The following is a 57,671-nucleotide window of genomic DNA, read 5'->3' as shown; positions in this document are numbered from 1 at the left end:
TCGAACGCCTTATTAAAGAGTGTGACGTGTTGGTAGAAAACTTTGCCCCTGGCGCCTTAGATCGCATGGGATTTACTTGGGAACGTATTCAAGAATTAAACCCAATGATGATCATGGCCTCTGTAAAAGGTTTTGGTCCTGGCCCATACGAGGATTGCAAGGTTTATGAAAACGTTGCTCAGTGCGCAGGCGGCTCAGCTTCAACCACTGGTTTTGATGATGGCCCTCCGATGGTAACGGGTGCGCAAATTGGTGATAGCGGTACCGGCTTGCATTTAGCTTTGGGTATTGTTACTGCATTGTATCAACGTACGCATTCTGGTCGCGGTCAAAAAGTCTTGGCTGCAATGCAAGATTCTGTCTTGAATTTATGCCGCGTGAAGTTGCGTGATCAACAGCGTTTGGAGCGTAATGGCACGATGCAAGAGTATCCCCAGTATCCCAATGGAACCTTCGGCGACGCTGTACCCCGCGCTGGTAATGCCTCTGGTGGTGGTCAGCCTGGTTGGATTTTGAAGTGCAAAGGCTGGGAAACTGACCCCAATTCCTATATTTATGTTGTTGTTCAGGCTCCAGTATGGGAAGCAATCTGTAAAGTCATTGGTCGCGAAGATTGGATCACTGATCACAATTTCTCATCAGCCATGGCACGCTTGCCACGCTTGATGGAAATCTTTGCTGAGATTGAGAAGTGGACCATGACTCTAAGCAAGTTTGAAGTGATGGATATTTTGAATAAATACGATGTTCCTTGTGGCCCAATTCTGTCTATGAAAGAAATTTCTGAAGAGCAATCATTGCGCGATACAGGAACCGTAGTTGAGGTGGATCATCCGATTCGCGGTAAGTATTTGACTGTAGGTAATCCAATTAAGATGTCTGATAGCGAAACAGTTGTGACGCGTTCACCATTACTTGGTGAGCATACCGATGAGATTCTTAGCGAACTTGGTTTTACTACTGATGAGTTGATCTCATTGCGTCACGATAAGGTGATCTAAGATGCGGGTTGCTTTGATTGGAAGTGCAGATTTTGGGAAGGCTACTTTAGAGGCTTTTTTGGATCGTGGCGATGAAGTAGTTGCAGTCTTTTGCCCTCCTGATAATCCTAAGTCAAGCAAACCAGAAGTATTAAAAGAGGCAACGATTGCAAGGGGTTTAAGCCCTTTGCAGTTTTCCTCCTTAAAGAGTCCTGAAGCTGCTCAAGCCTTGATTGATAGCAAGGCTGATATCTGCGTGATGGCCTACGTATTGCAGTTCGTGCCGCAAGAGCTGGTCAAGATTCCGCGTCACGGCACTATTCAGTACCACCCATCCTTATTACCTCAATATCGTGGCCCTAGCGCCATCAACTGGGCAATTGCCCTGGGTGAGGAAAAGACTGGTTTAACCATCTTCCGCCCAAGCGATGGCTTGGATGAGGGCGCAGTCATTTTGCAAAAAGAAGTCGCTATAGGACCTGATGACACTCTCGGAAAGATTTACTTCGACCATCTCTTCCCAGCTGGTATTAAGGCTTTGTTAGAAGCTGCAGATCTCGTGGTGGCAGAAAAGCATACCGAAGTTATCCAAGATGAATCGCAAGCAAACTATGAAGGTTGGTTTGATGCAAACGCTGCGCAGATTCATTGGGCAAGTCACATCACCCAAATCTATAACGTCATCAGAGCGGCTAATCCTGCGCCAGGTGCATGGACGAAGTTTGGTGAGCAAAAAGTACAGATCTACGATTGCCATAAGCATGTAGCGCAAACCTTTGGTGCCGTTAAAGGCAAGCCAGGTGAGCTTACACAAATTACGCTAGATTCATTCTTCGTGAGTTGTCATGGTGGACAGATTGAAGTGCTAAAAGCTAAGGGCGCAGCTGGCAAAGTCACTGGTGCAGAGCTGGCTAAAGAATTAAGCCTTGAAGTGGGGCAATTCTTCGCGTTGTAATGTAGGGCGGCTCGACATTCAGCCGATGACCGCTACCGACCTTGATTTCAGCCCGTCGATGCAACAGTTAGGGCAAAACGTTCTACAGGCGGTTGAATGCCTGATCTTGGCTATAGGGCTAAGGATGCCTCTTCGACTAGCTCTAATTGCCCCTCCTTTTGGTTGGCATCGAATAACTGAGCCAACTCTACTGGAATATTTTCATTGAGATGATAAAGACATCTTGGGCCCCTTTGCCTTATAGCAACTAAATTAATTGCCAGAAGCTTTTTGAGATGAAAATCTAATGTTCCTGAATCAATACCGAATTGATCAATCATCTCTTTGGGTCTAACACCCTTTGTTCCAGATCTATAAATTAAGTCAAATACTTTCAATCTGGTGTCATGCCCCAACACTTCGAATACCTTGGAATAACGCAAAATTGTCATGTTGTCTCACTCCACTTATACATACCTGCTAATCTGATTATTAGAGACTAAATCTAGTTAGAGGTGCCTGTTGTGTAATCTAATGTTGGCTCAACATATGCAGCTTTACTTTTAAATGCAGCGCTATGTAATGTTTCTTTAAGCTCCACGATGTCCTCCCTCGCTTCATAATGAATCACCTGGAAATACTCTGAGACCCGCTTCAATTTTGGATTTAACTCATCAGGAATGTGGTGAGGATTGCTCTGCACTATTTCAGTTTGATTGTGAATACTTGCTAAAACTTTAGTTCCGGCTAGGGCTATAACGCCACAGATAATAAGAATCACTGTCAGAAGGCTAGTGCGTAGATGGCGCCCCAAAAGATTAGTTATAAACATTTCACCCGTCCGATTAGTAGGCTTGATCTTGAGAATGAGCTGCATTGATATATGCAGAAATTTTTGATACAGAAGTATCGATGTCACTCAAGCTTGCACCACTTACTGTACCAATGAAAAATGCAACAAATGCGACTAGTAGATAGCTAATGAATTTACTCATGAAACCCCCCTTTGGTTAATATTTCATTGGCTTTGTGAGCCCTGCATGTAATGTCGGCGCAATTGACAATAAAAAAGTTGACGCAAGTCAATTATTTGTAGGGAGAATGAGGAACTTTAGTGCTAGAACTAAAGTTCTATAGGCCAAATATTCAGGGCCGAGTAAGCTTGGAAAGCCTCTAAAAAACTAGTGTTTATGCCTATCAAATATAGATAGCATTCAGAGATCAAACTAATTATGCTTAATCGTCCCATAAACTTAAGAGATAAATCTTTCTGATGTCTGCATTATTAATCGTTGATGACCACCCCGTTTATCGAGATGCATTGCATCTTTACCTAACAAGAAGATTCAACGTACATGCTATCGAGGTATTTAGCGCATCTAATATTTCTGATGGCATTAGCCTAGCTAAGTCTAAGAATGTCCCTTGGACAATTTTATTAGACCTTAGCATCCCAGACTCCCTTGATCCCTTATTTGGAATACTTGAATTTAAAAAATTGAGTAATGTAACCAATATTGCAGCGATATCAGGGCTTGAAGAAGATGCCTGGAAGGAAAAATGTTTAGAAGCTGGCTGTCAGATTTTTATTTCTAAAAATAATGATGTTGAACAGATCTATAGCCAGATTTACGCAATGATGTCTACTTTTCTGCCTGAGGCTGTTGCTACCGGTTTGACAGGAAGACAATATGAAATACTTAAATGTATTGCTCAAGGCCAATCAAATAAAGTCATTGCATATAACTTTGAAATAAAAGAACAAACAGTCAAAGTCCACATTAATGCAATTTTCAAAGAGCTAAAGGTGTCCAATCGAGTTCAGGCTATCAATAAAGCTAAGCAATTGAACTTAATATGATTGAACTAAACATATCTAAATTCTTAAACAAGCGAAGTATTGATCTTTCGCCAGATCAAATCAAGCAGCTGCAATATGAGAAATTAGTGCACATGTTGAAGGTGGCTAAAGAAAGTCTTTTTCCAGCCTTTTTAGGACCCATTTTATGCCTCGTACTCTTTGCTGAATCAGCTGGATATGATCGATTTTACTTGTGGTTTATTGTTACCAATATATGCCTTTTAATCAGGGCATATTTGGTTTTATCTACGAACCCTCAAAAGAATATTGATAAAAATATTCTGAAAATGAATTGGGCTATTGGGCTTTCGTCAGCATGTTGGGGATTTGGCTGGCTAATCTTGCTCCCTACGTACTCCCTAGAATATTACTTACTTTATTACACCATTACTTTGATTTTTATTTTCATCAATATGTATGGGAACTGTCTGAATTGGAGTACTTTAGTTTCCTTCATAGCCCCGTTACAAATATGTCTATTCGTTTACTATATTTTCATTCCCAACGCTGTTGTGCACTGGCCGATTGTTACTGGTGCCGCCCTGTTCTTTTACTATTCCCTAAAATTAGGTTCACTTTTTTCACTATCTTGGGAAAAAAACTTAATCCTCAAATTTAAAAATGATGCGCTTTTAGATGAGTTGACCATTGAAAAAGATGCATCCATTGCTGCCAATGCTGCTAAGTCAGACTTCATTGCGACAGCTAGCCATGATCTACGCCAACCAATGCAAGCAATCAATATTTTCTTAGCTTTGCTAAATGATCAGAAGATGGATGAAGATGAAAAATTAATTATTGGTAAGTTGAAGTTTAGTGCCGATCAATTAAATAGAATGTTTAATGCTCTTTTAGATATTAGCAAATTGGATTCCCAGAGTATTTTGGTTAAAAATACCTTATTTGATGTCAGTGTCTTGGCATCCAATCTTCAGGGATTACTTGTACCGATTGCCAAAGCGAAAAATTTGAATTTGAATTTTAAATACCAAAATATGAACGCGTATGGCGATTTGGCATTGCTCACTCAGATTTTGATGAACATTATTTCCAATGCTATCCAGTACACAGAGTCTGGAGGTATTGATGTTTTATTCACCCAAGACACCCAGGGGCTTGTAGTCCAGATCCGTGATACAGGCTTAGGCATGAGCAAGGAAGATCTAAATTCAATATACAAAGAGTTTTACCGTGGCCAACATACCCGCGCTCTACATGATGGCCTAGGGCTTGGTCTTTCCATCGTAAATCGCATCATCAAACTCATTGGCGCTACGCTTTCCGTTGAATCAGATCTGGGAAGGGGGTCCGTCTTCACACTAAAAACCTATTTTGCCACTATAGAACCCGAAGCCCTTTTAGATAAAACTGCTGCAGCCAATCAAGTGCTGGGTGACGATTGTTCTGCCTTTACATTGGAAGATTCTCAGTGTTTACATTTAGGTCATTTAGCAATAATTGAAGATGACGATGTTTTACTAAATGCCTATTATCAGTTTTTTACGGCAGCTGGATTTGTCGTGCATCCCATTCCATTGAATGCTGGTGAATTTTATTCTGAGCTAGAAAAAATATCTCACTTGGATTTTATCTTGAGTGACTACAGATTGGGATTTGAGAATGGAGCTTCTTATATTCAGAAAATTCGCGAACAATTTAATGCCGATATTCCAGCAATCATCGTTACGGCAGACACATCACCTGAACACCTCAAAATATTTGATGATTTGAGTATCAAGGCATTGTATAAACCAATTGAACCCAGTGAAATTCTTAAACATATTAAAAAGTAATTTTCTTGATGCACCGTAATTAAGTATTGATTAATAATAAAAATAGTAGGAGACAAATAATGAATTACAAGATACCTTTAATAGGTTTTTTGTCGTATTTTGCAATGGTCAGCATCAGCGGCGCGCAAACCAAATCCAATGCTTGGGAAGGCGCTTATGGCCAAGTAGCAATAGGCTATGAAAGTTATATCCCCAAAGCCACTGCTGCTACAACCACAACAACACCTGGTGGTGCTCATATTATCCCCACATACTCAACCGCTACCCACGCAAATGGACCAACCGGCAGTTTTGGTGCTGGTTATAACTTTGCATTTAACGATACCTATCTACTTGGCATCGGCGTTGCTATAAGCCCTGGGGCCTCAAGTTCTGCGACTACAACTGCGACCGCTTCTGGTAGTTCGGCCTACGGTGTTTACAACGTTAACAATGCTTACAGCATCTCTCTTATTCCAGGGTATGCGATTGATACTAACCGTTTGGTATATGTCAAACTTGGATATGCTGCGGCTACTACACATGCTAGTGCCTCAGCGAACTCCCCCGATCTCAATTATCCCCAGCAATCCGTCAAAGTGAATGGCACTCTTTATGGGCTTGGCTATAAGCAAATGGTTACAGACGCCATTTACCTCCTTGGGGAGGCTAACTATGCAGTGAATAGAGAGAAGCAGGTCTCTGTTCTAACTAATGGGGGATATTTAATTAACTCTCCATCTAATGCCGTAGGCTTTGATTTAGTTGTTGGTATTGGCTACCGCTTTTAATTCCTAGGCTTATGCACTAGTTTTCAGTCATCAGCATTTTTACTTCATTTGCAGTCCTTCTGGAATCTTGCGAATAGCCCCTTGTTGCCGATTTGAGCCATCTGATTTAATTTGGAAATTGGGTGATTTCCAAGCCAAAGCGGCCATAGAGTAAGCAAAGAAAAACCACCCGAAGGTGGTTTTTTTACATCAGATATGGCAGGTCATCAAATGAAGAGTCGTTAGCTTTTTGGGCACCCATTTGCAAGCGGTTTATTGGCAAAGCGATCTTTAACCCAAGGCAAGAACGTTTGCTGCGCTTCTACGGGGCTAGTGAAGTGGGTTGCCCCGTCAAGTTCAATATGCTTCACATTGGCACCTAATTTGCACATCTGAGCTTCGTAGATATCGACCATTGGTTTGGGAACAGCATCTTTTGTTCCGCGAAACACGAGCACCGGTACTGTGGGCGCCTTATTTGGTACTCCACCAACAATCAAGGCATCGATCCATGCTTTGGTATTGCTTGGTGTTGGTTTGACTAAGGACTTGTAATTTTCACCATAGCTGTATGTCAATGAGTCACTTAAGACATGAAAACATTTATTGTTTGAGAGTACATCAAACGCTTTGGCACCCTCAGGAGTGAACCAATCAGTCAGTTGCAGTTTTTCTGGGTATGCTGCCTGTAAGCCATACATCATTCCTGCTAAATGGCCCCACATAAAAATATTTTGTGACAAAGGGGCAGTGATTTTCTCCATCGCTTGCTCTGGAGTCTGACTGCTACTCAAGGCAAATTGCGCGACCCCTGATACGTTCACTGGAGACAGAGCTACAACGCCAACGAGTTCGATACCATCAAAGGCAGTCCCTTTTTTGGCTAGATAGTCAGGAGAGCCGCCAGCAGACAGAACAGAGTAGCCACCCTCGGACCAGCCATAAAGTAGAGCCTTCTTACCAGCGCCCGTTTCCTTGATGGCGCCCGCTGCACGAATGGCATTGATCGCATCTCGACCTTGTGTTTGCCCAACGGCATATTGGTGCTTGCCACCACCACCAAGCCCTTGATAATCAGTGGCTACGACAACATAACCTTGTTTGATAAATTCAGTTACGGAGAGGACGCCGTAATCCTCCCAAGAATTGCCATTCATGAGGTAGTACTCATTTAAAGGTACGGCTGGATTAATTTGTTGCGAAGGGCCGCAATTTTGCGCACTACCTGTCGTACCGTGAGACCAGGAAACAATTGGGCGACCCTCTTTCGGAGCTGGACCCACTGGCGCAATCAATAGGCCGGTTGAAATTGTTTTGAGATCGTTTACATCTGAAGAAATGTAGGCAATGCGCCAAGCCTGAGCGCCCGATATCTCTGTTGCTACTTTTTCTTTCTTGACCACCTGCCCGAGTTTGCCCTCAGGTTTTATTTTGGAGGCTGCAACATAAAAGGGTGGGACCGCAGGGGCAGCCTCAGCAGCCAAAGGGAAAAGAGAGCTACAGGCAATGACCAGCAGTAGACGGCGCCCAAAACGGTTCATGACTAATCCTTTGAGATTGGTTAGGTCTCAGTATATTCAAGTCATTAATGCGATGCTTAGTTTTGAAAAAACTGTCTTCGGGCTACTTAGATCTCTAAGTTATCAATAAGGCGGGTTTTGCCCAGTTTGGCTGCGGTGAGGATCACCAAAGGTTGACCGGCTTGTAGATTTTCATTATTGGATGGTGCTAAGTCACCCTGTTGACGAATAGCAATGTAATCGGGCTCCCAACCGCGACCAGCTAATTGCGCGACAGCCTTCTTTTCAATGGCAGATAGTGCTTCAATATTACGTTCTTTTAAGTCCAAGACTTGATTGCGTACTTCATTGAGTAATCTTTGTAGCTCAGGAGCCTCAGCCCGCTCCGCCGTAGAGAGATAGCCATTGCGTGAGGAGAGCGCTAGGCCATCTTCTGCGCGAATAGTTTCAGCAGGAATGATGTCAACTGGTAGAGCAAATTGTTTTGCCATCTGACGAATGATCATCAGCTGCTGATAATCTTTTTTGCCAAACACAGCAACCTTAGGTTGTACGCAAGAAAAGAGTTTGAGGACAACGGTACAAACGCCTTTAAAGAAGCCGGGGCGAAATTCACCTTCAAGGATATCGCCCAATTGTTGTGGCGGATCTACGCGGTATTCCTGGGGCTGCGGGTACAGATCGCGCTCAGTAGGCGCAAACAGAATGTAGACACCTTCTTTTTCCAGCTTGTCGATGTCTGCCTGCATGGTGCGGGGGTAGCTATCAAAATCTTCATTTGGCCCAAACTGCAAGCGGTTCACAAAGATACTGGCTACAACCGGGTCGCCATGTTGTCTGGCAAGGCGCATCAAGGAGAGATGCCCCTCGTGCAAGTTGCCCATCGTTGGTACAAAGGAGGCTCGGGTTTGACCACGCAAGTGGTCACGCAATTCATTAATATCGCTAATGATTTTCATGCAACAGGGGTGTAAGCAAGGCGCACATAAATTGGTGCGTAGGGCTCGGCTTGGGTAATTTCAACCAGGGCTTCGCGCGAAAGTTCAAGCATCGCAATGAAGTTCACAATGACTACTGCCACGCCACCGCCCGAATGAATCGCCTCTTCGAATAATTCTCCGAACTCAACAAAGCGTGTGCTTTGCAAGCGACGCAAAATACGTGTCATAAAGTCTCGCACTGATAAAGCTTCGCGAGTAATAGTGTGATGTTGGTTGAGTGTGGCGCGGTGCAAAACATCACGCCAAGCCATTTGTAAGTCATCTACATTTACTTCAGGCCAAGTAACGGCAACCGTAGTATCGACATAGCCATGCGCTATTTGGAAGTCACGACCATGTTGTGGAATCTGATCAATCTCTTGAGCAGCAAGCTTCATACGCTCATATTCAAGTAAGCGACGCACCAGTTCTGCGCGTGGGTCATCTACTTCCTCATCGCTATCTGCTTTTTTCATGGGCAGTAGCATGCGCGATTTAATTTCAATCAGCATCGCTGCCATTAAAAGATATTCAGCAGCGAGTTCTAAATTGGTATGGCGAATTTGGTCGATATAACTCAGGTACTGTTGGGTCACCTGCGCCATCGGAATATCGAGCACGTTGAAGTTTTGCTTGCGGATCAAATACAGCAGGAGATCGAGCGGACCTTCAAATGCTTCTAAGAAAATTTCCAGCGCATCAGGTGGAATATAAAGATCGGTAGGAAGCTTAAATAATGGCTCGCCATAAAGCTTTGCGAAAGCAGCAGACATCCCATCCGTTACGGACGGGGTGCTATCTAGTAAATCCGATATTGGCTGTGTACTCGGTTCAGTCATTCGAATAAACGTAAGCGCGTTGCTTCAACTTCGCTGCTTTTGCGCGACGTAAATCTTCAGTGCTTAGTGGCTCTTTATCCCAGAGGAGTGAGCGACCAGCTTGCTGATCTGCCTCGAGGTGTGGTTTCTCGGATTTGAGTTCATTTAAGAACTGTGTGAATTCGGATTGATAACGTGCCATCATATTTCCTAAAATTCTGAATTAATTCAATAACTTATAAAAGTTACCCCAAGACTACAACGGGGCTAGAACTATCATTATTAACGATTTTTCATCCAACTCAGTCGACTTTTCCTCTGCCCGACTGAAATAGATGGTTTTTAGAGGTTTGCAGCTAGTAAAGCCTCAATTTGAGGGGCCTCTACGCGGGTCATGAGGTGTTTGTAGGCATTGATGGGATTTTTGCTGGAAAGAGGCGTATTCACGGCATTCCAGTCCATCGTTGGCAAGGATAAGAACGCCTCAACGCCAGCTACAACTTGCGGCAAGACCGGCTTCAAATACAGACTCAGCATTCTGAAGGCCTCTAATGTAACGCTGCAGACACTTTGTAGATCCGCTTCGCGTGCCAGATCTTTGGCAATTTCCCAGGGTTTATTGCCATCAACAAAAGCATTGACCTTATCAGCGAGTTCCATGATGGTGCGCAATGCCTTGGCATATTCGCGACCTTCATACAGGGCTGCGATTTTTTCACTTGCGCTTCTAATCTCAGTTAGCAAAGGATGATTCATTGCTTCATCAGAAACCACGCCACCAAAACGCTTCACTAAAAATCCAGCGCTACGACTAGCAATGTTGATGTACTTACCAAGTAAGTCGCTATTCACTCTTGCAACAAAATCTTGAAGATTTAAATCTAAATCTTCCATGCTGTCATTAAGCTTAGTGGCAAAGTAATAACGGAACCATTCAGGATTAAAGCCACACTCAATCACACTATGGGCAGAGATGAGCGTGCCACGTGACTTACTCATTTTTTCACCATCAACAGTTAAGAAGCCGTGAGCAAATACATTGGTAGGTGTGCGATAGCCAGCAAACTGTAAAGTTGCAGGCCAGAAGAGGGTGTGGAAATACAAAATATCTTTGCCGATGAAATGGTATTGCTCGGTAGTGGTATCTGGTTTCACCCACTCATCAAAGTCTAGGCCCTTGGCCTGACAGTAATTGAGGAAGCTGGCGTAGTAGCCAATTGGGGCGTCAAGCCATACATAGAAGTACTTGCCGGGCGCATCCGGAATCTCAAAGCCAAAATAAGGGGCGTCGCGGGAGATGTCCCAGTCGCTTAGCTTGCTTTCACCTGGTTGGCCAACCCACTCTTTCATCTTGTTGCGAGCTTCAGGCTGCAAAGGTGTTTTGACTTGGGTCCATTCGCGTAAGAATGTCTCGCAACGCGGATCAGAAAGTTTGAAAAAATAGTGATCAGATACTTTTTTGATTGGTGTTGCACCACTCACTACCGAGAAAGGATTTTTTAGATCAGTAGGGGAGTAAGTTGCGCCACACTTTTCACAAGAGTCACCATATTGGTCTTTAGCGCCGCACTTAGGGCACTCCCCTTTAATGAAGCGATCTGGTAAGAACATTTCTTTAACGGGATCGTAGGCTTGCTCAATCGAGCGCATCTCAATGAGACCAGCATCGCGTAGCTTCAGATAAATGCTTTGGGCTAACTTTTCGTTCTCTGGACTATCGGTGGTGTAGTAGTTGTCAAAAGAAATTAAAAAGTCATCAAAGTCGCGCTTATGTTCTTTCCAAACGTTGGCGATGAGCTCTTTGGGAGTAATGCCTTCTTTTTCAGCGCGCAGCATGATTGGTGTGCCATGGGTGTCATCGGCGCCAACGTAGTGCACCTCATGACCACGCATTCTTTGGTAGCGCACCCAAATATCGGTTTGTACGTATTCCACCAAATGCCCAATATGGATTTGACCATTGGCATACGGCAAGGCGGAGGTAACAAGAAGGCGGCGGTTTGGGCTACTCATGTAAAGCTAACTTAAAAATTAAATATGACAAGAATGAAATCGATAAACTGAAGACAAGATTATGGTGCTTAGGGTTTACTTGAGCACCAATTTTAGTCTGCGGTTAAAGTGAATACCGATTTGAAACCAATTTAAGAGATGTTTTATGGCTTTGCCCCACAAAATCCAGATGTCCAACGCCTCCGTGCCCCTAGTGCATGAGGTGGAGATATTGGATGAAGCGGGGCGCCTCAAAACCACCCATGTCCCTGGGGAGCGCCCTTTAACCATTTATTTGGATAAGCGTGAGGTTGTTACCTTAATGACGCTGGGGAGCGCTCCTGAGGCCTTGGTACTGGGTTACTTGCGTAATCAACGCTTAGTGGAGTCGATTGACGATATTGAGAGTATTCAGGTGGACTGGGAGACGGATTCCGCCGCCGTGAAGACGCGACGCAGTACGGTCGATATTGACGCGCTTACCAGCAAACGGGTAGTCACCACCGGCTGCGGCCAGGGCACCATGTTTGGCGGTCTGATGGAGGATATGGCCCAGATTCGTTTGCCTGATGGCCCTAAGCTTGCTCAAGAGGCGATCAGCGAGTTGGTCGATGCCATCCGCATACACGACACCATTTACAAGAAGTCTGGCTCGGTCCATGCCTGCGCTGTTTTTGAGCGCTCTGGAGAAAGCCACGTTCGCTTACTCCATTTTATTGAGGATGTGGGGCGCCACAACGCGGTGGACTCTATTTCTGGTCTGATGTGGCTGGACAATAAGCCGGGTCGAGATTTGGTTTTCTTTACAACTGGGCGCTTGACCTCGGAGATGGTGATTAAGGGGGTTCAGATGGAAATCCCTTTCTTGCTCACCCGGTCCGGGGTAACGCTGATGGGGCTCGAACTAGCCCGCAAAACCAATCTGACGCTCCTATCGCGCTGCTCTGGTAAGCACTTCGAGATCTATAACGCCCCTGAGCGGGTCATTTTTAGCAAGGCTAGCTAGTCCTCATCCCTACAAATTGGTGGGCATTGGCAGTCTAAGGTTTTACAATTCCGCCATGACTATTAAATCAGACCACTGGATCCGCCGTATGGGCGAGCAAGGCATGATCAGCCCATTTGAACCTGGACAAGTTCGCCTAGATGACGCCGGCAACAAAATCGTTAGTTATGGCACTTCAAGCTATGGCTATGACATTCGTTGCGCAGATGAATTCAAGATCTTTACCAATATCAACAGTACGATTGTTGACCCTAAGAATTTCGATGACAAATCCTTTGTCGATTTCAAAGGTCCGGTGTGCATCATTCCACCAAACTCATTCGCTTTGGCAAGAACTGTGGAGTATTTCAAGATCCCGCGTAGTGTGCTGACGGTTTGTGTTGGTAAGAGCACTTATGCACGTTGCGGCATTATTGTGAACGTCACCCCCTTTGAACCAGAGTGGGAAGGCTATGTCACTTTAGAGTTTTCTAACACTACGCCATTACCAGCAAAGATTTACGCAGGTGAAGGTTGCGCTCAAGTGTTGTTCTTTGAGAGTGATGAGATTTGCGGTACATCCTATAAGGATCGTGGCGGCAAATATCAAGGCCAGCGGGGCGTGACCCTGCCCAAGACTTAATTTTTTACTGTATTCAAACTCTAGCTCGCAAACCTAAAGGGTCGTCATGAAATTTCGTTTCCCAATCATTATTATTGATGAGGACTTTCGTTCCGAAAATATTTCGGGATCGGGTATTCGTGACTTAGCGGAAGCGATTGAAACCGAGGGCATGGAAGTGATTGGCCTGACAAGTTATGGTGACTTGACTTCCTTTGCGCAACAAGCCTCGCGCGCCTCTTGTTTTATCGTTTCGATTGATGATGAAGAGTTCATCTCTGATTCAGAAGATCATGATTTGCCTGCCTTGAATAATTTACGTGCCTTCATTACTGAAGTGCGCAAACGCAATGAAGATATTCCAATCTTCTTATACGGCGAGACTCGTACTTCACGCCATATGCCCAATGACATCTTGCGTGAGTTGCATGGCTTCATTCACATGAATGAAGACACCCCAGAATTCGTTGCGCGTCACATCATTCGTGAGGCAAAGGTGTACTTGGATTCATTAGCGCCACCATTCTTCCGTGCCTTAACCAATTACGCCTCTGAAGGCTCTTACTCTTGGCATTGTCCTGGCCACTCCGGTGGTGTCGCTTTCTTGAAGAGTCCTGTGGGTCGGATGTTCCACCAGTTCTTTGGTGAGAACATGCTGCGTGCAGACGTCTGTAATGCCGTAGAAGAATTAGGTCAACTGCTTGATCACACTGGTCCCGTTTTACAAAGCGAGCGCAATGCTGCCCGTATTTTTAATGCGGATCATTTGTTCTTTGTAACGAATGGCACATCGACGTCTAACAAGATTGTTTGGCATTCCACGGTTGCCCCAGGGGACGTCGTCCTGGTAGACCGCAACTGCCATAAGTCAGTGATTCATTCGATCACGATGATGGGCGCGATCCCGATTTTCTTGATGCCAACCCGTAACCACCTTGGCATTATTGGTCCCATTCCTAAAGAAGAGTTTGAGTGGAAAAACATCAAGAAGAAAATTGATGCGAATCCCTTCATTAAAGACAAGAACGTTGTGCCACGCGTGATGACGCTGACCCAAAGTACTTATGACGGCATCATCTACAACGTGGAGATGATCAAAGAGATGCTCGACGGTAAGGTCGATTCCTTGCATTTCGATGAGGCTTGGTTGCCGCATGCTGCATTCCATCCTTTCTACAAAGATATGCATGCCATTGGCTCTGATCGCAAGCGTACTAAGAAAAGTTTGATGTTTGCAACTCAGTCAACGCATAAGTTGTTGGCAGGTTTGTCGCAGGCCTCACAGGTATTGGTACAAGATGCTGAGGACACTAAGCTTGATCGTGATTGCTTCAATGAAGCCTATCTGATGCATACCTCTACCAGTCCACAGTACGCCATTATTGCGTCGTGCGACGTGTCAGCAGCGATGATGGAATCACCTGGCGGCACAACGCTGGTTGAAGAATCGATTGCTGAAGCCATGGACTTCCGTCGTGCGATGCGTGAAGTGGATGATAAGTTCGGCGCTGATTGGTGGTTTAAGGTTTGGGGCCCAGATCATCTGGCTGAAGAAGGTATTGGCGAGCGCTCTGACTGGATCTTGGAGCCCAAGGCGAGTTGGCATGATTTTGGCAATCTTGCTCAAGACTTCAATATGCTCGATCCCATTAAGGCAACTGTTGTTACCCCAGGTTTAGACATTGAAGGTAACTTCGGCTCAATGGGCATCCCTGCAAGCATTGTGACGAAGTATTTAGCTGAGCATGGCGTGATCGTGGAGAAGTGCGGTTTGTACTCATTCTTCATTATGTTCACCATCGGCATCACCAAAGGCCGCTGGAATACGCTTGTTACTGAGTTGCAACAGTTCAAGGATCACTTTGACAAGAACGCTCCTTTGTGGAAAGTCTTGCCCGAGTTTGTGGCCAAGCACCCCCGCTATGAGCGCGTTGGCCTAAAAGATATTTGCCAACAGATTCATGAGTTCTATAAGAGCCGCGATGTAGCGCGCATGACTACCGAGATGTATACCTCTGATATGGTTCCTGCGATGATGCCTTCAGAGGCTTGGGCCAAGATGGCTCATAAGGAAGTTGATCGTGTGCCCTTGGATAAATTAGAGGATCGCATTACCGCTATGTTAGTAACGCCATATCCTCCAGGCATTCCCTTGCTGATTCCGGGTGAGCGCTTTAATAAGCGCATCATTGACTATCTCTATTTCGCCAGAGACTTCAATGAGAAATTCCCAGGATTTGAGACTGATATCCATGGCCTTGTAAAAGGTGAAGTAGATGGACATAGTGAGTACTATGTTGATTGCGTTAGAGGCGCACCATCACTAAAGCAGTGATTCAGAAAATAAGATTCTGAAGTGGTAGCGGTAATACTCGCCGGAGAAGCCATTTAATCTAGAGATGGCTTCTCACTAAATGGCTCATTCATTCATCGTATGCGCTCTTGTACTCTGAGCAATTCTGCATTCAGGACATCATATGGAAAGAGCTGATTGGGGAACTCTAGCGAGAAAATCACCAATATGGCAAAACCCATCAAGCCAACATAGAGAAACGTCAAAAACCAATCCTCTTCCTTTTGAACTGCCATGGCATAGCCACTGAGTAAGGATCCAACGCATAACAATATAAATAAAAACCGCTCAATAATTGCCGGGGGATGGTTTTTTGATTGAAGAACTCCATTGCTAAATGCCTCTAAGAGCTGTCCAAGTTGGGGGCTTAGGATCTTATCTGCAAACTCTTTATATTTCTGAGGCGCCTTGGGAATGCCTAATACAAGCTCCTCATTTACCTTGGTTAACTGCGCATTCAATGCATCTAAATGAATATTTAAATCTTCCAATACAGTGATATCTTTGTATACGTTTAGCCTAGTGTTCAGTATTTCTCGAAGAGTTCTTTGGACTGCAGCCTGATCAGCAGCCTGTAAATATTTACTAGATTGATAGACTCGTTCAATAGATACCGCTTCGTTACGAGCGTTATTCATACGTTGATTGAAGTGATCATTCGAACCTGAGAATGTAAAACCCAGTACAAGGGCGGATAGGCTAAAAATAGCCGTCGCAAGAGAGTCGCGCACGATGACATCTTTGGATGTTCTGATGCGGTATCTTCCATACAACCACCCAAATAGCAGAAAGATAATGATCGACAGTAAAAAAATAAGGGGCGCATATTTAATAATGCCAAGATGATTTGTAATGAGGTAGCTAGACATGATCGATTGATTGCTTCATTTACGTGACAGTCAAAAATGGAAAATATAGACCACGCATATATTTTTGGATGGTCTTTGAATGAATATATAGGAATCTAGAGAAGTTTTTTGTGCTCTGCAGCAGTTAAATGGACTATTTCTTGCATTAAGGCAGTGCAGTAATGGTGCATAAGTCTAATTAGTGACAGTTTGCGCCTCAATAGATCGAGCATAATGTCCTCTAATGGGTGGCAGTGCTTGCCCCTTCGTCGTGACACTTTTATAAGGCTTTTATGAAATTCAGCAAACTTGCTCAGTTGGTAGCTGTATCCTCCGTTGGCCTCACTTTATTTGCCTGCAGTAATGCGCCAAAAATGATGACGCAAGCGATGCCTCAGTCTGGTTTCTTACCAAATTACACTTTGCTGCAAGCCGTCCCGAATACATCTAGCGGCACTCGTGTATGGCGTTATCGTAATGAGGCGGTGAATCCTACTGCTTACACTGCAGTCATCATTGATCCCATCTACCTTAATCAGACGCCTACACAAAATATTACTGCCGAGAGTTTGATTCAGGCAAAGATTGCTTTGCAAGATTCGATGGTCCAAGCAGTCATGGGCAAAGGCGATATTAAGATTGTGAGTAAGCCGGGCCCTGGTGTTGCGCGTATTTCAGTCGGGATTACTGGGGCTGAAGCTTCTGCCAATAGCTTGCAGCCATGGAATTTCACACCAATTGGTTTAGCTGCAAATGCCGCTGCTTATGCTGGCGGCGTTAATGCTAAGACTCCAGCTTTAGTGGTTGAGAACAAAATTACCGATAGCCAAAGCAATCAATTGCTTGGTGAAGGATTGATTACTGTTGAAGGTGAATCCTTCCGCACAGCATCTGGTTCAGTGGAATCTTTTGTAGATATGGCCAAGAAGGTAGTTGTAGCGGCTATGAAACTGTCAGCCCAGCAATAAGGAGGGGAGATGAATTTCTTTCGTAACAATATGTCTGCAATAGGCAAGGTACTTTGCTGCGCATGTTTGACTCTGAGTTTTTCTGTGTTTGCAGATGATGCGAAGTTAAACCAAGAATTGGCAGCAAAGTTTAAGGCTGCCGATGTGAATCATGACGGCAAGCTAACGCTGGCTGAGGCGAAGGTTGGCATGCCAAGAGTTGCTGCACACTTTAGTGATATTGATACGCAAAACAGAGGCTATGTCACTTTGGAGCAAATTACCAAGATGGCTGATAGCCGTTAAATAGCTGTGGAACAGTATTTCGCTAGCTATCAACTAACGTTCTTTCTGCCCTTAGTTGCGCTGGCGATTGTTCTCGAGTCTTATTTCTATAAAAAGAAATTTCATCAGCCTTACCCATGGCGAGAGAGTGCAACCTCTTTAGGTGTTGGCTTAGGTCATCAACTGACCGGCATTGTTAATCGCTTGTTAATACAGGGTGTGATGGCCAGCTTTGTTTGGCAATATCGCATCTACACTATGCCGGATGAGTGGTGGGTATACCTAGCATTGTTTTTGGGCTTGGAGTTTTGTTATTACTGGTATCACCGCGCCTCACATGAGGTATTTTTGATGTGGGCCACTCATAGCACGCATCATTCACCCAATGAAATGACCCTGTCGGCGGCCTATCGTCTTGGCTGGATGCCATTCTTATCTTTTACCTGGGTCTTCTTTCTGCCGCTAGTATTCATTGGCTTTTCACCGATTTTAGTTTTTACGATGCTCTCCATCAATTTGATGTATCAGTTTTGGCTGCACACCAAATTAATTGGCCGGCTAGGAATCTTGGAGGGAATTTTAAATACCCCAGCAGCCCATCGTGTTCACCACGCTAGCAACCCCATTTATCTAGATAAGAATTATGGCGGCATCTTGATACTGTTTGATCGCTTGTTTGGAACTTACGCTATCGAGCAGGAGGGGGAAGAGATCGTCTATGGACTGACGCATCCAAATTACTCCAGCAATCCAGTCGAAGTCGTTTTCCGAGTATGGCGTGATCTCATATCCAAGGTTTTTAAAACCTCTGGCCTAAAAAATAAAATCAGAATGATATTTTTGCCACCAGCTTAATCATTGCTTAACTTTTGCTACTGGCATTTGTTTGCCAATCGCCACAACAATCAGAACCGCGCTGGCAAAAAAGACATTGCTGAGGGTTAAAGGTTCAAGTAGAAAAAGACTCGAGAGCGCCAGTGTGCAAAAGGGTTGTAATAGTTGAACTTGACCTACGTGGGCAATGCCGCCGATCGAGAGGCCTGTATACCAAAAGATATTGCCGATATAGGCAGATAAGAGACTCACGAGCAACAGGGCATACCAAGCTTGTGCTGATATCTCACTAAGCGGGTGCGGGCTCGAGCCATTCTTGAAGATATAAAAGAGCGTTACCGGCAGGCTCAGTATGAGTGAGGTAATCGCCACCCAAGAGATCACTTGCTTGCCACCCATTTTCTGAGATAGATTGCCAGCTTCGGCGTAACCATATGAAGCGGTTACTGCCGCAAAAAGCAGAGCGAGATCGCTGGTTTGCAGGTCGCCACTACTTTGCTGGATTGAAAACAATAAAACAAGACCGCTGCCAATAAGAGCGGTGATCCAAAAAGCACGCGAGGGTCTTTCGCCAAAACGTAGTGTGGCAAATAAAGCGGTTAACAGTGGCGATATTCCGAGAACAATGCCGCCATGTGCTGATGGTAGATCTTCCATAGCAATTGCTATGGAGATCGGAAATGCAAAAGAAATCAAGGTAGCAATAATCCCCAGCGGTAGAAGATCTGCTTTTTTAGGAAATGGTATCTTTGTGATCAGTGCATATAGGAGGGCAGCAATTCCGGCAATCGTAGCTCGGTAGAAAGAAGTCGGAAGTACGCCAAATTCAGGGACGGCAATTTTTGTAGCTGGTAGCGTCATGCTAAAAATAATGATACCTACCAGCCCAAGCCAAATACCTTTAGTTTCTTTATTCAATGCAATGTTTCGATCTATATTATGTATAAGGTCAATAACTTGCAGTTTACTCGAGTGCCTTCATCCGTATAAACCAATAAGAGCATAATTCAAAATAAATACCATTCAACTTGAACTATAGATAATCATTATGAAAGTACTCATTACTGGTGGCGCTGGTTTTTTAGGCCAAAAGCTCGCTAAACAATTGCTGGCTCGTGGATCCTTGAAAGATTCTGATGGCGTTGATCAAAAAATCGATCAACTGCTATTGATTGATGTTGTAGAGGCAAATGATTTTGGCGATCAGCGCGTTAAGGTGATTGCTGGTGATATTTCTAATCCCGAGTTGATGCAGCAACTCATTACGACTGAGATTCAGTCAATTTTTCATTTGGCCGCGATTGTGAGCGGGCAGGCGGAAGCGGACTTTGATCTTGGCATGCGGATTAATTTAGATGCAGCAAGGCTTTTATTGGAAGCCTGTCGAAGTGCAGGGCATAAACCTAAAATTGTGTTTACTAGTTCTGTTGCTGTTTATGGCGGTACCTTGCCTGAGATGGTGTTGGATACAACGGCACTCAATCCCCAGTCTTCTTATGGGGCACAAAAAGCCATTTGCGAACTTTTGTTGAATGACTACACTCGTAAGGGCTTTGTAGATGGGCGAGTATTGCGCCTGCCAACTATCAGTGTTCGGCCTGGGGCACCCAATAAGGCTGCCTCATCGTTTGCCAGCGGCATTATCCGTGAGCCATTAAATGGCAAGCCATCAATTTGCCCTGCATCCCCCGACTTACGCATTTGGTTGTTGTCTCCACGCTATGCAATTGAATCTTTGATTGCTGGCCATGACTTACATTCAAGTGTTTTGGGTTTGAATAAGTCTATTAATTTGCCAGGCATTTCAGTAACCGTTGGTCAGATGATTGAATCGCTTCGTAAGATTTCTGGGGACCAAGTGGCTGCCCGCATCTCGGTGGAGCCAGACAGTAAAGTGGAGGCCATTGTTAGAAGTTGGCCTGGTGCATGGGATGCCAGCAGGGCGAAGTCCCTAGGTTTGAAGGCGGACCCTAACTTTGAAAGCATTATCAAAGCCTATATTGAAGATGACTTGAAGAGTTAGTAAGAATGAAAAAAATTGGAATCATTGGCCTTGGAATGATGGGCCGAGGAATCGGCATTAACTTATTAAAAGCGGGTTTTCCTTTATCTTTTTTGCAGCGTTCGGCAAAAAGTTCGCAAGATGATGTGATTGCTCAGGGCGCTAAGCCATTAAGCTCAATTACTGAAGTGACAAAGAGTTCAGAAGTCATTCTGCTGTGCTTAACAGGCAGCGCGCAAGTTGAGGAGGTTATCTTTGGGGTGGATGGGGTGCTTGCTCATTTGCTGCCAGGTTCCATCTTGATTGACTTGAGCACTGCGATTCCTGAATCTACCTTGAAGGTTGCACAGGCTATTCATGATGCCGGGGGTTTTTATCTGGATTCACCAATGACCAGAACCCCCAAGGAGGCGCTTGAAGGACGGCTGAATGTATTGGTTGGTGGCGATCCTGATTTACTAGAGCAGTGCAGGCCCATTCTGAAGTGCTTTACAGAAAATATTGTGTATGCAGGCCCTTTGAGTTCTGGCCATCGCCTAAAACTTATTCATAACTTTGTCGCTTTGGGTTATGCCAGTGTATTGGCAGAAGCTGCGGCTTGTGCGAACTTAGCCAATGTAGATTCTAGGGTCTTGCTACAGGTTCTGGAAACGGGTGCTGGTAATGGCGCTATTCTGAATCGTATGAAAGGATTTATTCAATCTGGTGATGATGCTAGCTTTCAATTTACTTTGGAGAATGCAGTAAAAGATCTAGGTTATTACAGTGCGATGGTTGGGGAGCTTGGAGCATTTTCAGTCGCAGCAGATGCTACGCAAAAAATCTATGAATATGCCATTCAGACTGAGAATGCAGGGGCCACCGTGCCTTGGCTCGTCAGCGCCTTGAATAAGACAAGATAAACTTGATTTTGGTCAAGTTTTGATCTGAACTTGGGAGCTTAGAACTGTGAATAGCCAGAACAAGCTTGCAAGGTAATACATCGGGCTTTAAGACATGGATTACATAGGGTAAGTAATAGTCGGATGTCGTTGACAGGCTTACATTCTGCCAATAGTATCCCTATAGAAAAGCGGTATTTAGAAAGTAAAACAAGCTGGGTGGGATTTACCCAACCTGGCAACTAGAGGAGGCAGTAATGACTATTGCAAATCAGGCGACTCCGAGCGTCTTCGAAGATCAGACTTACAAAAAGGTTGCTTGGCGAATCATGCCCTTATTAATGATTTGCTACATCGTGGCTTATCTTGATCGTGTAAACGTGGGTTTCGCTAAATTGCAGATGTTGGGGGACTTGGGATTCAGTGAAGCGGTTTATGGCTTCGGTGCCGGCGTGTTCTTTCTTGGCTATTTCTTGTTTGAAGTACCCAGTAATATTATTTTGCACAGAGTAGGCGCAAGAGTTTGGATTGCTCGCATTATGGTCACTTGGGCCATCATCTCTGGCGGGTGTATGTTTGTAACAACTCCGACGAGCTTCTATGTCATGCGTTTTCTACTAGGCTTGGCTGAAGCAGGTTTCTTCCCAGGCATTATTTTGTATCTTACCTATTGGTTTCCTTCAACACGCCGCTCAAAAATTATTTCTACCTTTATGGCAGCGATTCCTTTGGCTGGCTTAATTGGCGGCCCATTATCCGGTTGGATTATGGAATCTGTTGCAGGCGTAAATGGCTTGACTGGTTGGCAGTGGATGTTTGTACTTGAAGCAATTCCTGCGGTCATTTTGGCAGTGGTGGTGTTCTGTTATTTGGATGACAACATCAAAAATGCTAAATGGCTTAATGACACAGAGAAGGCATTATTAGCTAATAATATTGCTGAAGATCAACGTGAAAAAGTGGATCATGGGTCTTTCCTTGCTGTTATCAAAGACGGTCGTCTTTGGTTGGGCATTGTGGTGTACTTCTGCATTGTGATGGGTCAATACGGTTTGACGTTCTTCTTGCCAACCTTGATTAAGACTGCCGGCATTAAAGGCGTTCTCAATATTGGTCTATTTACTGCTATTCCTTACGGTGCAGCGGTCATCTCTATGATTTGGTTTGGTCGTCGCTCAGACAAAATGCGTGAGCGTCGTTGGCATTTAGTGATTCCAATGTATATGGGCGTGATTGGCTTAACTGGTAGCGCGCTGGCAGGCACAAGCAATACTGAGATTTGTATTGCCTTTTTAACTTTGGCTGCAGCCGGTGTTTTATCTGCTACGCCATTGTTCTGGGCTTTGCCAACGTCATTCTTGACGGGCACTGCAGCGGCGGCGGGTATTGCTGCGATTAACTCCGTTGGTAATCTTTCTGGATTTGCGGCACCATTTTTGATTGGCGCCATCAAGGATGCGACCGGATCCTCCAATATTGGTCTTTATCTTATTTCAGGGGTATTAGTCATTGGAACTTTTGCAGTCTTAAAGTTCCCAGCGAAAATGGTTAATCGTTAATTAATAGGTAGTGCCGAGTAGATCGGGTGGTATCAGCCCTTGGGTTGATACCACTTTTTATTTGAAGACAGGGAAGTAAAATGAGTCAGCAGGGAAAGCGTATTGGTGTAATCGGTCTAGGAGCAATGGGTCGTGGCATGGCTGGCTCATTGCGACGCGCTGGCTATGAAGTGTATGTGGCCGATGTTCGAAAAGAGGCTGCTGATGAATTCGTAAAAGAAGGCGGGGTTGCCTGCGCATCCCCGGCTGAAGTTGCTCAGCATTGTGAAGTACTGGTGAGCGTCGTTGTGAATGCTGCACAAACTCAAGAAGTATTGTTTGGCGTTAAAGGCGCAGCAAGTGCCATGAAGCAGGGCGCATTATTTGTGATGTGCTCTACAGTCGATCCCAATTGGTCAATCGCTTTAGAGAAGCAATTAAATGATATGGGTCTGTTGTATTTGGATTCACCAATCTCTGGCGGTGCTGCAAAGGCTGCATCGGGTCAAATGACGATTATGAGCGCTGGTTCACCTGCAGCTTATGCCAAAGTAGGCAATGCTTTGGAATCCATGGCGGCAAAGGTATACCGGTTGGGTGATTGCGCTGGTGCTGGCAGTAAAGTAAAGATCATTAATCAATTATTGGCTGGGGTACATATTGCTGCAGCGGCCGAAGCTATGGCGCTGGGCTTGCGTGAAGGCGTTGATGCGGCTTCGCTATATGAAGTGATTACCAATAGTGCTGGCAATAGTTGGATGTTCGAAAATCGGATGGCCCATGTATTGGCAGCTGATTACACACCACTTTCGGCGGTTGATATTTTTGTAAAAGATTTGGGCTTAGTTTTAGATACTGCAAGAGCAAGTAAATTTCCTTTGCCATTAAGTGCAACCGCTCATCAAATGTTTATGCAAGCCTCTACTGCTGGTTTTGGTAGAGAAGATGACTCAGCGGTCATTAAGATCTTCCCTGGAATTGAATTGCCAACTAAAGCTTAATGCAAACAGTTCATTAATAAGATTAAGAAGAAAAGATAGAAAGATATGGCAGTTTTATTAGGTTGTATTGCTGATGACTTCACGGGCGGCACCGATTTAGCTGGAATGCTGGTAAAGGCTGGCATGAAAACCATTCAGCTGATTGGTGTACCCACTGGTCCAGCGCCTGAAGATGTGGATGCTGTTGTGATTGCTTTGAAGTCTAGAACCAATCCAGGTCCAGAGGCCATTGCGGAATCATTAGCAGCGTTAGAGTGGTTAAAAGCTCAAGGTTGTCAGCAGTTTTACTTTAAATACTGCTCTACCTTTGACTCTACATCCAAAGGAAATATTGGCCCCGTAGCGGAGGCTTTAATGCAAGCCTTGAATACAAATTTCACCATTGCTTGCCCCGCATTCCCGGCCAATAAGCGCAGTATTTATAAAGGCCACTTATTTGTAGGTGATGAATTACTCAGCGAGTCTGGGATGCGTAATCATCCACTGACTCCGATGACGGACTCAAACCTCGTGCGTGTTTTGCAGCAGCAAGTTAGCGCTAAGGTTGGTCTAACTGATTATTCTGTAGTGAAGGGTGGTTCAGGAGCCATTCAGAAGCGCTTCGCCGACTTGCAAAAAGAGGGTTGTCAATTCTCTATTGTCGATGCCTTATCGGATATTGATTTGCATAGCATTGGCGCTGCCTGCGCTGATTTGGCTTTAGTAACAGGTGGATCGGGTATTGCATTGGGCTTACCAGAAAATTTCCGTAAAAGAGGTTTGCTAAAGACCTCTGCTGATGCGGACAAGCTTGGTGATGTTCACGGCTTAAAGGCGGTGATTTCAGGAAGCTGCTCTCTTGCTACGCAAGAGCAGGTCAGACTCATGAAAGCGAAGTCTCCTGCTTATCATCTTGATCCTTTAGCCTTGGCTGATGATAAGAATGTGGTGCAGGAGGCCTTAGAGTGGGCCGCTCAACACATCGCTTCTGGACCTATTTTGATATACGCTACATCCACTACCGAGGAAGTGATGAATATTCAGGAGCGTCTAGGTATCGAAAGGGCTGGCGCTATGGTGGAGGATGCACTTGCTGGCATTGCTAGTGGCCTTGTGGAAGCGGGCGTTAGCCAGCTGATCGTAGCCGGCGGAGAAACCTCGGGGGCTGTAGTAAAGGCCTTGGGTATCACTGGCCTAAGAGTTGGACCTGAGATTGCGCCGGGCGTGCCATGGACAAAGGCTATATTTGAGGATTCAAAAGCCCAACCCTTGATACTGGCTCTGAAATCCGGTAATTTTGGCGCCCCGCAATTCTTTAATGAAGCATGGGATTACATCAAATGACATTCTCATTTAATAGCAAGTCTGAAGAATCGAAGCAACGTGAACAAATCGTGGAGTTTGGCAAATCGATTTTTGATCGGGGCTTAACTGCGGGTAGTAGTGGCAACTTAAGTGTTCGCCTAGATGATGGCTGGTTGCTCACGCCAACTCACGCATCCTTAGGAAGATTGGATCCAGCTAGCTTGACCAAGTTAGATTGGGAGGGCAATACCATTAGTGGCTTACCTCCATCTAAAGAAGCTTTTTTACATCGTGCGATGTACAACACGAGAAGTGGTGCCAGAGGCATTGTGCATCTGCATTCCACCTACTCGTCAGCGGTATCGTGTATGTGCGGCTTAAATCATGACAGCTGTATTCCTCCACTCACGCCGTATTTTGTGATGAAAGTAGGTCGTTTGCCGCTTGCGCCATATCATCGCCCAGGCGATCCTGATTTAGCCGCGGTAATTGAGAAGTTGGCAGTGAAGAACTCTTCAGTATTACTGGCTAATCATGGCCCTGTGGTCTCTGCAAGCTCTCTTGAGGCGGCGGTAAATGCGGCGGAAGAGCTTGAAGAGACTGCTAAATTATTTTTACTATTGAAAGGTGTCGAGACTCGCCCCTTGGATGAGGCTCAAATTGAAGATCTCAAAAAAACCTTTAAGCTTGATTTTTAAATAAGGAGCTATACCGTGCCAAAGTTTGCCGCCAATTTAAGCATGATGTTCAATGAACATGATTTCCCAAACAGATTTGCAGCTGCTGCTAAAGCAGGGTTCGATGCCGTTGAATTTTTATTTCCCTATGACTATTCGCCTGCTGAAGTGGCTCAGTGGCATAAAGAAAATACTCTTAAGAATGTACTCTTTAATCTTCCGCCTGGTGATTGGGCTGCAGGTGAGCGAGGCATTGCTGCTTTGCCAGGTCGAGAGGCAGAATTTCGGGCGGGTGTTGCGAAGGCAATTGAGTACGCTCTTGCGCTTGGCACACCACAGTTGCATATGATGGCAGGCCTTGTCCCGGCGGGGTCGGATATGGCTATACATCGCAAAACTTATCTTGAGAATATGAAGTTTGCCGCGCAAGCATTAGCAAAGCACAATCTCAACTTATTGCTCGAACCGATTAATACACGAGACATGCCTGGATATTTCCTAAACACGCAAGTGCAAGCACATGAGCTACGTGTTGAGTCTGGTGAGCCCAATGTCAAAGTGCAAATGGATTTCTATCATGCCCAAATCATGGAAGGTGATTTAGCTGAAACCTTTAAAAAATACTTCAAAGACATTGGCCATACCCAAATTGCGAGTGTGCCAAAGAGAAATGAGCCAGACGATGGCGAAGTCAATTACCCATACCTATATCAACTCTTAGATGAGATGGGTTATGAAGGCTACGTTGGTTGTGAATATCGCCCTAAAGGAAAAACGGAAGATGGTTTAGCTTGGTTTAAGGCCGCGAAATAACCAACCTGTTTATTTTGTTGACTTATCTAACTGGAAGACTACAGGCGCATCTTCATCTTTAGCGCTTGTAGCAGCTTCTGGTTTATTTTCATCACCGTTGGTGAAGTTGAACTCCTTACTTTGCGCCACCACCGCAGGCTTATCTAGTAGCGTTGTAACCAAAGCTGGGAAGGCCATCACTACTACAACCATAATGAGTTGTAGGCCAACCCAAGGTAATGCACCCCAGTAGATGTCACTGCTCTTTACTTCTTTAGGCGCCACACCTCTGAGGTAGAAAAGTGCAAAGCCAAAAGGTGGATGCATGAATGAGGTTTGCATGTTGACGCACAGCATGACGCCGAACCATACCAAGGCAGCGCTAGCAGCAGCTTGAGGATTGCCATTCATGGAGTCAAGCAATACTGGTGAAAGCAGTTTGACTGCAACGGGTGCCAGCATCGGCACCACAATAAAAGCGATCTCGAAGAAGTCTAAAAAGAAGGCTAAAAAGAATACAAATAAATTCACCACAATCAAGAAACCAACCCAACCACCTGGCAAGTTGGAGAAGAGATTCTCAACCCAGAAGCCGCCATCTACACCCTGGAATACTACCGAGAAACAGGTAGACCCAATCAGAATGAAAACGACCATCGCGGTAATGCGCATAGTGTTTTGATAGGCCTCTTGAATAAGTCCTTTGAGATTCGGAATCTTTGCCCTACGAATCCATGCCAAGAGCAAGGCACCCATCGCACCCATCGCACCAGACTCCGTCGGGGTAGCAATGCCCGTCATGATGGTGCCGAGCACCAAGAAGATCAGGACTGCCGAAGGAATGATGCCCATAAGACATTTTTTCCAGAGCGCCCAACCTTTGAGATTGAGCTCGCTTTCAGGAACTGCAGGTAACCAGTCTGGACGGATGCGCGATAAGAAGAAGGTGTAGAGTGCAAAAAGGGCAATCTGTAGCAGTGATGGACCCCATGCGCCAAGGTACATACTGCCGACATCAGCGCTACCAGTTTGGGTTTTGAGTTGATCCGCTAATACGATGAGTACTAGGGACGGGGGAACGAGTTGCGTAATAGTTCCAGAAGCCGCCAAAACGCCCGTAGCGTAGCGCATGTTGTAACCGTAACGCATCATCACCGGCAGAGAGATCATGGCCATAGCGATCACCTGAGCAGCCACAGTGCCGGTAATGGCGCCTAAAACAAAGCCCACAATAATGACTGAGTAGCCTAAGCCACCTCTTACACGACCAAAGAGCTGGCCCATGGAGTCAAGCATCTCCTCTGCAAGGCCACAGCGCTCCAAGATCGAGCCCATAAAGGTAAAGAAGGGAATAGCCAAGAGTAGGTCGTTTGCCAGAACGCTCCCAAAGATTCTTTGAGGAATGGCTTGTAAGAAGACCATGTCAAAGAAGTTCTGGCTCATGGCAATGACGGCAAAAAACAAGCCTGCAGCCATCAAAGAAAAAGACACTGGAAACCCAATCAGCATGAAGGCGATCAGGCCACCAAACATTAGGGGTGGCATCCACTCGACTGGAATCATTGCCATGGTTTCTCGTAATTCAGGTCATTAGCAGGCAAGATGTATTTGCCTTTGAGCATGCCGATGCGTTTAATGATTTCTGACAGGCCTTGTAAGCTCAGCATGAAAAAACCAAAGGGCACGACAAATTTAATCGGGTAACGTGGCAATCCGCCAGAATTAAGTGAATGCTCCAAAACAAGCCAGGATGGATAAAAGAGTGTGGTCCAAGATAGCCAAGCAAACAAAAGACAGGCTGGCATTAAAAACAGAATGAGACCAAATAAATCAATCCAAATGCGCGTGCGGTCTGACACACAAGAATAAATTAAATCTACTCGGACATGTTCATTGCGTTTGAGTGTGTAAGAGGCGCCGAGCATCACAGCAGCTGCAAATAAATACCACTGCAACTCTAGCGGCCAGTTATTACTCATATCCAGACCGTATCTCAGAACGGCATTGGTCGCCGAAACGACACAAGATAGCAAAATCATAATGCTGGCGAGTTTGCCAAACAGTTGATTTACACGATCAATTCCTTCGGAGAGTTTTGCCCAAAATCCCATGCATCTTAGAGATCTGCGCGACCCCGTTTGATTGCAGAGAGTACTTGAGAAGGCGCAGTACCTCCAGCATGTTGACGAGAATTCACTGAGCCATCAACGGTAAGCAATGCAAACACATCGTCACCCATAAGTTCTGGGCGATTATCCAGACCGCAAGCAAAACGCAGCTCAGAAAGACTGAGATCGGTCAACATGCAATTTCTGCCGACACAAGCCTTGACAGCATGCGCTACAGCTTCATGTGCATCGCGGAAGGCTAAGCCTTTTTTCACCAAATAGTCAGCCAAGTCGGTTGCAGTAGCAAAACCTTCTTCAGCGGCCGCCTTCATGACATCAGCCTTCACTTCAATGTGGGGAATCATGTCAGCAAAGATGCGTAAAGTATCTTGCACGGTATCAACTGCATCAAACAAAGGCTCTTTGTCTTCCTGATTATCTTTGTTGTATGCCAGTGGTTGACTCTTCATCAGTGTTAACAATGAGATTAAGTCGCCGTATACACGACCTGTCTTGCCTCGCGCTAATTCAGGCACGTCAGGGTTCTTCTTTTGCGGCATGATGGAGCTGCCTGTGCAGAAACGATCAGGCAAATCGATAAAACCAAAACGTGGGCTAAGCCAAAGCACTAACTCTTCCGAGAGGCGTGAGACATGCATCATCAGAATCGACGCAAAGGCGCAAAACTCAATGGCAAAGTCGCGATCAGAAACTGCATCTAAGGAGTTATTACAAATGCCATCAAATCCCAAAGTGCGAGCTACTTGCTCGCGGTCAATTGGGTAAGTAGTGCCAGCCAAAGCTGCTGCACCTAATGGCAAACGATTAAAGCGGGCGCGTAAATCCACCAAGCGACTAGCATCACGACTAAACATTTCGTAATAAGCCATCAAGTGATGACCAAAGGTAATGGGTTGCGCAACCTGTAGGTGAGTGTGGCCCGGCATTATGGTGCCAGCATGTTTCTCAGCAAGATCTAACAAAGCGATACGCAAAGTTTTAAGCGTTGCGGAAATTTCATCAACGCTGCCACGCAACCAAAGACGTAAATCCGTCGCAACTTGGTCATTACGTGAACGGCCAGTATGCAAACGTTTTCCAGCATCGCCAACTAAAGCAGTTAAGCGCGCTTCGATATTGAGATGCACATCTTCTAAAGCAAGTTGCCATTCAAACTGGCCAGACTCGATCTCGGTTTTAATCTGAGCCATACCCTTTTGGATATCTGCCAAATCTTGGGCGCTAATGATCTTTTGGGTAGCCAGCATCTCTGCATGGGCTAGGGATCCAGCGATATCGACTAGGGCAAAGCGTTGGTCAAATCCAATAGAGGCGGTATAACGCTGTACCAGTTCATCGACGGGTTCATTGAAGCGGGCCGACCAAGCTTGGGCTTTGTTGGCTAAGGAATTTTTTGATGTGCTCATAAACGCAGTATATTGGTGTAGGTCTTTGATTATTTTAAATGTTATGTCCCAAATCCCCAATTCTTTAACAACACCCACCCCTCCTAGTCGATTAGTGATCGCTTCTCGTGAGAGCCGGCTTGCCATGTGGCAGGCCGAACACGTCCGAGATTGCCTTAAAACGCTATATCCAGCCTGCGATGTGCAGATTTTGGGTATGACTACCAGGGGCGACCAAATTCTGGACAGAGCCCTCTCTAAAGTCGGCGGAAAGGGCTTATTTGTTAAAGAGCTCGAGGCCGCCCTAGAGGATGGCCGCGCTGATTTAGCGGTGCATTCCCTAAAAGACGTCCCCATGGTGATGCCTGAGGGTTTTGACCTAGCCTGCGTCATGGCGCGTGAGGATGCGCGAGATGCCTTTGTTTCCAATGATTACGCCAGCTTGGAGGATCTTCCAAAGGGCGCTGTAGTGGGTACCTCGAGTTTGCGTCGCGAAGCAGTCTTGCGCGCGCGCTTTCCGCATTTGGAAGTGCATCCCTTGCGGGGCAATTTAGATACGCGTATGGGTAAATTGGATCGTGGTGAGTATCAAGCCATCATTTTGGCTGCAGCCGGTCTGAAACGTTTGGGTTTAGAGAGTCGCATCAAAGCACTTCTTCCGTTTGATCCATACACTCCAGCGGCCGGTCAAGGCGCTCTCGGCATCGAAACTCTTAGTAAGCATCCAAACATCAAGCAGTGGCTTGCGCCTTTAAGTGACTTGCCAACTTTGCTGGCGATCTCTGCCGAACGCATGGTCTCACGCCAACTGGGAGGCTCTTGCGAGGTTCCTTTGGCGGCTCATGCAACCTGGGATCAAAACCAAATGCAGATTCGCTCTTTTGTTGCGAGTGTTGATGGTAAAGCTATTTGTTTGGCTATGGCCAATGGCTCAGTGCAAAACGTGGCCGAGGCTGAAGCACTAGGTTTAGCAGTTGCCCAGGATTTAATTGCACAGGGTGCAGCAGATTTATTGCCCAATGGTTTACCTAAGTAAACAATTCGTAAAGCAGGCGGTCTAATTGAGCGCGCAGACGATTATTGTCACCAGACCCGCAGGTCAGGCGCGTCAGCTTATTGAATTGCTCAGTGCTAGTTTAAAAAATGATGCTCTAGTAAAACTTGGCAAGCAAGCTTTACCCCAAATACTGTCATTGCCTTTGCTGACCATAGTCCCCAAAGAGGGTGAGCCGAGTGATTCTCAAATTGCTCCTCTGGCTGACCACATTGCTACCGTTTTAAAAGATGCTGATCTGGCCATTTTTGTGAGCCCAAATGCCATTGAATGCACGATGCGTTTACTAGGCAGATCATGGCAGGATTTCTCAAAAAAGATTATCCCCATAGGGGTGATGGGTGGTAGTAGCAAGCTCGCCTTGCAGCATCATGGCATCGGGCTTGAAGAAATACCAACAGCGATATTCCTGCCTAAAAATAATGAACATTGGGATTCGGAGGGTTTGTGGAAAGAATTGCAATCCCTCGATTGGAATTGGTCAGAGCGCAAGGTAGTGATTTTTAAGGGTGATGGCGGGCGTGATTGGCTTGCAGATACTTTGGCAGCTGCAGGCGCAACTGTTAAAGCAATTTCAGTGTATGCCAGAGTACCTTTAGATATTGACAGCTCTGCTTGGGATGCAATTCACAAAATAGATTTTGCTCAATCCCTATGGTTGCTGACTTCATCAGAGGCGGTGCGCTATCTCGGTGAAGTGATTCACGATCAATTTGCGCAAACACTGCTTTACGCAAGCGCGATTTGTCCACATCAAAATATTAGTGAGGCAGCCAAAGCAATTGGCTTTGGGAAAGTATTTATGTGTGAGCCTGGGGATGATGCTTTGATTAAAGCTAGCCAAGTCTGGCTGAGCTTGAACTAATCTACCTTAGTGACTTGATTAGCAACCTACTTAGTAGTTGGATACTTCAGTAGTTCTGGCAAGAATATTTCACACACCAGTAAGGGGCGACCTTTAAGTGTATAGAGGGTGCGACGTGCCCAGAGTGGCGAAGGCAAGTCCTCATACTTCCGACGACATTGCTGCCACAGCGAACTGCGTTTATTCACGCGAGCGATTTCTCGTAAAGATTTTTTCTTTGAGCGATTTCTGGTTTTGGAAAATAAGACAGCGCCTAAAGGTTTTTTCCCCAAACGCAGAACGGCTTGATTGCTACCACCAGAGCTTAAGGTTGGAATGACGCTGCGAGCCATCACTAGAGGGGTTCCGTTAGAACAAAGTAATACCTCACGAATGCGGCAACGTGTGGTTTTCAAATGAAAATAGCGACTCTCGTCGCTATCTAAGTTTTGGCGACAATCACGCAGAACGAGAACTTCTAATTTCTGCCCAATTGCCCGCTCAATTTTTTGAGTTAATGATCCTGTGTCGCTAAGCCAGGGCTGCCACTTGCGTGGCGCCTGATGAATCTCACCGGAATCGACTCGATTCCAAAGAGAACTGAGACGACGACGGTAAGTCATGATTAGCTACCGCTGAAGTTTCTACGTTGACCGCCAGCTTTGGGTTTAGCAAAACGTGGACCAGCGGATGGACGGGAATCTCCAGAGCGTGCTGGACGCGAGTCAGCAGAACGCGCAGGACGTGAGTCACCTGAAGGGCGTGAATCAGCAGAACGCGCAGGACGTGAATCGCCTGAAGGACGTGAGTCCCCAAAACGATTGCCTGGACGTGAGTCACCTGAAGGGCGTGAATCAGCAGAACGCGCAGGACGTGAATCCTGTGAGCGTGCCTCGAAATGATTGCCTGAGCGGTTTTCACCACCAGAACGACCACTGCCACCAGAACGACCACCACCGAAGCCACCGCCGCCAGAGCGATTGCCACCAAAGCCACCGCCAGAACGACCACCACCACCGAAACCACCGCCAGAGCGACCACCACCAGAACGACCGCCACCGCCACCACCAAAGCTAGGCTTTGCTTGTGGCTCAAGTCCAGCGATCACTGAAGCAACGATGTCTTGCTGTGTAAAGCGCTCAATATTGCGAATCTTTGCGCGATCACGATGTTCAACCAAGGTGATAGCAACGCCGTTACGACCAGCGCGTCCAGTTCTACCAATGCGGTGCGTATAGTCTTCTGGTTTCATTGGCAAGCCAAAGTTAATTACGTGACTAATGCGGGGTACATCGATGCCGCGAGCGGCCACATCAGTCGCAACCAAAATCTTGGTGTGACCTTTGCGAAGAGATTCAAGACGACGCATACGAACAGCTTGAGGCATTGCACCATGTAGGGCAGTAGCTTCATAACCGTTTGCACGTAATGCATCAGCAATTTTTTCGCTCTCAACTTGAGTGCTTGCAAACACAACTGCTTGATCTAAAGTGGCATCAGCCAAAATATGCTCAAGTAATTTATGCTTGTGTGACATGCTGTCAGCCCAGTGTAGCTTCTGCTCGATGTTGGCATGCTTTTCACCTGCATGAGCAAGCTCAACGCGTGTGGCATCTGTAGTCAACTCATTTGCCAAAGCCATAATTTTTGGCGCAAAAGTTGCAGAGAACATCAAAGTTTGGTTACGACCAGCACAGCGCTTATCAATTGCCTCGAGATCATCGGCAAATCCCATGTCGAGCATGCGATCGGCTTCATCGATAACGAGTTGTTTAATATCGCCTAGGTGAATTGCTTTGCTATCGCACAAGTCGAGTAAACGACCTGGGGTTGCGACCACTAAGGATGCACCTTTGAGCGCCTGGATTTGCTTGCCGTAAGGCATGCCACCCATGACGGTTGCAATACGAATGCCTTTGAGACCGCGAACTAAGTTCACCGCATCAGCAGCAACCTGTTGGGCTAATTCACGAGTAGGACAGAGTACCAACACTTTAGGTTGAGCACGACCTGGTGCAGGTGAGTTGCTTGGGTTGTCTGCAATTAATTGATTAATCAAAGGCAATAAAAAGGCTGCGGTTTTACCGCTACCGGTTTGGCTGCTGACCAATAAGTCCCCACCAGCGAGAGCAGCAGGAATAACCTGAGCTTGAACTGGAGTGGCTTGGGTATAACCCAATTCAGCAACGTTTTGAAGAAGTTGTGCCGCTAAGGCAAATGACTGGAACTCAGTTCCGGCGTGCTTTGAGTCCGCGGACTCGTGTTTAGTTTCTTTAGAAAAAGTCATGCTATTACACATCCCTACTAAGGGATGTCTCCGTGTGTACACCCATGGTTTTAAAGGGTGTGATGGTCAAAGGCATCGACCATCAGACAGGCGGCAGCGTTAATGTGTTTATGACTTCTAAACTAGTCGCTGAAATATAGCTGGGGGGCGATGAATCAAAATGCTTAATTAAGCCTCCCATTATGTCAGTTTGAGATCGCAATTACAAGGGTTTTCCCGAATTAATTATGATGTGGGTATGGAATGGCTTTTATCCCCCTCAAGTGCAGGAATCATTGATTTCCCAACTTACCTCTTGGGAACACTCTTTACGATTTTGTTTCCTGGTCCAAATTCACTTTACGTTTTAACCATTACTGCGCAAAAAGGTTGGCGTTCTGGTGCGTGGGGAGCCATTGGAATTTTTATTGGCGATTCTGTGTTGATGATAGGGGTGGCCTTAGGCGCAGCCACTTTGCTTGTGTCATCACCAACTATTTTTAATGTAGTGCGCACTCTAGGCGCTATTTACTTAGCTTACCTGGGAATAGGTTTAGTGCGCGGCGGAAAAATTCGCTGGAGTATTACTAATGGATCGGAAGATTCTGAAGTAGCCAAGCAAGGTTTCATTATTGGTTTGCACCCATTCATTGCTGCCTTAGCTTTATCGCTCACCAACCCCAAAGCAATCTTTTTCTTTGTAGCTTTCTTTGCGCAATTCATTCAGCGAGACTTTGCGTATCCGATTCATACCTTTTTATATTTAGCCTGTGTCTTGCAGTTGATGAGCATGACGTATCTCACCGTACTCATTTGCGCAGGACAAATGTTCCTGAGATTTTTTCAAAATCGCCCACGTTGGGCAGCGGTGCTTTGGATTTTTGTTGGGCTGCTGTTGATTGCTTTTGCAGTTCGCTTGCTTTTATAAAGCTGACTGCAAATTACCTCATCCAGCGTAGCAAGCGCTCTATCTTGCCGCCATAAGGAGGTCTTGCGAGTTTTGTGCCACGCAAGATATTCAGACCAAATAGTCCGCGAACTTCCAAGATGGATTTGCGATGGCTGAAAGCATCAAATCCAGCCTTACCGTGATAAGTGCCCATACCGCTTGCGCCAACGCCACCAAACGGCAAACCTTCAACCGTAGCGTGCAATAGGGTGTCATTGATCGTAACGCCACCTGAGCGAGTCTCATTCAGTACGCGATTCATATTGTTCTTATCTTTACCAAACCAGTAAAGCGCTAGCGGCTTAGGCTTGCTATTGACATACGCGATGGCAGAGGCAACATCAGATGTAGAAATGATTGGAAGAATAGGCCCAAAGATTTCTTCTTGAAGAACTAGGGCATCGCTGGGAACGTTAAGTAGTGCAACGGGCTCAAAATTTCTGGAGGCTTGTGTATCAGAATTAAGAAGGCGGATAGCTTGTGCACCACGCGCAGTTGCATCGCCAACTAAATGTTGCCAGCGCGTAAGCTGGGCGTCATCAATTGGCCCGGTGAATTCTTCTGGGTTTGAAAATTGAGTTTGTGCTGCCACTTTTAACTCTTGGACAAAATCATCCAGACTGGCTTGGGCAATCAAAACATAATCCGGAGCAATGCAAGTTTGACCACCGTTCAGTAACTTGCCATACGCAATGCTCGCTGCAGCATCTTTCAAGTTCGCCGAGGCATCAATAATGGCCGGAGATTTTCCGCCAAGCTCAAGAGTCACTGGTGTGAGGTTATCAGCGGCAGCGCGCATCACCTTTTTACCAATATCTTCTGAGCCAGTGAAAAAGAGATGGTCAAACGGAAGTCCTGCAAAAATTTCTGCAACATCTGTTCCACCGGTACTTACACAAAATTCGCTGGGGTGGAAATACTCTTGAATTAAACTGGCCAAGAAGCCCGACGTACGTGAACTGCGTTCAGAAGGCTTGAGCCAAACGCGATTACCGGCAGCAAGGGCAGCAATTGCTGGCACAAGTGCTAATTGCACAGGATAGTTCCAGGGACTCATGATGCCAACTACACCCATGGATTGATGTTCTATCCAAGCTTGTGAGCCACCCATAAAGAAAGGGGTATCGACTGGATTTGGTTTCATCCATTCTTTGAGATGCTTACGGGTGTATTTGCAGGCTTGATACACCATCTGAAATTCTGCAAGCCTAGTTTCAATTGTGTGGCGAACGCCAAAATCTGCTACAAGGACCTTGCAGATTTTTTCTTCGTTGGCAGTAATCATTTTTTCAATGCGGCTAATGCGCTCTAGTCTTACTTCAAGGCTTGGGTTTGGTTCGGCAGCATAAGCTGCCTTGATTTCATCTAACTGGAGCGTAAAGCGATTCATGGTGTCTTCTAGGTGCGTAAGCAAGTAACTTAATAAAGCAGTAGGATAAAGCCATGAGTGAAACTACTACACAAAATCTGTCTAAGCTTGAGCGCGCCACCCTTGGTGGGGGTTGTTTCTGGTGCCTTGAGGCTGTTTATCAGCAAATTCAGGGCGTTCAGTCTGTTGTTTCAGGGTATGCAGGCGGCGCTAGACCAAACCCCAGTTATGAGTCAGTTTGTACTGGGGCAACTGGACACGCTGAGATTGTGGACGTCTACTTTGATCAGCAAATCATTTCTTTTCGGGATCTGCTGGAAGTTTTCTTTGTGATCCATGATCCCACTACATTGAATTACCAGGGTAATGATCATGGTACTCAGTATCGTTCAGTCATTTTTACGCATAGTGATATTCAAAATACCATTGCGCATGAGGTCGTTAAAGAGCTAGAGGAATCTAGGATTTATGCCAACCCCGTTGTGACGGAGATTGATGCGGCGCCTGTGATTTATCCAGCAGAAGACTATCACCAAGATTATTTCCGTCAGCATCCAGGTCAGGGCTATTGCATGGCAGTGGTTGCGCCAAAATTAGCAAAATTTAGAGCTAAATTTAAAGCGCTAATCTCGAATAGCTTTACCTAAACCACCTTAAGGCGCTAGGCGCGTTACTTTCCAAACCCCGCTATCTAACTGGTAATGAATGCGATCGTGCAGGCGCGAGGGGCGGCCTTGCCAAAACTCAATTGCAGTAGGTCTTAGGCGATAACCACCCCAGTGGTCTGGGCGGGGAGGGGCTTCGCCAAACTCAGTCTTAAAGCGCTTTTCAGCTTCTTCTAGAAACTCACGATTTGGAATGGCTGAGCTTTGGGGGGAAGCCCAGGCGCCAATTCTGGAGGCTGCTGGACGAGAATGAAAGTATTCATCGCTTTCGCTGTCAGGAACACGTTCGACGGTGCCGCTAATACGGACCTGACGCTCTAGTTCATGCCAATGAAAGAGTAGCGCTGCTTTTGGGCGCTCAGCCAGTTCTTTGCCTTTTTGACTGCTGTAATTAGTGAAAAAGGTAAAACCGTTTTGATCGGCGCCTTTTAGTAAGACAATACGGGCTGATGGATTTCCTGCTTTATCAGCGGTTGCTAGCGTCATGGAGTTGGGCTCTGGACAAGCTGCTTTCACTGCTTGATCAAACCATAGCTGAAAAAGTGGCATTGGATCAGCCGGAACTTCCGTTTCGGAGAGTTGTCCAATGGTGTAGTTTTTACGAAGTTGAGCAATGGAGTCCATTTATTCAGTATAAAGAGAAGCTATGGCAGAAGACAAGGTTGAGACTAACTTAGAAGATCGTCGTTTTGGTGGGGTATCTCGGCTCTATGGCCCAGAGCTACGCGAACGCTTTCGTCAAGCAACGGTAGTAGTGGCCGGTCTGGGCGGTGTTGGATCTTGGGCCGCTGAAGCGCTAGCCCGAACTGGTATTGGCCATTTAGTCTTGATTGATTTAGATCATGTTGCCGAAAGTAATACGAATCGGCAATTGCATGCGCTAGAGGGTGAGTATGGCAAAGCCAAAGTTCAGGCGATGAGTGAGCGGATGCGTCAAATTAATACCGAGATCACTTTGACCTCCCATGATGCGTTTTTAGAGCCGGGTAATTTAGATGTGTTGATTCCGGCCAATGCTTTTGTATTGGATGCCACAGACTCAGTCCAAACCAAAATCGCTTTGGCGGTATGGGCAAGAAAAAATGATCGCGCACTCGTGATGTGTGGTGCTGCGGGAGGCAAGTCTGATCCCACTTCTGTAAGGTGTGATGACCTTTCAAAAACGGAGCAAGATGCTTTGTTGGCGAAGGTACGCCAAGGGCTAAGGCAAGATCATGGTTTCTCCAGAAATCTTAAGAGAAAAATTGGGATTCGCGCGATTTACTCGCATGAGCCGCGGGCAGGAGCCTCTAGCGGTGGTCTTGCCTGTTCAGGCTATGGCTCAACTGTAATGGTGACAGCTGCTTGTGGACTGGCCGCAGCAGCCGAGATTTTAAATCTGATTGCAGTGCCACTCTCAGAATCCACAATCAATCCTTAAGGGGATTCCCTGTAGGAAATTACTGATTCTCTTGCAGTCCCCAATTTATTTTTCTGCATTCATTCGCTTGGCCTGTAGATAGGCAGCATTTCCACTCTCGTTTTTAAAGTTTTAATCACTTTGGATACTTTTATCCTCTAGCACTTCTGCAAACACATCCCTAGACTTCGCTCGGTTGGTAAGTTGCCAACGACAAATCGAAAGGAGGTCTCTTTTGCAGACTGAACAACATGGCCTGAAACGCCACCTCAAAGTACGACATATTCGTTTAATGGCTTTAGGGTCAACGATTGGTGTTGGATTATTTCTCGGATCGGCTAGTGCTATTCAAATTGCAGGACCTTCGATCCTCTTGGGTTATTTGCTTGCCGGGATTGTCGCTTTTATCGTGCTGCGCGCCTTAGGTGAGATGGCTGTGCATGAACCAGTCGCAGGATCCTTTGCTGCTTACGCAAATACTTATGTTGGCCCGCTAGCGGGTTATATGGTTGGATGGGGCTACTGGACCTATTGGATTGTGGTTGGTATTGCCGAGGTCACCGCAGTAGGTATCTATATGGGAATCTGGTTCCCTGAAACCCCCCAATGGGTTTGGGCGCTCTCATCGATTGTGCTGATGGGCTTAATCAATTTGATTGCGGTCAAAGTTTTTGGTGAGTTTGAGTTTTGGTTTGCCTTAATCAAAGTCGTCGCGATTGTAGCCATGATTGCGCTAGGCGGTTCAGTCATTCTCTTTGGATTTACGAATGATTGGCAGCCGATTGGTTTAAGTAATCTCTGGCAGCACGGTGGATTTTTCCCGAACGGTATCTCTGGAATGTTGCTGTCATTGCAGATGGTTCTCTTTGCTTATGTCGGCATTGAGATGATTGGCTTATCGGCTGGAGAGGCTGAGAATCCACGCAAAACCATACCGATGGCAATTGATTCACTGGCGTGGCGGATTTTGATTTTCTACATGGGCGCCATTCTCGTTATTTTGGCAATCTTCCCTTGGAACCAAGTGGGTCAGCACGGCAGTCCATTTGTGGTGATGTTTGAGCGCATTGGTTTACGTGAAGCTGCTGGTCTGATTAACTTTGTGGTGATTACAGCAGCGCTGTCATCTTGCAATGCTGGCATCTTCAGTGGTGGGCGTTTGTTGTATGCCTTATCAGTCAATGGTTATGCGCCGTCGCCGTTCGCCAAGTTATCGAAGTATGGGGTGCCTCATCGCGCAGTGATAGCTACTGTTGCAGTCTGCATGACGGGGGTGATCCTGAACTACTTCGTTCCTGATAAAGCCTTCCAATACATTATGGCGGCTGTCACCTTCGTGGGTCTGATGGTGTGGATTGCCATTCTGATTACCCAAATGAAATTCCGCAGCTCTTTAACTAAAGCTCAAGTTGCTGAGCTCAGTTACAAGGCGCCTTGGGCTCCGTATTCCTCGTGGTTCGCATTGGCATTCATTTGCTTAGTGGTGGTGTTGATGGGCTTTCATGAGGATGCGCGGATTGCTTTGATATTAGGTCCGTGTTTATTGGGCATGTATTTAGTGATGTTTTATATCGCTGGCTTACATCGCAAAACAAAACTGAGTCGTGAATTCAAATAAAGGAGATGGAAATGATTATTGGCGTACCTCAAGAAGTTAAAAACAATGAGTTTCGTGTGGGTCTTACCCCAGGTAATGTTAGCGGACTGTGTCAGCAAGGTCATTCAGTACTCGTGCAACGGGGTGCCGGAGCGCAGATTGGCTTAAGTGATGAATCCTATCGCATTGCTGGAGCAACCTTAATCAACAGTGCTGCCGAGGTTTATAGCAAAGCAGACATGATTGTGAAAGTTAAAGAGCCACAAGCACAAGAGTGTTCAATGTTGCGAGAGGATCAAATCTTATTTACTTATTTGCACCTGGCGCCAGACCCAGTTCAAACCAAAGCCTTGATTGACTCTGGTGCGACTTGCATTGCCTATGAAACTGTTACCTCGATGAATGGTGCTTTACCTCTCTTAGCCCCTATGAGTGAAGTGGCTGGAAGGATGTCTATTCAGGCAGCAGCAGCGCACCTAGAGAAGACCCATGGAGGGCTTGGAGTCTTGATGGCGGGCGTTCCAGGGGTTGCTCCTGCCAAGGTTGTCATCTTGGGCGGCGGCGTTGTCGGTCGTAATGCCCTGCAAATGGCGGTGGGCATGGGTGCGGATGTTTGTATCTTTGATCGCGACATCGAGCGCTTGCGTCATATTGATGCGCTATACGGCAATCGTGTCCGAACCTTTTACTCCGATCCACTTTCTGTTGAGCGTGAAGTGTGCGCCGCAGATGCCGTGATTGGCGCAGTCCTATTGCCAGGAGCGGCTGCTCCAAAGTTAGTTAGCCATGAAATGGTGCGCAAGATGAAGGCTGGTTCTGTGGTGGTGGATGTGGCGATTGATCAAGGCGGATGTTTTGAAACCTCTAAACCAACCACTCATGCCGATCCTACATTCTTAGTGGATGGGGTGATTCATTACTGTGTCGCCAATATGCCAGGCGCTGTTGCCAGAACTTCAACTTTTGCTTTAACGAATGCAACCTATCCCTTTGTTGAGGTATTAGCAAACCGAGGGGTGATGAAGGCTTTATCCAACAACCATCACTTACGCAATGGCTTGAGTGTGCATCGTGGAATGCTAACTTCGGAACCCGTGGCACAAGCTCAACGACTGGACTACGTCCCGGCCGAAGAGCTCATTGCTGCCTAGCGCAAAATTAACTGAGATCAGAAACCAAAGAGGCTAGCGTTTCGGGTGCAAGGGTTTTGACATGCATGGGATATTCCTTATGGTCACAACCCACCATCATCTGAGCGCCAGCCTTTAAGGCCTTTTTCATATCATCAGTCAGATCAAAGCGCATGAAATGCACTGCTGAGGTTTTTTCTTCAGTAGAGCGCTCCAGATCTTCGTCGGCGATGGCGTATACGCGTGGCTGACCTTCGACCTCAATAAACATTTGATGCTCAATACCTACCAATTTTGCTAACGCTACTTTGCGATCAGCCTCATTGGGGTATTCCAACATCATCGTTGCTTTGAAATCCGACCCATCAGGCACCAATGGGTTGTAGGCATTCAATTCATCCTGAATACCTTCCTCTTCAAATGTCTTCTCCACACGCAACATTTCTTGTATTTGGTAGCGCATTAAAAATTCATTCTCAAAGATCATCGTCAGGTGATCGCCAAGATGAACAGTGCGTAAGCGGCGCTCGGTAATTGCTTTCTCACGAAAGGCAGGACGCTCCTTGTGATACGCCTCTAAGCTTAAAAGGCTATCGATGGTAATTTTTCCCATACTGCTGTATTCCTGTTCTATTAAATTTGTATTTATAAACCGTACGCTTTTGCAAGCAGTGTCAGTGGGTGTGCCATTTCTGCTTTTGGTAAGCCAAGCTCTTCCATACCCTGTTCAATATGGTGACCAGCAAGTTGGCAATCAGAGCTAATGTAGTTTGGCTCTTCTTCAGCCATTCTTTTAAAGACAGGCTTACCAATCTTCATCGCCATTTCATGGAACTCTTTCTTTACACCCCATGTGCCAGAGTGGCCAGAGCAACGCTCAACCACATTGACTTCTGTGCCGGGTACCAAGCGCAATGCTTCTGCTGTTTTCTGACCGACGTTTTGCACGCGTGAGTGGCAAGCCATGTGATAACTGACGTGACCAAGTTCAGTGGAGAAGTCTGTCTTTAGTAAGCCATCGGAATTGCGTGCCACGAAATATTCAAACGGATCCCACATTGCCTCTTTCACCAATTGCGTATCTTCGCAGGCAGGGAACATTAGTGGGAGTTCTTGCTTAAACATCAGCGTGCAAGAAGGAATCGGCGTCAAGATGGCATAACCTTCACGCGCTAATTTCGCGAGCTTTGGAATATTCTTTTCTTTATTTTCCGCAACCGACTCTAGGTCACCCAATTCCAACTTAGGCATACCGCAGCAAGCTTCCTTGTCTACTAGCTCATATGGAATTTGATTGTGTTTAAGAACCTTAATCAAATCCTGGCCAATGCCAGGCTCGTTGTAATTGATATAGCAAGTGGCGTAGATGGCCACTTTGCCAGGAGTCTTCTTGCCATCAATGACGGGTAAGTTTTCTGATTTCTCGGCAACTTGAGGGAAGGTCTTAGTGGCGTATTCCGGAATCCAAGCATTTTTATCAACGCCTAGAGCGCCTTCCATCACTAAACGCGCAAGGCCTTTGCTGTTTACTGCATTAACAGCTTGCGTCACGATCGGAATTCCTGCAAAGTGCCCAAGCTTATCTGTGGAGGAAAGTAATTTATCGCGGAAGGTTGCTTTATCATCTTTGAAGTTAACGGCCTTAGCGCGCAGCATTAAATGCGGGAAATCGATATTCCAAGGGTGTGGTGGGACGTAAGGACATTTGGTCATGTAGCAAACATCACAGAGGTAACATTGATCCACTACCTGTTGGTAATCTGCCTTATCCACTTGAGCCATCTCTAGATCTTCTGTGGCATCGACTAAATCAAAGAGAGTCGGAAAGGAGCCGCAGAGGCTGACACAACGACGGCAACCATGGCAAAGATCAAACACACGCTCCATCTCATTTTCGAGATCGACTTTGTCGTAGAACTTCGGGTTTTGCCAATCTAAGGGATGGCGGGTTGGGGCCTCTAAACTACCTTCGCGAGTTGTCATTTGTATCCTCTATGCTTGTGGGTGACATTCATCACTATTTGTATGGTCGTAAGTGTAGGACTCAGTGGTGTAATAGCCAAATTGTATTAATTAACGATATTGATAGAAAATACCTAACTAACTGAATCTATGGACCTTTCTGCATTAACGCTGTCTGCTGGGGTAGTTGCCTTGGCTGAAATGGGTGATAAGACCCAATTGCTCTCCCTGATGCTGGCTGCCCGTTACCCCAAACAGGCCATGGCCATTATTGGGGGTATTTTTATTGCCACGATCGCAAACCATGCCTGCGCGGCCTTTTTGGGTCAGTGGCTCACAACTTTGATGAGCCCAGAGGTCCTTAAGTGGGTCTTGAGTCTGAGTTTTCTGGGGATTGGTCTGTGGCTTTTAGTTCCCGACCATATTGATGATGCCGCAGGCTCTAAAGTGGCTGATCGCGCTTTCCAGGTATTCATGCTGACCGTTGGCTTGTTCTTCTTGGCCGAGATGGGGGATAAAACCCAAATCGCAACTATTGCATTGGGTGCGAGGTATTCAGATGTTTTCTCAGTCACAGTAGGCACTACTTTGGGGATGATGTTGGCCAATGCGCCTGCGGTTTGGATCGGTCAAAAATTTACCAAGCGTATGCCAATCAAATGGGTGCATGCAGTGGCAGCAGTCACGTTCATTGCAATTGGTCTTGCTACGCTAATCTGGGGCTAAGCTCAAGGGTGACTAAAATTGCCACATGAAAACTGATCTGCCACAGAGCTTTCGTAGGCTCGAATACCGCCCCCCAAATTACACCTTTGGGCAAGTAGAGCTCGATATTGCATTGGATCCTGCGCGCACGATTGTTAAAAGTCGGCTTGAGGTGTTGCCGGGTAAAAGTCATGAAGCTGGCACGCCTTTGGTGTTGCAGGGACAAGAGCTCGAGTTTGTTAGTTTGCGTATCAATGGCGAGGCGCATCGCCATTTTGAATTAACACCAGAAACACTCAGCATTCATTCTTTGCCCAATAATGGCAAAGACCTCTTTGTTGTTGAAATCATTTGTATCTGCGTTCCTGAGAAAAATACTTCCCTTATGGGTTTGTATGTTTCAAATGGAAATTTCTTTACGCAGTGTGAAGCTGAGGGCTTCAGAAAAATCACTTACTTCTTGGATCGTCCAGATGTGATGGCCAAGTTCCGCGTGACCTTGCGTGCACGTGAAACAGAGTGCCCAGTGTTGCTGGCCAACGGAAATTTACTGAGCACTGAGAAGTTGCCTAACGGTTGGCATAGCGCCATATGGGAAGACCCATTTCCAAAGCCATCTTATTTGTTTGCGCTAGTAGCTGGCAAGTTGGAATGTATTGAAGAAACCATTACGACTAGCAGTGGCGCTAAAAAGCTATTGCAAATCTGGGTTGAGCCACACGATCTCCACAAAACCCGTCATGCGATGGATTCCTTGATTGCCTCGATTCATTGGGATGAAGAGCGCTATGGCTTAGAGCTAGATCTTGAGCGCTTCATGATTGTGGCGGTGAGTGATTTCAATATGGGCGCCATGGAAAATAAGGGCTTGAATATTTTTAACACCAAGTACGTCTTGGCGCAGCCTGAGACGGCAACGGATGTGGACTTTGCCAATATAGAAAGCGTTGTAGCACACGAATACTTTCATAACTGGACTGGCAATCGAGTGACTTGCCAAGATTGGTTCCAGCTCTCATTAAAAGAAGGTCTTACGGTATTCCGTGATCAAGAATTTTCTGCTGATCAAATGGGTAGTGAATCCGGTAGAGCGGTGAAGCGTATTGAGGATGTGCGTACCTTGCGTCAACTTCAATTCCCGGAAGATGCAGGCCCTATGGCACATCCCATTCGTCCGGATGAGTATCAGGAGATTAATAACTTTTACACCGTTACCGTGTATGAGAAGGGCGCTGAAGTTGTGCGCATGTATCAAACCTTATTAGGGCTTGATGGTTTCCGCAAGGGTATGGATCTGTACTTCAAGCGCCATGATGGTCAGGCAGTCACTTGTGACGATTTCTTGGCAGCGATGGCTGATGCTAACGAGCGTGATCTCAGTCAATTTAAAAATTGGTATAGCCAGGCTGGTACCCCACGCGTTCAGGTTGAAGAACAATACGATGCAGCTAAAAGGCAATATCACCTCACCTTAAGTCAAAGCTGTGCAGCAAGCCCTGGTCAGACAGAGAAAAAGCCTTTTCATATTCCGTTGAAAGTGCGCTTGTTAACCACGGCTGATGATCAAGTGGAGCAGTTGCTCGAGCTTAAAGAAATAAAGCAATCTTGGACTTTTGATAATATTGACGAGCGCCCCGTTCTATCGATTAATCGCAATTTCTCAGCGCCAATCAATTTCGACTTTGCACAGAGTGAAGCGGATTTATTGACCCTGTTCTCAAATGATGACGATGCCTTTAATCGTTGGGAGTCTGGTCAGAAGTTGGCAATGCAAATGATTTTGGAAAATCGTTTGCCCGACGAGCAGTTAATGAATGCCTACCGCGATCTCTTGATGGATTCCGAGTTGGACCCTGCTTTCAAAGAGCTTGCTTTAACCCTTCCCGCTGAAACCTACTTGTACGAGCAGTGCGCTAGCGTCGATCCACAGCAGATCTTTGGCTCAAGACGGGCATTCCGTCGAGCGCTGGCCAGTGGCTTGCGCTTAGAGTGGGCTGCTTTGTATCAACAAATGCAAACACCTGATGGCTTTAAACCTGACGCCATTAGTGCGGGTAAGCGTGCTCTTAAAAACCTCTCATTAAGTATGTTGCTGGAAGCGGATGCGATGATCTGGTCCGCTATGGCAGTCAATCAATACCAAAATGCTGACAATATGACTGATCGCTATGCGGCTCTAGCTGGCTTGGTAATTCATGGAGCAAAAGCAGCAAAAGAATGCCTAGCTGATTTTTATCAGCGCTTTGCCGATGATCCTTTGGTGGTGGATAAATGGTTTGCTTTGCAATCGAGTCGCCCACCAGTCGATGGCGCCGAGCCGACCCTGACAGATGTGTATCGCTTGCGTGAGCATGAAGCATTCAAGATGAATAACCCCAATCGTGTGCGCAGTGTGATTCATGCCTTTTGCATGAATAATCCTGCAAGCTTTCATCAGGCTGATGGCAGCGGCTATGCCTTTTGGGCTGAGGCGGTGTTAGCGCTCGATCCAATCAACCCTCAGGTTGCAGCTCGTTTAGCAAGGGCTTTAGATCGTTGGCGTCTTTTTGCCCAACCCTATCAAGGCAAGATGCATGCGTATTTAGAAGAAGTGGCCGCCTGCAAGACCCTCTCTGCTGATGTCAGAGAGGTAATTTCTAAGGCATTGGGAAATTAAGACTCATAACAGGGCAAAATAGACCCTAATTACCAATAGAGCACTAACAAGCACTACGAAACACTACGGAGAATCATTTTTTGAACGCCCCAACCAGCTTAAAGACCAATTTCAAGCAATACCTCGAGAAGACCAAGGTAAAAGGTGCTGCTGTGCCCGCTGGCCTGCAAGAACTTTTATTGGCAGTAGCTGATACTTGCAACACACTGAGTCATGAAGTAGCGCAAGGTGCCTTGATTGGTTTGTTGGGTTCCGCTGGAACAGGCAATGTGCAAGGTGAAGTTCAGCAAAAGCTGGATGTGATTGCCAATGATTTATTAATAGATGGCGTGCAGACTTGCAAATCTTTGGCTGGCTTAGCTTCCGAGGAAATGGAGCTGCCGCTACCCGTGCAGGGCATTGGCGACTATCTACTCTTATTTGATCCATTAGATGGCTCTTCGAATATTGATGTCAATGTTTCTATTGGCACTATCTTTTCTGTATTGAAAAAGCAAGAACCTAAAGCACCATTGCAGACTTCTGATTTCTTGTTGTCTGGTCGCCACCAAGTTGCTGCCGGTTATGTGGTCTACGGCCCTCAAACCACCATGGCTTTAACTTTGGGTGACGGCGTAGTAATGTTTACTTTGAATAAGGTGACCGGTGAATTCATTCTCATCAAGCATGCAGTAGAAATCTCTCACTCCACTAAAGAGTTTGCGATCAATATGTCTAATATGCGCCATTGGGCCGAGCCAGTGCGTCGCTATGTTGAAGAATGCCTTGCTGGTACCAGTGGCGAGCGTGACAAAGATTTCAATATGCGTTGGATTGCTTCGATGGTCGCTGATGTGCATCGCGTTTTGTCTCGCGGTGGTATCTTCATGTATCCCTGGGATCAGCGCGAACCACACAAGCCTGGCAAATTACGCTTGATGTACGAAGCCAATCCCATGAGCTTCTTGGTGGAGCAAGCTGGCGGAGCATCTACCAATGGCAAAGAATTGATTATGGATTTAGTGCCAACTGAGCTGCACGAGCGCGTCTCGGTGATGTTGGGTTCTAAAGAGGAAATTGATCGTTTACGTCACTACCACGCTTAAGCTTGTACTTTTCCCTTGAGGTAGGCGAGGGACTCTTCGACTTGATCAATTAAGATCAAGCAAATATCACCAGAAGCAAGATCATTGAGTGCGGTATCAATTGCTAAAAACTCGCCACGAATCTCTTTAATGTGTTTTGTCTTGGTAGCGCCTACTAAACCCTCTTGTAAAAGTTTGAGCACTTCACCATCTTCACGACCGCGCTGACATTGGTCTTGATACAGAATGACGTTATCAAAAGCGTTCCCTAGGATACGAGTCAGGTCACGAATATCTTCATCGCGACGATCACCAGCACCACTAATAACCACGTGGCTCTTATTGGGCTTCATGGCCTCAATCGCTCTAGCCAATGCACGCATAGCATCAGGGTTGTGACCATAGTCAGCAATCACCGTAGCGCCATGATGTTGGAATTGATTAAAGCGACCAGGGACTGCATTGGCTGAGCTTTCAAAGCTATGTAAGCCACGCGCAATCTTTTCAGCATCTAAACCTAAGGCCCAAGCTGCACCAATGGAGGCCATCGCATTTTCTACTTGGAATCCAAGAACACCATTTTGTGTGAATGGAATTTCACTCACCGGAAAGCGATACATCACGCGAGATCCTTTGGAGGCAACAATGTAGTGACCATCAAAGTAGATTACTTTTTTATTCTTGGCGCGGTGTGCTGCAATAACAGGGTGATGTTGATTCTGAGCAAAGAAGATGACGCGACCTGTGCAAACATCACCCATTTTTGCCACGATTGGGTCTGCTGCATTGAGAACTGCCGCACCAGTAGGCGCCACGTTCTGCACAATCACACGTTTGAGAATGGCTAAATCCTCAACACTGGTGATGTAGTTCAGGCCTAGGTGGTCACCTTCGCCAATATTGGTAACGACTGCCACTTCGCAACGGTCAAAACCTAAGCCCTCACGCAACATGCCACCACGGGCAGTTTCAAGAACGGCGGCGTCGGTATCAGGGTGCATCAAGACATTACGCGCGCTACGGGGGCCACTACAGTCGCCCGAATCGATCAACTTATGATTGATATAGACACCATCAGTAGTGGTCATACCAACGCGCAGACCTGTCTCATTGAGTAGATGAGAGATTAAGCGAACAGTCGTGGTTTTGCCGTTAGTACCTGTGACAGCCACCACGGGAATACGGCCATTCTCACCTTGAGGGAACATCATATTAATGATGTCTTCACCTACAGGGCGGCTCTTGCCATAAGAGGGCTTGAGATGCATGCGTAGTCCTGGTGCAGCATTTACTTCCACAATGCCGCCGCCTTGTGATTCCAGTGGCTTGTAAATCGCCTCACACAGAATATCCACGCCAGCAATATCTAGGCCAATCATCTGCGCTGCTGCAATAGCACTAGCTGCGACATCGGCATGAACATCATCGGTGACATCAGTAGCTGTGCCACCAGTGCTCAGGTTGGCGTTATTGCGTAACAAGACGCGCTCACCTTTTTTGGGAACGTATTCTGGGGTGAGATTTGAGCTGGCTAAATGCGCCAAGGCGATGTCATCAAAACGAATTTTTGTCAGTGCAGTTGCATGACCATCGCCCCGTAATGGATTTTGGTTTTCAATCTCAACTAGTTTGGCAATGGAGTTGCTGCCATCACCAACTACTTGAGCAGGTTCACGCCGAGCAGCAGCCGATAGACGGTTGCCAACAACGAGCAGACGGTAGTCCGCGCCTGGAAGGTAACGCTCAACAATCGTGTCGCGACCAAAGGCTTGGGTCACTACAAAGCCTGCTCGCACCTCTTCTTCTGTTTGAATGTTGGCAACGACACCCTTACCTTGATTGCCATCTTTTGGTTTGAGTACGATCGGACCGCCAATTTTTTGAGCGGCTGCCCATGCAGCATCGGCAGTCGTAACCACCTCACCAATGGGTACTGAAACACCGGCAGCGGCGAGTAAGTTTTTAGTGAGCTCTTTATCTTGAGCAATCGCTTCAGCAATGGCGCTGGTGTCGCTGGTTTCTGCAGCTTGAATTCTTTTTTGTTTGCTACCCCAACCAAACTGCACCATGCTGCCTTCAGTCATGCGGCGAAATGGAATATTGCGTTGCACAGCGGCGTCCACAATGGAGCCAGTGCTTGGTCCCAAGCGTACATCTTCATAAAGGGCATCCAACTCAGAGAGGGCAGCAGCCAAATCAAATGGCGCATCGTTTAGGGTTGCCTGAATTAAAGCGAAGGCAAAGTCAAAGGCCATGCGACCGACAACTTCTTCAATATATTCAGCAACCACTTGATAAACGCCGGGCTCAATAGTCTGAACTGTACGACTAAAAGTCACGGGACAACCGGCTTGCGCTTGTAGACCTAAAGCTGCGTGCTCTAGAGCATGCGCTAAAGAAAGCACTTCATTGTGTCCGCCACGACGCATGCTACCGAGCTGGGGAAAGCGTGCGCGGATCTTGGTTTCAAACTGGGGAATGGAATCAATTGAACGCTCGGATTCTTCACAAGACACAATCGCTTCTAAAGCGGTATGACGGCTCCATAAGTTGGGGCCGCGCAGCATCCGAATTCGGGTGATTTCCAATTAAGCTCCTATTGCGGTATTAGTATCAGGAACAAAGGTTTCGGCGCCAGCTTCAATGACATTAAAGGGGATATCTAAAGCCCATGCAGCACCGATTGCCGCTCCAAGATTCATACTCTTCCATGGGGTATTCGCATTTGGTTCTGAATGACGAGGTACTGGAATACTTTTTTGGTCTAACTTCCCACGTCTGAGGGTAAGTTGTTGATTGCCCACTAAGACTGCGCGTCCATCATTCTTAAAATGCTCTTCAATGATTGGTGAATGAGGATTTTGTGTAAAGAAAATCACTTCACCGTCACACAGTTCTGCCATTTGCGCGACCATTGGATCATCTGCATTCAGTACTGCAACACCATTAGGTAGAACAACGTCAACTTGAGTACGAACAATGCTAAAGACTTGGTCTTCATCAAAGATTGCATATTGCGGGAAATTCGCTTTAGGGTCCACGTTCAAAACAACACCCACCTGGCAACGGTCATATGCCAAGCCTTCAATTAACATGGATAGATGGTTGTTCTCAATGACCGCAGCTTCAACTGCGCGATTTAACAAAGTGCGGCGAGCGTTTTCCCAATTGGTGACATTGCTTTTGGGAATAGTACGGTTGCCAAAAGATAAGCCTTTACTACTTGATAGTCCGACATAGCGATTCGTTAATCTTAAGAAATACGCAATCATTTCTGCAACAGGTGTTTTGCCACGCTCACCACAGATACCGACTACCGGGATTCTGAAATCTGTACCAGGTGGGAAGAGATGGTCAGCAATCTCTTTGCCAACCGGCTGTGGTTTACCGCTAGCCGGTTTTAGATGCATTAATAAACCAGGGCCTGCATTGACTTCAACAATCGCACCATTTTGTGATTCAAGTGGTTTGCTGATGTCTTGTACTACTAAGTCGACGCCGGCAATCTCGAGGCCAACCACGCGCGCAGCTAAGGCCACTTGGCTAGCAACATCAGGATGAACTAAATCGGTGACATCAAAAGCAACGTTTCCGTTACTCTGAATCAGTACTTTATGATCGGCGGCCGGAATGCTTGCACCGGTGAGTTTCTGACGTGCTAGCTCCAACTCCACTGCAGAGTCAATCCGTACTGGGTTGAGAGGATGCTCTTCTGCGGTGCCGCGACGGGGATCGGAATTAATCTGAATCTGAATGAGTTCGTGTACGGTGTGTTTGCCATCACCAGTCACCCAAACGGTTTCGCCTTTTGCAGCAGCAACTACTTTGTTGCCAACTACCAATAGGCGATGCTCGTCGCCAACGATATGACGTTCAACGAGAACTTCACTACCTTCTTCAATGGCTACTGCATAAGCAGCTTCAATTTCTTGTTGGGTGTACAGGTTAATAAAAACGCCACGACCATGGTTACCGTCAATGGGCTTAACCACAACTGGTAAGCCAATGTCTTGCGCTGCTTCCCAAGCATCATCTGGGCTAGTAACAGTCCTGCCTTCTGGAGTAGGTACACCAGCGCTAGCAAGTAAGCTCTTCGTGAGATCTTTATCTCTGGAAATAGTTTCAGCAATCGCGCTAGTTTGATCAGTTTCGGCAGTCCAAATGCGCCGTTGCTTTGCCCCGTAACCCAGTTGAACTAAATTACCTTCTGACAAACGGATGGATGGAATGCCACGCTCTTCAGCGGCATTCACAATGCAGGCGGTACTGGGTCCTAGTAAAAGATCATCACCCAGTTCGCGGAGATTTTCAACAATGGTTTGTACTTCAGCAACACAGTCTTTGTTGTCTTGGGCTAATGCAAGGTAAAGATCACGAGCGTATTTCAGAGCAGTCAGTGTAACTTCTTCATTAATAGCACTCACCATCACCTTGTAAACGCTACGGCGATCACCGTCACGTGCCTTACCAAAACCACCTGGAATGCCAGCCAAGTTTTGGAGTTCTAAGGTGAGGTGCTCCATGATGTGCGCCGGCCAAGTGCCTTCCTCAACTCTCTTGAGAAATCCGCCAGCTTCGCCATAGCTGCAACGATGTTCTTGAAGACTAGGTAGGGCTTTGACTAGGCGCTCATAAAAGCCAGGAATGAGATGGGATGGGTAATCTTCCAGATCGCCAATATCAATCCAAACCTCAATAACGGGATGGTAAGTCCACATATTGGGACCACGGAGATGCTTAACACTCAGAATCTCAATGGTTTTATCTAGTAATTGGGGCATGTGTGGAATAGCTAGGGTTGGCGCCTGTTAGGGCGGGAACCGTCAGACCGTCTCTCTGTTTCTAGTAGTTATTGGAAATCCACAAAATTGGCAAAAATATATAAAAAGCCTTACTGTCAACTTTAACGGCTTTCCAGTCATTAAAGTTGACACTAGCTATAAATAGAAAAAACCCAGCTCCACTATACTTTTAGGGTCAATGAAGCCTGAAATTCTCCCGTTTACCTCCACACTGCCAAGCGATTGGCAAGGTGTTTTAGGGTCCTCAACATCCCCCATCCGAAACCTTGAAGCCATACTGGCGTGGGTCGAACTGGATTTGGATGGAGATCTGCGCTTCCAAAAAAGTCTCCTTTTGTTGGTTGATCAGGGCTTGGTTTGGACTGACGGTAAAGGCTTTGAGTCTTGGTCAATGAGTGATGGTGCACATCTTTTGCATGGCGATCATGCTGGCGTAGGTAGCCTCAAACTGGAAAGTTCCGATCGTTTGCACAGGATTTGGCATTTCACGCTAGCAGTGAACCCTCAAGTTTTACGTCTTCAGTCTGCTTTTAAACAACTATCCCAAGGGCACACACCTAGCGGAGAAGTTGTTGAATCGAGCGAATACGACAAGCAGGTATGCCCAGTTTGTTTAACTCCCAAACCGGCAAACTCAGACGCTTGTCCTACATGTGATCCTGAGCTTGATCAGCCACCCTCAACTTGGACTTTATTTAAGCTCTGGCGTTTTGCTCGCCCCTACAAGCGGCAATTACTCTTGGGTTTTGTGTTGACCCTGCTATCGACTGGGGCGACTTTAATTCCGCCGTATCTCACCATGCCTTTAATGGATCACGTATTGATTCCATACGAAAAAGGCCTACCGATTGATTTTCATTTGGCCAGCATGTATTTACTCGCCTTGTTTGGCGCCGCCTTAGTAGCTTGGGGATTGGGTTGGTGGAAAACCTATTTACTAGCGCTTGTAAGCGAGCGGATTGGCGCTGATTTGCGCAACACCACCTTTGAGCATTTACTCAAGCTTTCTTTGGAATACTTTGGTGGCAAGAGAACGGGCGACCTGATTGCCCGTATCGGCGCTGAGACAGATCGTATCTGTGTTTTCCTCTCGCTGTATGCACTCGATTTTGTAACCGATGTCTTGATGATCACAATGACTGCTGCGATCTTGGTATCGATTGATCCATTGCTTGCTGTAGTCACTCTAGCGCCTTTGCCTTTTATTGTTTGGATGATTAATGCAGTGCGCGATAAGTTGCGCTTTGGTTTTGAAAAGATTGATCGCATCTGGTCCGAAGTGACGAATATTTTGGCAGATACGATTCCGGGAATTCGGGTGGTGAAAGCCTTTGCTCAAGAAGATCGTGAGCTCAAGCGTTTTGTGGATTCGAATAAACACAATCTGCAAATTAATGATCGCGTCAATCGTGTGTGGGGCCTTTTCTCACCAACGGTTACCTTGTTGACTGAGACTGGTCTCTTGGTGGTTTGGGGTTTTGGTATATGGCAAGTGGCTCATCAGAAAATTTCTGTTGGCGTATTGATTGCCTTTCTTGCCTACATTGGCCGCTTCTATATTCGTCTAGATTCGATGAGCCGCATTGTTTCGCATACTCAAAAGGCTGCTGCAGGGGCTAAGCGAATTTTTGATATTTTGGATCACGTCTCTAGCGTTCCTGAGCCAATCAATCCCGCCCCTTTGATGGATGTAAAAGGCCGCATCGCTCTGCGTGGCGTGGGTTTCCGCTACGGTAATCGTGCGGTGTCCAAAGGCATTGATCTTGATATCGCTCCTGGCGAAATGATTGGTCTGGTAGGCCATAGTGGATCTGGTAAGAGCACGCTAGTCAATTTGATTTGCCGTTTCTATGATGTCAGCGCAGGCGCCATTACTTTAGATGGGCGCGATATTCGCAGTATTGGTATTGCTGACTATCGCAAGCGCATCGGCCTAGTCTTACAAGAACCATTTTTGTTCTTTGGCACGATTGCAGAGAACATTGCATATGGCAAACCGGACGCTACTCGTGAAGAGATTATTGAGGCTGCGCGTGCTGCCCACGCCCATGAATTTATTCTGCGCCTGCCACTAGGTTATGACTCTCTAGTAGGGGAGCGTGGCCAGTCTTTATCAGGGGGTGAGCGTCAGCGAATTTCTATTGCGCGTGCATTACTCATCAATCCAAGCATCTTAATTTTGGATGAAGCCACCTCTTCAGTCGATACCACCACTGAAAAAGAAATCCAGCGCGCCTTAGATAACCTTGTTAAAGGTCGTACTACGATTGCTATTGCACACCGCCTATCTACCTTAAGAAAAGCAGATCGCTTGGTGGTATTGGATAAGGGTGAGATTGTGGAGATCGGTTCGCACGACCAGCTAATGGAAGCGCAGGGCGCTTATTACACCCTGTATCAAGCGCAACTTCGCCATGCTGCTGAGTTGGTTGAAGGTGGCGCTATCGGTGAGAGTCTTGATGAGCGCGAAGAAGAAGCGCTTCAAGAAGCCGCTAAACATATTGGTGGTGGCGTATGAGTAATTTCAATGCACATACAAAGCCCCATCAGTTAGAGCGCGACTCATTAGGGCGCTTAGTCTTGATTGACGCTGCGGGTCATCGTCACGTGGGCATTCATCCAGTCAGGGCGTTTCCGATTACCGCTCCAGGTGCCGGCATATGTTTAATGGATCAGTCTGGCAAAGAGCTTTGCTGGTTTGAGAATATCGCCGCCATTCCGGAGTTCGAACTCGCACTTATTGAGGAAGAATTGGCTGCGCGTGAGTTCATGCCCGTCATTGAAAAAATTACCAAGGTTTCAACCTTCGCAACCCCCAGTATTTGGGACATTGAGACGGATCGCGGCCCAACTCGCATTCGCCTCAAGGGTGAAGAAGATATTCGTCGCATTGCCGGCAATACGCTACTCATCGCAGATTCCAATGGCTTGCAGTTCTTGATCAAAGATGCCACTCAGTTGGATAAAGTGAGCAAGAAGTTGTTGGATCGCTTCCGCTAGAATTTATTTACCGCCGCTTTAGCTCAGTTGGTAGAGCAGTTCATTCGTAATGAAAAGGTCGCCAGTTCGATTCCGGCAAGCGGCACCAATTTGAGTGCTCAAGGTGGATATTTGAGTTAATTCCTTGACTCTCAGGCGTTGATGGCGATTATTTTCAATTAAATCAAAGACTTATAAGTTAATTATTGCTAACAAAACATTTAAGTCTTTTTAAGGGTTTACCCTAGATAAATCTCCAAATTAGGGTACAATGTAGGTACTAACCCTTAAGGAGATTCAAATGACCCAGTTATTGAATATGTTTCACCAGCTTTTTTCTGAAAGCAAGCCAAGCCAAGCCAAGCCTGCTCGTCATTATGATTTTGACGGCGCCTATCGCGGAATGTAATTTAAAAATTACAGTAATTCAAAAAGCCACCTTCGGGTGGCTTTTTTTATGCCCAAAGGGAATTGGGAGTGCTGGCGACTAAGCAGAAGTGCCTTGTAATTTAATTACTTGGTTTAGGGGTAATCACTAGTGCGCAAATGAAATTATCTTGATGATCATCAAGATAATTAAAGGGTTGATGTCTGAGAATTACTGAGCCCTTAAAGAGGGTGCGTAATCTACAAAAAGAAATAATCAGGAGAGCATAAATCGTGAGTAAGCCATGGCATAACCGTTGGGCGCAGTTGGTATTCGGAATTATTTGCATGGGATTGGTTGCCAATCTTCAATATGCCTGGACTTTGTTTGTTAACCCCATTCAGATTAAAACTGGCTGGGCTTTATCTGCAATCCAACTCTCTTTCTCAATCTTCATCGTAGTAGAAACTTGGCTGGTTCCAGTTGAAGGTTGGATGGTTGATAAATTTGGACCTCGCATCGTTATCTTGATCGGCTCTGTATTTGCTGCAGCTGGTTGGGTGATGGATAGTTATGCAACTTCACTCGAAATGCTTTATGCAGCAGCTGTTGTTGCTGGTATTGGCGCTGGTTGTGTTTACGGCACTTGCGTTGGTAATGCGCTGAAATGGTTTCCGGATAAACGTGGTCTAGCTGCTGGTTTGACTGCAGCAGGCTTTGGAGCTGGCGCAGCAATTACAGTAATTCCAATTGGCAATATGATTCTTGCCGATGGCTATGAGCATGCCTTCCTGTTCTTTGGTCTTGCACAAGGCGCGCTGATTTTCTTATTGGCTTTGTTGATGACAAAACCAACGCCTCCCAAGGGCGTGCAGCCAGCTCCTCGTATCGTTACCACTAAGGTGGACTATACCTCCGGACAAATGATCAGAAAACCTTTGTTCTGGCTAATCTATGTCATCTTCGTGGTTGTAGCTGCTGGTGGTTTGATGGTGACGGCGCAAATTGGTCCGATTGCTAAAGATTGGGGTCTTGCGAAATTGCCGATGGTGTTATTTGGCACCACCTTGCCACTACTCACAATGACTTTATCCATTGATAACCTGTGCAATGGTTTCACTCGCCCACTGTGTGGATTTATTTCAGATCGTTTTGGGCGCGAGAACACTATGTTCTTTGTTTTCCTTGGTGAAGGTTTATCAATGCTCGGTTTGATGCATTTTGGTAAAGACCCATATGCATTTATGACTTTTGCTGCATTGATCTTCTTGTTTTGGGGTGAAATTTTCTCGATCTTTCCAGCGATCTGTGCTGATACATTTGGTGTAAAAAATGCGGCTGGTAATGCTGGCACCTTATATACAGCAAAAGGAACCGCTTCTTTATTGGTACCTTTGGCATCCGTTCTTTCCTCAACCGGGAATTGGAATACGGTTTTCATTGCGGGCGCAATCGTGACGATTGCTGCGGCCTTTGCGGCAAAGTTCATTTTGGCGCCGGCTCGTAAGCGCTTTATTGATGATGCCAACAAGAATGCTGGTCATTAAAACAGCAAATTCAGTTTAGAAGGGGTCTTCGGACCCCTTTTTTATTGCCTGCACCAATTAAGCAAGCAGACTCATGATCGAGGAAGGAAAAGTCATATAAAATTCTCCCATTATGAATTCCCATCA

52 protein-coding genes and 1 tRNA gene (1 of these 53 running past the window's edge) are annotated in these 57,671 nt (G+C 46.2%); 32 read left to right on the top strand and 21 right to left on the bottom strand.

The features are described 5' to 3' along the window. Positions 1 to 1,001: the 3' portion of a formyl-CoA transferase gene (gene frc / locus ICN49_RS07945; protein WP_216167310.1), read on the top strand. It extends 247 nt beyond the left edge of the window; the window shows 1,001 of its 1,248 coding nt (coding positions 248-1,248); the start codon falls outside the window, past its left edge; it ends in the stop codon at positions 999 to 1,001. A gap of 1 nt (position 1,002) precedes the next feature. Then, entirely contained in the window at positions 1,003 to 1,935 is a 933-nt protein-coding gene (locus ICN49_RS07940) for a methionyl-tRNA formyltransferase (RefSeq protein WP_216167308.1), read from the top strand. A 110-nt stretch (positions 1,936 to 2,045) separates the two neighbouring features. Here the strand turns inward: ICN49_RS07940 and ICN49_RS07935 are convergent, their stop codons facing one another. The 3 genes from ICN49_RS07935 to ICN49_RS07925 form a co-directional block, all read right to left on the bottom strand. Continuing rightward, a complete protein-coding gene (locus ICN49_RS07935; protein WP_216167306.1) occupies positions 2,046 to 2,366 on the bottom strand; it encodes an ArsR/SmtB family transcription factor in 321 nt (106 codons plus the stop codon). A 53-nt stretch (positions 2,367 to 2,419) separates the two neighbouring features. Beyond that, a complete protein-coding gene (locus ICN49_RS07930; protein ID WP_216167304.1) occupies positions 2,420 to 2,695 on the bottom strand; it encodes a hypothetical protein in 276 nt (91 codons plus the stop codon). Between the two features lie 64 nt (positions 2,696 to 2,759). After that, positions 2,760 to 2,909 (bottom strand): hypothetical protein, encoded by a 150-nt coding sequence (locus ICN49_RS07925; protein ID WP_216167302.1) that lies wholly within the window; start codon positions 2,907 to 2,909, stop codon positions 2,760 to 2,762. Positions 2,910 to 3,187: 278 nt separating this feature from the next. On the opposite strand from ICN49_RS07925, the gene ICN49_RS07920 reads away from it, so the two are divergent. From ICN49_RS07920 to ICN49_RS07910, 3 genes are read left to right on the top strand one after another with little or no spacing between them, the layout of a single operon-like run. Next, positions 3,188 to 3,775 carry a LuxR C-terminal-related transcriptional regulator gene (locus tag ICN49_RS07920; protein ID WP_216167301.1) on the top strand — a complete coding sequence of 196 codons (588 nt, stop codon included), beginning with the start codon at positions 3,188 to 3,190 and terminating at the stop codon, positions 3,773 to 3,775. Next, the gene (locus tag ICN49_RS07915) at positions 3,772 to 5,568 is read left to right on the top strand and encodes an ATP-binding response regulator (protein WP_216167299.1); all 1,797 of its coding nucleotides are present in this window, start codon (positions 3,772 to 3,774) and stop codon (positions 5,566 to 5,568) included. Before ICN49_RS07920 ends, ICN49_RS07915 begins: the two co-directional genes overlap by 4 nt. Positions 5,569 to 5,627: 59 nt before the next feature. Continuing rightward, a complete protein-coding gene (locus ICN49_RS07910) occupies positions 5,628 to 6,338 on the top strand; it encodes a hypothetical protein (protein WP_216167297.1) in 711 nt (236 codons plus the stop codon). Between the two features lie 221 nt (positions 6,339 to 6,559). Here ICN49_RS07910 and ICN49_RS07905 read toward each other — a convergent pair whose 3' ends face one another. From ICN49_RS07905 to metG, 5 genes are all read right to left on the bottom strand, one after another. Next, positions 6,560 to 7,858 carry a lipase family protein gene (locus ICN49_RS07905; RefSeq protein ID WP_216167295.1) on the bottom strand — a complete coding sequence of 433 codons (1,299 nt, stop codon included), beginning with the start codon at positions 7,856 to 7,858 and terminating at the stop codon, positions 6,560 to 6,562. An 86-nt stretch (positions 7,859 to 7,944) separates the two neighbouring features. Beyond that, a complete protein-coding gene (gene panC / locus ICN49_RS07900) occupies positions 7,945 to 8,796 on the bottom strand; it encodes a pantoate--beta-alanine ligase (protein ID WP_216167293.1) in 852 nt (283 codons plus the stop codon). After that, entirely contained in the window at positions 8,793 to 9,656 is an 864-nt protein-coding gene (locus tag ICN49_RS07895) for a segregation and condensation protein A (protein WP_216167291.1), read from the bottom strand. Before ICN49_RS07895 ends, panC begins: the two co-directional genes overlap by 4 nt. Beyond that, positions 9,649 to 9,837, bottom strand: a complete 189-nt coding sequence (locus ICN49_RS07890) for a DUF3460 family protein (RefSeq protein ID WP_216167289.1) — start codon at positions 9,835 to 9,837, stop codon at positions 9,649 to 9,651. Before ICN49_RS07890 ends, ICN49_RS07895 begins: the two co-directional genes overlap by 8 nt. A 140-nt stretch (positions 9,838 to 9,977) precedes the next feature. After that, positions 9,978 to 11,648 carry a methionine--tRNA ligase gene (metG, locus tag ICN49_RS07885; protein WP_216167287.1) on the bottom strand — a complete coding sequence of 557 codons (1,671 nt, stop codon included), beginning with the start codon at positions 11,646 to 11,648 and terminating at the stop codon, positions 9,978 to 9,980. Between the two features lie 151 nt (positions 11,649 to 11,799). On the opposite strand from metG, the gene ICN49_RS07880 reads away from it, so the two are divergent. Genes ICN49_RS07880 through ICN49_RS07870 form a run of 3 tightly spaced genes read left to right on the top strand, consistent with a single transcriptional unit; the run spans position 11,800 to position 15,569 of the window. Beyond that, a complete protein-coding gene (locus ICN49_RS07880) occupies positions 11,800 to 12,633 on the top strand; it encodes a formate dehydrogenase accessory sulfurtransferase FdhD (RefSeq protein ID WP_216167385.1) in 834 nt (277 codons plus the stop codon). 55 nt (positions 12,634 to 12,688) lie between these two features. Beyond that, positions 12,689 to 13,255, top strand: coding sequence for a dCTP deaminase (gene dcd / locus ICN49_RS07875; RefSeq protein ID WP_216167286.1), 567 nt, complete (start codon positions 12,689 to 12,691; stop codon positions 13,253 to 13,255). Between the two features lie 46 nt (positions 13,256 to 13,301). Continuing rightward, positions 13,302 to 15,569: an arginine/lysine/ornithine decarboxylase gene (locus ICN49_RS07870; RefSeq protein WP_216167284.1), complete on the top strand. Its 2,268-nt coding sequence runs from the start codon at positions 13,302 to 13,304 to the stop codon at positions 15,567 to 15,569. 92 nt (positions 15,570 to 15,661) lie between these two features. On the opposite strand, the gene ICN49_RS07865 is transcribed toward ICN49_RS07870, so the two are convergent. After that, positions 15,662 to 16,456 carry a hypothetical protein gene (locus ICN49_RS07865; protein WP_216167282.1) on the bottom strand — a complete coding sequence of 265 codons (795 nt, stop codon included), beginning with the start codon at positions 16,454 to 16,456 and terminating at the stop codon, positions 15,662 to 15,664. 272 nt (positions 16,457 to 16,728) lie between these two features. Between ICN49_RS07865 and ICN49_RS07860 the strand changes: the two genes are divergently transcribed. Genes ICN49_RS07860 through ICN49_RS07850 form a run of 3 tightly spaced genes read left to right on the top strand, consistent with a single transcriptional unit; the run spans position 16,729 to position 18,522 of the window. After that, positions 16,729 to 17,403: a DUF3313 domain-containing protein gene (locus ICN49_RS07860; RefSeq protein WP_216167280.1), complete on the top strand. Its 675-nt coding sequence runs from the start codon at positions 16,729 to 16,731 to the stop codon at positions 17,401 to 17,403. 9 nt (positions 17,404 to 17,412) lie between these two features. Further along, positions 17,413 to 17,688, top strand: coding sequence for an EF-hand domain-containing protein (locus ICN49_RS07855; RefSeq protein WP_255535462.1), 276 nt, complete (start codon positions 17,413 to 17,415; stop codon positions 17,686 to 17,688). A 6-nt stretch (positions 17,689 to 17,694) separates the two neighbouring features. Beyond that, positions 17,695 to 18,522, top strand: coding sequence for a sterol desaturase family protein (locus ICN49_RS07850; RefSeq protein ID WP_216167278.1), 828 nt, complete (start codon positions 17,695 to 17,697; stop codon positions 18,520 to 18,522). Here ICN49_RS07850 and ICN49_RS07845 read toward each other — a convergent pair whose 3' ends face one another. Continuing rightward, entirely contained in the window at positions 18,523 to 19,419 is an 897-nt protein-coding gene (locus ICN49_RS07845; RefSeq protein ID WP_216167277.1) for a DMT family transporter, read from the bottom strand. It lies immediately after the preceding gene. A 130-nt stretch (positions 19,420 to 19,549) separates the two neighbouring features. On the opposite strand from ICN49_RS07845, the gene denD reads away from it, so the two are divergent. The 7 genes from denD to otnI all read left to right on the top strand — a co-directional run bounded on the left by denD (position 19,550) and on the right by otnI (position 26,697). Beyond that, positions 19,550 to 20,524: a D-erythronate dehydrogenase gene (gene denD, locus ICN49_RS07840; protein WP_216167275.1), complete on the top strand. Its 975-nt coding sequence runs from the start codon at positions 19,550 to 19,552 to the stop codon at positions 20,522 to 20,524. Positions 20,525 to 20,529: 5 nt separating this feature from the next. After that, complete coding sequence (locus ICN49_RS07835) at positions 20,530 to 21,405, top strand: NAD(P)-dependent oxidoreductase (RefSeq protein WP_216167273.1); 876 nt, start codon at positions 20,530 to 20,532, stop codon at positions 21,403 to 21,405. Positions 21,406 to 21,641: 236 nt separating this feature from the next. Continuing rightward, positions 21,642 to 22,943, top strand: coding sequence for an MFS transporter (locus tag ICN49_RS07830; protein ID WP_216167271.1), 1,302 nt, complete (start codon positions 21,642 to 21,644; stop codon positions 22,941 to 22,943). Positions 22,944 to 23,023: 80 nt separating this feature from the next. Next, positions 23,024 to 23,923: an L-threonate dehydrogenase gene (gene ltnD, locus ICN49_RS07825; protein WP_216167269.1), complete on the top strand. Its 900-nt coding sequence runs from the start codon at positions 23,024 to 23,026 to the stop codon at positions 23,921 to 23,923. 45 nt (positions 23,924 to 23,968) lie between these two features. Beyond that, the gene (gene otnK / locus ICN49_RS07820; RefSeq protein WP_216167268.1) at positions 23,969 to 25,246 is read left to right on the top strand and encodes a 3-oxo-tetronate kinase; all 1,278 of its coding nucleotides are present in this window, start codon (positions 23,969 to 23,971) and stop codon (positions 25,244 to 25,246) included. Next, positions 25,243 to 25,905, top strand: coding sequence for a 3-oxo-tetronate 4-phosphate decarboxylase (otnC, locus tag ICN49_RS07815; protein ID WP_216167266.1), 663 nt, complete (start codon positions 25,243 to 25,245; stop codon positions 25,903 to 25,905). The genes otnK and otnC overlap by 4 nt, the downstream gene beginning before the upstream one ends. Before the next feature lie 15 nt (positions 25,906 to 25,920). Then, positions 25,921 to 26,697, top strand: a complete 777-nt coding sequence (gene otnI / locus ICN49_RS07810) for a 2-oxo-tetronate isomerase (protein ID WP_216167264.1) — start codon at positions 25,921 to 25,923, stop codon at positions 26,695 to 26,697. 9 nt (positions 26,698 to 26,706) lie between these two features. Here otnI and ICN49_RS07805 read toward each other — a convergent pair whose 3' ends face one another. The 3 genes from ICN49_RS07805 to argH are packed head-to-tail and all read right to left on the bottom strand — an operon-like array spanning position 26,707 to position 30,211. Next, positions 26,707 to 28,239, bottom strand: a complete 1,533-nt coding sequence (locus tag ICN49_RS07805) for a TRAP transporter large permease (RefSeq protein WP_216167381.1) — start codon at positions 28,237 to 28,239, stop codon at positions 26,707 to 26,709. After that, entirely contained in the window at positions 28,236 to 28,787 is a 552-nt protein-coding gene (locus tag ICN49_RS07800) for a TRAP transporter small permease subunit (protein ID WP_216167263.1), read from the bottom strand. Before ICN49_RS07800 ends, ICN49_RS07805 begins: the two co-directional genes overlap by 4 nt. A gap of 5 nt (positions 28,788 to 28,792) precedes the next feature. Continuing rightward, positions 28,793 to 30,211, bottom strand: a complete 1,419-nt coding sequence (argH, locus tag ICN49_RS07795) for an argininosuccinate lyase (RefSeq protein ID WP_216167261.1) — start codon at positions 30,209 to 30,211, stop codon at positions 28,793 to 28,795. Between the two features lie 43 nt (positions 30,212 to 30,254). Here argH and hemC point away from each other — a divergent pair, with 43 nt between their 5' ends. Together hemC and ICN49_RS07785 are read left to right on the top strand one after the other, a co-directional pair. After that, positions 30,255 to 31,226, top strand: a complete 972-nt coding sequence (hemC, locus tag ICN49_RS07790) for a hydroxymethylbilane synthase (RefSeq protein WP_216167259.1) — start codon at positions 30,255 to 30,257, stop codon at positions 31,224 to 31,226. Positions 31,227 to 31,251: 25 nt separating this feature from the next. Further along, positions 31,252 to 32,109, top strand: coding sequence for a uroporphyrinogen-III synthase (locus tag ICN49_RS07785; RefSeq protein ID WP_216167257.1), 858 nt, complete (start codon positions 31,252 to 31,254; stop codon positions 32,107 to 32,109). A 26-nt stretch (positions 32,110 to 32,135) separates the two neighbouring features. Here ICN49_RS07785 and ICN49_RS07780 read toward each other — a convergent pair whose 3' ends face one another. Together ICN49_RS07780 and ICN49_RS07775 are read right to left on the bottom strand one after the other, a co-directional pair. Then, positions 32,136 to 32,711, bottom strand: a complete 576-nt coding sequence (locus ICN49_RS07780; protein ID WP_216167255.1) for a chorismate--pyruvate lyase family protein — start codon at positions 32,709 to 32,711, stop codon at positions 32,136 to 32,138. Between the two features lie 2 nt (positions 32,712 to 32,713). Beyond that, entirely contained in the window at positions 32,714 to 34,375 is a 1,662-nt protein-coding gene (locus tag ICN49_RS07775; protein WP_255535461.1) for a DEAD/DEAH box helicase, read from the bottom strand. Positions 34,376 to 34,613: 238 nt separating this feature from the next. Between ICN49_RS07775 and leuE the strand changes: the two genes are divergently transcribed. After that, positions 34,614 to 35,282, top strand: a complete 669-nt coding sequence (leuE, locus tag ICN49_RS07770; protein WP_216167253.1) for a leucine efflux protein LeuE — start codon at positions 34,614 to 34,616, stop codon at positions 35,280 to 35,282. A 13-nt stretch (positions 35,283 to 35,295) separates the two neighbouring features. Here the strand turns inward: leuE and ICN49_RS07765 are convergent, their stop codons facing one another. After that, positions 35,296 to 36,693: a coniferyl aldehyde dehydrogenase gene (locus tag ICN49_RS07765; RefSeq protein ID WP_216167251.1), complete on the bottom strand. Its 1,398-nt coding sequence runs from the start codon at positions 36,691 to 36,693 to the stop codon at positions 35,296 to 35,298. 53 nt (positions 36,694 to 36,746) lie between these two features. On the opposite strand from ICN49_RS07765, the gene msrA reads away from it, so the two are divergent. Beyond that, a complete protein-coding gene (msrA, locus tag ICN49_RS07760) occupies positions 36,747 to 37,319 on the top strand; it encodes a peptide-methionine (S)-S-oxide reductase MsrA (RefSeq protein WP_216167249.1) in 573 nt (190 codons plus the stop codon). 6 nt (positions 37,320 to 37,325) lie between these two features. Here the strand turns inward: msrA and pdxH are convergent, their stop codons facing one another. After that, positions 37,326 to 37,961 (bottom strand): pyridoxamine 5'-phosphate oxidase, encoded by a 636-nt coding sequence (gene pdxH / locus ICN49_RS07755; RefSeq protein WP_216167247.1) that lies wholly within the window; start codon positions 37,959 to 37,961, stop codon positions 37,326 to 37,328. Positions 37,962 to 37,983: 22 nt separating this feature from the next. Here pdxH and ICN49_RS07750 point away from each other — a divergent pair, with 22 nt between their 5' ends. The 3 genes from ICN49_RS07750 (at position 37,984) to ald (ending at position 41,484) form a co-directional block, all read left to right on the top strand. Beyond that, positions 37,984 to 38,757, top strand: a complete 774-nt coding sequence (locus ICN49_RS07750) for a tRNA threonylcarbamoyladenosine dehydratase (protein WP_216167245.1) — start codon at positions 37,984 to 37,986, stop codon at positions 38,755 to 38,757. A 271-nt stretch (positions 38,758 to 39,028) separates the two neighbouring features. Then, positions 39,029 to 40,354, top strand: a complete 1,326-nt coding sequence (locus ICN49_RS07745; protein ID WP_439650859.1) for an amino acid permease — start codon at positions 39,029 to 39,031, stop codon at positions 40,352 to 40,354. An 11-nt stretch (positions 40,355 to 40,365) separates the two neighbouring features. Further along, a complete protein-coding gene (ald, locus tag ICN49_RS07740) occupies positions 40,366 to 41,484 on the top strand; it encodes an alanine dehydrogenase (RefSeq protein ID WP_216167241.1) in 1,119 nt (372 codons plus the stop codon). 7 nt (positions 41,485 to 41,491) lie between these two features. Here ald and ICN49_RS07735 read toward each other — a convergent pair whose 3' ends face one another. Then, entirely contained in the window at positions 41,492 to 42,076 is a 585-nt protein-coding gene (locus ICN49_RS07735) for a DUF3501 family protein (RefSeq protein ID WP_216167239.1), read from the bottom strand. A 32-nt stretch (positions 42,077 to 42,108) separates the two neighbouring features. Further along, positions 42,109 to 43,446, bottom strand: coding sequence for a heterodisulfide reductase-related iron-sulfur binding cluster (locus tag ICN49_RS07730; RefSeq protein WP_216167238.1), 1,338 nt, complete (start codon positions 43,444 to 43,446; stop codon positions 42,109 to 42,111). A gap of 129 nt (positions 43,447 to 43,575) precedes the next feature. Between ICN49_RS07730 and ICN49_RS07725 the strand changes: the two genes are divergently transcribed. The 3 genes from ICN49_RS07725 to ICN49_RS07715 all read left to right on the top strand — a co-directional run bounded on the left by ICN49_RS07725 (position 43,576) and on the right by ICN49_RS07715 (position 47,871). Beyond that, entirely contained in the window at positions 43,576 to 44,151 is a 576-nt protein-coding gene (locus ICN49_RS07725; RefSeq protein ID WP_216167236.1) for a TMEM165/GDT1 family protein, read from the top strand. A gap of 25 nt (positions 44,152 to 44,176) precedes the next feature. Then, entirely contained in the window at positions 44,177 to 46,786 is a 2,610-nt protein-coding gene (pepN, locus tag ICN49_RS07720; protein WP_216167234.1) for an aminopeptidase N, read from the top strand. 80 nt (positions 46,787 to 46,866) lie between these two features. Next, on the top strand, positions 46,867 to 47,871 hold the full coding sequence (locus ICN49_RS07715) for a class 1 fructose-bisphosphatase (RefSeq protein WP_216167232.1): 1,005 nt from the start codon (positions 46,867 to 46,869) through the stop codon (positions 47,869 to 47,871). Here the strand turns inward: ICN49_RS07715 and cphA are convergent. Continuing rightward, positions 47,868 to 50,438 (bottom strand): cyanophycin synthetase, encoded by a 2,571-nt coding sequence (gene cphA / locus ICN49_RS07710; protein WP_216167230.1) that lies wholly within the window; start codon positions 50,436 to 50,438, stop codon positions 47,868 to 47,870. The genes ICN49_RS07715 and cphA overlap by 4 nt on opposite strands. Continuing rightward, complete coding sequence (locus ICN49_RS07705) at positions 50,439 to 52,631, bottom strand: cyanophycin synthetase (protein WP_216167228.1); 2,193 nt, start codon at positions 52,629 to 52,631, stop codon at positions 50,439 to 50,441. A 199-nt stretch (positions 52,632 to 52,830) separates the two neighbouring features. On the opposite strand from ICN49_RS07705, the gene ICN49_RS07700 reads away from it, so the two are divergent. The 4 genes from ICN49_RS07700 (at position 52,831) to oxlT (ending at position 57,545) form a co-directional block, all read left to right on the top strand. Continuing rightward, positions 52,831 to 55,170, top strand: a complete 2,340-nt coding sequence (locus ICN49_RS07700) for a cyanophycin metabolism-associated ABC transporter (RefSeq protein ID WP_216167226.1) — start codon at positions 52,831 to 52,833, stop codon at positions 55,168 to 55,170. Then, complete coding sequence (locus ICN49_RS07695; protein ID WP_216167224.1) at positions 55,167 to 55,652, top strand: cyanophycin metabolism-associated DUF1854 family protein; 486 nt, start codon at positions 55,167 to 55,169, stop codon at positions 55,650 to 55,652. The genes ICN49_RS07700 and ICN49_RS07695 overlap by 4 nt, the downstream gene beginning before the upstream one ends. 12 nt (positions 55,653 to 55,664) lie before the next feature. Beyond that, positions 55,665 to 55,740, top strand: a tRNA-Thr gene (locus tag ICN49_RS07690). A 551-nt stretch (positions 55,741 to 56,291) separates the two neighbouring features. Continuing rightward, complete coding sequence (oxlT, locus tag ICN49_RS07685; RefSeq protein WP_216167222.1) at positions 56,292 to 57,545, top strand: oxalate/formate MFS antiporter; 1,254 nt, start codon at positions 56,292 to 56,294, stop codon at positions 57,543 to 57,545. The last annotated feature ends 126 nt before the right edge of the window (positions 57,546 to 57,671 follow it).

It is taken from the genome of Polynucleobacter finlandensis (genome assembly GCF_018881755.1).
GTDB lineage: Bacteria > Pseudomonadota > Gammaproteobacteria > Burkholderiales > Burkholderiaceae > Polynucleobacter > Polynucleobacter finlandensis.
This window is presented reverse-complemented; position numbering and strand designations above follow the sequence as displayed.

What these genes read in the sequence shown, in the direction of transcription:
- ICN49_RS07940 (WP_216167308.1), top strand. Translation starts at nt 1,003, where the DNA reads ATGCGGGTTGCTTTGATTGGAAGTGCAGATTTTGGGAAGGCTACTTTA.
- ICN49_RS07935 (WP_216167306.1), bottom strand. Translation starts at nt 2,366, where the DNA reads ATGACAATTTTGCGTTATTCCAAGGTATTCGAAGTGTTGGGGCATGAC.
- ICN49_RS07925 (WP_216167302.1), bottom strand. Translation starts at nt 2,909, where the DNA reads ATGAGTAAATTCATTAGCTATCTACTAGTCGCATTTGTTGCATTTTTC.
- ICN49_RS07920 (WP_216167301.1), top strand. Translation starts at nt 3,188, where the DNA reads ATGTCTGCATTATTAATCGTTGATGACCACCCCGTTTATCGAGATGCA.
- ICN49_RS07915 (WP_216167299.1), top strand. Translation starts at nt 3,772, where the DNA reads ATGATTGAACTAAACATATCTAAATTCTTAAACAAGCGAAGTATTGAT.
- ICN49_RS07910 (WP_216167297.1), top strand. Translation starts at nt 5,628, where the DNA reads ATGAATTACAAGATACCTTTAATAGGTTTTTTGTCGTATTTTGCAATG.
- ICN49_RS07905 (WP_216167295.1), bottom strand. Translation starts at nt 7,858, where the DNA reads ATGAACCGTTTTGGGCGCCGTCTACTGCTGGTCATTGCCTGTAGCTCT.
- panC (WP_216167293.1), bottom strand. Translation starts at nt 8,796, where the DNA reads ATGAAAATCATTAGCGATATTAATGAATTGCGTGACCACTTGCGTGGT.
- ICN49_RS07895 (WP_216167291.1), bottom strand. Translation starts at nt 9,656, where the DNA reads ATGACTGAACCGAGTACACAGCCAATATCGGATTTACTAGATAGCACC.
- ICN49_RS07890 (WP_216167289.1), bottom strand. Translation starts at nt 9,837, where the DNA reads ATGGCACGTTATCAATCCGAATTCACACAGTTCTTAAATGAACTCAAA.
- metG (WP_216167287.1), bottom strand. Translation starts at nt 11,648, where the DNA reads ATGAGTAGCCCAAACCGCCGCCTTCTTGTTACCTCCGCCTTGCCGTAT.
- dcd (WP_216167286.1), top strand. Translation starts at nt 12,689, where the DNA reads ATGACTATTAAATCAGACCACTGGATCCGCCGTATGGGCGAGCAAGGC.
- ICN49_RS07870 (WP_216167284.1), top strand. Translation starts at nt 13,302, where the DNA reads ATGAAATTTCGTTTCCCAATCATTATTATTGATGAGGACTTTCGTTCC.
- ICN49_RS07865 (WP_216167282.1), bottom strand. Translation starts at nt 16,456, where the DNA reads ATGTCTAGCTACCTCATTACAAATCATCTTGGCATTATTAAATATGCG.
- ICN49_RS07860 (WP_216167280.1), top strand. Translation starts at nt 16,729, where the DNA reads ATGAAATTCAGCAAACTTGCTCAGTTGGTAGCTGTATCCTCCGTTGGC.
- ICN49_RS07855 (WP_255535462.1), top strand. Translation starts at nt 17,413, where the DNA reads ATGAATTTCTTTCGTAACAATATGTCTGCAATAGGCAAGGTACTTTGC.
- denD (WP_216167275.1), top strand. Translation starts at nt 19,550, where the DNA reads ATGAAAGTACTCATTACTGGTGGCGCTGGTTTTTTAGGCCAAAAGCTC.
- ICN49_RS07835 (WP_216167273.1), top strand. Translation starts at nt 20,530, where the DNA reads ATGAAAAAAATTGGAATCATTGGCCTTGGAATGATGGGCCGAGGAATC.
- ICN49_RS07830 (WP_216167271.1), top strand. Translation starts at nt 21,642, where the DNA reads ATGACTATTGCAAATCAGGCGACTCCGAGCGTCTTCGAAGATCAGACT.
- ltnD (WP_216167269.1), top strand. Translation starts at nt 23,024, where the DNA reads ATGAGTCAGCAGGGAAAGCGTATTGGTGTAATCGGTCTAGGAGCAATG.
- otnK (WP_216167268.1), top strand. Translation starts at nt 23,969, where the DNA reads ATGGCAGTTTTATTAGGTTGTATTGCTGATGACTTCACGGGCGGCACC.
- otnC (WP_216167266.1), top strand. Translation starts at nt 25,243, where the DNA reads ATGACATTCTCATTTAATAGCAAGTCTGAAGAATCGAAGCAACGTGAA.
- ICN49_RS07805 (WP_216167381.1), bottom strand. Translation starts at nt 28,239, where the DNA reads ATGATTCCAGTCGAGTGGATGCCACCCCTAATGTTTGGTGGCCTGATC.
- ICN49_RS07800 (WP_216167263.1), bottom strand. Translation starts at nt 28,787, where the DNA reads ATGGGATTTTGGGCAAAACTCTCCGAAGGAATTGATCGTGTAAATCAA.
- argH (WP_216167261.1), bottom strand. Translation starts at nt 30,211, where the DNA reads ATGAGCACATCAAAAAATTCCTTAGCCAACAAAGCCCAAGCTTGGTCG.
- hemC (WP_216167259.1), top strand. Translation starts at nt 30,255, where the DNA reads ATGTCCCAAATCCCCAATTCTTTAACAACACCCACCCCTCCTAGTCGA.
- ICN49_RS07780 (WP_216167255.1), bottom strand. Translation starts at nt 32,711, where the DNA reads ATGACTTACCGTCGTCGTCTCAGTTCTCTTTGGAATCGAGTCGATTCC.
- ICN49_RS07775 (WP_255535461.1), bottom strand. Translation starts at nt 34,375, where the DNA reads ATGACTTTTTCTAAAGAAACTAAACACGAGTCCGCGGACTCAAAGCAC.
- leuE (WP_216167253.1), top strand. Translation starts at nt 34,614, where the DNA reads ATGGAATGGCTTTTATCCCCCTCAAGTGCAGGAATCATTGATTTCCCA.
- ICN49_RS07765 (WP_216167251.1), bottom strand. Translation starts at nt 36,693, where the DNA reads ATGAATCGCTTTACGCTCCAGTTAGATGAAATCAAGGCAGCTTATGCT.
- msrA (WP_216167249.1), top strand. Translation starts at nt 36,747, where the DNA reads ATGAGTGAAACTACTACACAAAATCTGTCTAAGCTTGAGCGCGCCACC.
- pdxH (WP_216167247.1), bottom strand. Translation starts at nt 37,961, where the DNA reads ATGGACTCCATTGCTCAACTTCGTAAAAACTACACCATTGGACAACTC.
- ICN49_RS07750 (WP_216167245.1), top strand. Translation starts at nt 37,984, where the DNA reads ATGGCAGAAGACAAGGTTGAGACTAACTTAGAAGATCGTCGTTTTGGT.
- ICN49_RS07745 (WP_439650859.1), top strand. Translation starts at nt 39,029, where the DNA reads ATGGCTTTAGGGTCAACGATTGGTGTTGGATTATTTCTCGGATCGGCT.
- ald (WP_216167241.1), top strand. Translation starts at nt 40,366, where the DNA reads ATGATTATTGGCGTACCTCAAGAAGTTAAAAACAATGAGTTTCGTGTG.
- ICN49_RS07735 (WP_216167239.1), bottom strand. Translation starts at nt 42,076, where the DNA reads ATGGGAAAAATTACCATCGATAGCCTTTTAAGCTTAGAGGCGTATCAC.
- ICN49_RS07730 (WP_216167238.1), bottom strand. Translation starts at nt 43,446, where the DNA reads ATGACAACTCGCGAAGGTAGTTTAGAGGCCCCAACCCGCCATCCCTTA.
- ICN49_RS07725 (WP_216167236.1), top strand. Translation starts at nt 43,576, where the DNA reads ATGGACCTTTCTGCATTAACGCTGTCTGCTGGGGTAGTTGCCTTGGCT.
- pepN (WP_216167234.1), top strand. Translation starts at nt 44,177, where the DNA reads ATGAAAACTGATCTGCCACAGAGCTTTCGTAGGCTCGAATACCGCCCC.
- ICN49_RS07705 (WP_216167228.1), bottom strand. Translation starts at nt 52,631, where the DNA reads ATGCCCCAATTACTAGATAAAACCATTGAGATTCTGAGTGTTAAGCAT.
- ICN49_RS07700 (WP_216167226.1), top strand. Translation starts at nt 52,831, where the DNA reads ATGAAGCCTGAAATTCTCCCGTTTACCTCCACACTGCCAAGCGATTGG.
- ICN49_RS07695 (WP_216167224.1), top strand. Translation starts at nt 55,167, where the DNA reads ATGAGTAATTTCAATGCACATACAAAGCCCCATCAGTTAGAGCGCGAC.